The 57671-nt window shown below is 36.1% G+C and carries 46 protein-coding genes and 2 tRNA genes (2 of these 48 cut by a window edge); 23 read left to right on the top strand and 25 right to left on the bottom strand.

Features of this window, described 5'->3' with window-relative positions; genetic code table 11:
• From BAZ10_RS12705 to BAZ10_RS12730, 6 genes are all read right to left on the bottom strand, one after another.
• Window positions 1-1856, bottom strand: partial view of a glycoside hydrolase family 38 C-terminal domain-containing protein gene (locus BAZ10_RS12705; RefSeq protein ID WP_078772363.1) — the 5' portion only. Its footprint begins 1435 nt before the window's first position; the window shows 1856 of its 3291 coding nt (coding positions 1-1856); its start codon is at window positions 1854-1856; its stop codon lies beyond the left edge, outside the window.
• A gap of 103 nt (window positions 1857-1959) precedes the next feature.
• A complete protein-coding gene (locus tag BAZ10_RS12710) occupies window positions 1960-2721 on the bottom strand; it encodes a GntR family transcriptional regulator (RefSeq protein WP_078772364.1) in 762 nt (253 codons plus the stop codon).
• A 150-nt stretch (window positions 2722-2871) separates the two neighbouring features.
• Window positions 2872-2946, bottom strand: a tRNA-Glu gene (locus BAZ10_RS12715).
• 12 nt (window positions 2947-2958) lie between these two features.
• A complete protein-coding gene (gene rpsT, locus BAZ10_RS12720) occupies window positions 2959-3213 on the bottom strand; it encodes a 30S ribosomal protein S20 (RefSeq protein ID WP_021348600.1) in 255 nt (84 codons plus the stop codon).
• 70 nt (window positions 3214-3283) lie between these two features.
• Window positions 3284-3355: transfer RNA gene (locus tag BAZ10_RS12725), tRNA-Glu, on the bottom strand.
• 61 nt (window positions 3356-3416) lie between these two features.
• The gene (locus tag BAZ10_RS12730; RefSeq protein ID WP_078772365.1) at window positions 3417-4715 is read right to left on the bottom strand and encodes an N-acetylmuramoyl-L-alanine amidase family protein; all 1299 of its coding nucleotides are present in this window, start codon (window positions 4713-4715) and stop codon (window positions 3417-3419) included.
• Between the two features lie 45 nt (window positions 4716-4760).
• On the opposite strand from BAZ10_RS12730, the gene BAZ10_RS12735 reads away from it, so the two are divergent.
• The 7 genes from BAZ10_RS12735 (at window position 4761) to BAZ10_RS12765 (ending at window position 17438) form a co-directional block, all read left to right on the top strand.
• Window positions 4761-7367, top strand: a complete 2607-nt coding sequence (locus BAZ10_RS12735; protein ID WP_078772366.1) for a putative LPS assembly protein LptD — start codon at window positions 4761-4763, stop codon at window positions 7365-7367.
• Window positions 7368-7393: 26 nt separating this feature from the next.
• The gene (locus tag BAZ10_RS12740; protein WP_009087415.1) at window positions 7394-7774 is read left to right on the top strand and encodes a RidA family protein; all 381 of its coding nucleotides are present in this window, start codon (window positions 7394-7396) and stop codon (window positions 7772-7774) included.
• 6 nt (window positions 7775-7780) lie between these two features.
• A complete protein-coding gene (locus BAZ10_RS12745) occupies window positions 7781-8221 on the top strand; it encodes a hypothetical protein (RefSeq protein ID WP_024567397.1) in 441 nt (146 codons plus the stop codon).
• 147 nt (window positions 8222-8368) lie between these two features.
• Window positions 8369-11164, top strand: coding sequence for a SusC/RagA family TonB-linked outer membrane protein (locus tag BAZ10_RS12750; RefSeq protein ID WP_165689658.1), 2796 nt, complete (start codon window positions 8369-8371; stop codon window positions 11162-11164).
• An 18-nt stretch (window positions 11165-11182) separates the two neighbouring features.
• On the top strand, window positions 11183-12850 hold the full coding sequence (locus tag BAZ10_RS12755; protein ID WP_078772368.1) for a RagB/SusD family nutrient uptake outer membrane protein: 1668 nt from the start codon (window positions 11183-11185) through the stop codon (window positions 12848-12850).
• 150 nt (window positions 12851-13000) lie between these two features.
• Window positions 13001-15769, top strand: a complete 2769-nt coding sequence (locus BAZ10_RS12760; protein WP_078772369.1) for a SusC/RagA family TonB-linked outer membrane protein — start codon at window positions 13001-13003, stop codon at window positions 15767-15769.
• Window positions 15770-15782: 13 nt separating this feature from the next.
• Window positions 15783-17438, top strand: coding sequence for a RagB/SusD family nutrient uptake outer membrane protein (locus BAZ10_RS12765; protein ID WP_078772371.1), 1656 nt, complete (start codon window positions 15783-15785; stop codon window positions 17436-17438).
• Between the two features lie 72 nt (window positions 17439-17510).
• Here the strand turns inward: BAZ10_RS12765 and BAZ10_RS12770 are convergent, their stop codons facing one another.
• The gene (locus BAZ10_RS12770) at window positions 17511-19034 is read right to left on the bottom strand and encodes a trypsin-like peptidase domain-containing protein (RefSeq protein ID WP_078772372.1); all 1524 of its coding nucleotides are present in this window, start codon (window positions 19032-19034) and stop codon (window positions 17511-17513) included.
• Between the two features lie 289 nt (window positions 19035-19323).
• Here BAZ10_RS12770 and trhO point away from each other — a divergent pair, with 289 nt between their 5' ends.
• Window positions 19324-20694 carry an oxygen-dependent tRNA uridine(34) hydroxylase TrhO gene (trhO, locus tag BAZ10_RS12775; protein WP_078772373.1) on the top strand — a complete coding sequence of 457 codons (1371 nt, stop codon included), beginning with the start codon at window positions 19324-19326 and terminating at the stop codon, window positions 20692-20694.
• 107 nt (window positions 20695-20801) lie between these two features.
• On the top strand, window positions 20802-21395 hold the full coding sequence (locus BAZ10_RS12780) for a 5-formyltetrahydrofolate cyclo-ligase (RefSeq protein ID WP_078772374.1): 594 nt from the start codon (window positions 20802-20804) through the stop codon (window positions 21393-21395).
• Here the strand turns inward: BAZ10_RS12780 and BAZ10_RS12785 are convergent.
• Together BAZ10_RS12785 and BAZ10_RS12790 are read right to left on the bottom strand one after the other, a co-directional pair.
• Window positions 21332-21934 (bottom strand): hypothetical protein, encoded by a 603-nt coding sequence (locus BAZ10_RS12785; protein WP_078772375.1) that lies wholly within the window; start codon window positions 21932-21934, stop codon window positions 21332-21334. The two genes, BAZ10_RS12780 and BAZ10_RS12785, sit on opposite strands and share 64 nt — an antisense overlap.
• Window positions 21918-23021, bottom strand: coding sequence for a hypothetical protein (locus tag BAZ10_RS12790; RefSeq protein ID WP_078772376.1), 1104 nt, complete (start codon window positions 23019-23021; stop codon window positions 21918-21920). Before BAZ10_RS12790 ends, BAZ10_RS12785 begins: the two co-directional genes overlap by 17 nt.
• Window positions 23022-23203: 182 nt before the next feature.
• On the opposite strand from BAZ10_RS12790, the gene BAZ10_RS12795 reads away from it, so the two are divergent.
• On the top strand, window positions 23204-23470 hold the full coding sequence (locus BAZ10_RS12795; RefSeq protein WP_034871620.1) for a hypothetical protein: 267 nt from the start codon (window positions 23204-23206) through the stop codon (window positions 23468-23470).
• A 117-nt stretch (window positions 23471-23587) separates the two neighbouring features.
• On the opposite strand, the gene BAZ10_RS12800 is transcribed toward BAZ10_RS12795, so the two are convergent.
• From BAZ10_RS12800 to BAZ10_RS12825, 6 genes are all read right to left on the bottom strand, one after another.
• Entirely contained in the window at window positions 23588-24352 is a 765-nt protein-coding gene (locus tag BAZ10_RS12800) for a TrmH family RNA methyltransferase (protein ID WP_078772377.1), read from the bottom strand.
• Between the two features lie 73 nt (window positions 24353-24425).
• A complete protein-coding gene (locus BAZ10_RS12805) occupies window positions 24426-24851 on the bottom strand; it encodes a hypothetical protein (protein WP_078772378.1) in 426 nt (141 codons plus the stop codon).
• On the bottom strand, window positions 24852-26348 hold the full coding sequence (rmuC, locus tag BAZ10_RS12810; protein WP_078772379.1) for a DNA recombination protein RmuC: 1497 nt from the start codon (window positions 26346-26348) through the stop codon (window positions 24852-24854).
• Window positions 26349-26468: 120 nt separating this feature from the next.
• On the bottom strand, window positions 26469-26957 hold the full coding sequence (locus BAZ10_RS12815; RefSeq protein WP_078772380.1) for a TspO/MBR family protein: 489 nt from the start codon (window positions 26955-26957) through the stop codon (window positions 26469-26471).
• Window positions 26958-27069: 112 nt separating this feature from the next.
• Window positions 27070-28257, bottom strand: a complete 1188-nt coding sequence (pncB, locus tag BAZ10_RS12820) for a nicotinate phosphoribosyltransferase (RefSeq protein WP_078772381.1) — start codon at window positions 28255-28257, stop codon at window positions 27070-27072.
• Window positions 28258-28373: 116 nt separating this feature from the next.
• On the bottom strand, window positions 28374-28850 hold the full coding sequence (locus BAZ10_RS12825; protein ID WP_078772382.1) for a Dps family protein: 477 nt from the start codon (window positions 28848-28850) through the stop codon (window positions 28374-28376).
• A gap of 243 nt (window positions 28851-29093) precedes the next feature.
• Here BAZ10_RS12825 and BAZ10_RS12830 point away from each other — a divergent pair, with 243 nt between their 5' ends.
• From BAZ10_RS12830 to BAZ10_RS12860, 7 genes are all read left to right on the top strand, one after another.
• Window positions 29094-30056 carry a sulfatase-like hydrolase/transferase gene (locus BAZ10_RS12830; RefSeq protein ID WP_078772383.1) on the top strand — a complete coding sequence of 321 codons (963 nt, stop codon included), beginning with the start codon at window positions 29094-29096 and terminating at the stop codon, window positions 30054-30056.
• A 150-nt stretch (window positions 30057-30206) separates the two neighbouring features.
• Window positions 30207-30614, top strand: coding sequence for a 30S ribosomal protein S12 (gene rpsL, locus BAZ10_RS12835; protein WP_009087380.1), 408 nt, complete (start codon window positions 30207-30209; stop codon window positions 30612-30614).
• Window positions 30615-30636: 22 nt separating this feature from the next.
• Window positions 30637-31113 (top strand): 30S ribosomal protein S7, encoded by a 477-nt coding sequence (gene rpsG / locus BAZ10_RS12840; protein ID WP_009087378.1) that lies wholly within the window; start codon window positions 30637-30639, stop codon window positions 31111-31113.
• A gap of 8 nt (window positions 31114-31121) precedes the next feature.
• On the top strand, window positions 31122-33239 hold the full coding sequence (fusA, locus tag BAZ10_RS12845; RefSeq protein WP_078772384.1) for an elongation factor G: 2118 nt from the start codon (window positions 31122-31124) through the stop codon (window positions 33237-33239).
• Between the two features lie 18 nt (window positions 33240-33257).
• Entirely contained in the window at window positions 33258-33563 is a 306-nt protein-coding gene (gene rpsJ, locus BAZ10_RS12850; protein WP_009087374.1) for a 30S ribosomal protein S10, read from the top strand.
• A 114-nt stretch (window positions 33564-33677) separates the two neighbouring features.
• The gene (locus BAZ10_RS12855; protein WP_078772385.1) at window positions 33678-34496 is read left to right on the top strand and encodes a GLPGLI family protein; all 819 of its coding nucleotides are present in this window, start codon (window positions 33678-33680) and stop codon (window positions 34494-34496) included.
• An 86-nt stretch (window positions 34497-34582) separates the two neighbouring features.
• On the top strand, window positions 34583-35395 hold the full coding sequence (locus tag BAZ10_RS12860) for a sterol desaturase family protein (RefSeq protein WP_078772386.1): 813 nt from the start codon (window positions 34583-34585) through the stop codon (window positions 35393-35395).
• A gap of 82 nt (window positions 35396-35477) precedes the next feature.
• Here the strand turns inward: BAZ10_RS12860 and BAZ10_RS12865 are convergent, their stop codons facing one another.
• On the bottom strand, window positions 35478-36176 hold the full coding sequence (locus tag BAZ10_RS12865) for a hypothetical protein (protein ID WP_078772387.1): 699 nt from the start codon (window positions 36174-36176) through the stop codon (window positions 35478-35480).
• Window positions 36177-36344: 168 nt separating this feature from the next.
• Between BAZ10_RS12865 and BAZ10_RS12870 the strand changes: the two genes are divergently transcribed.
• Together BAZ10_RS12870 and BAZ10_RS12875 are read left to right on the top strand one after the other, a co-directional pair.
• Complete coding sequence (locus tag BAZ10_RS12870) at window positions 36345-39323, top strand: glycoside hydrolase domain-containing protein (protein WP_078772388.1); 2979 nt, start codon at window positions 36345-36347, stop codon at window positions 39321-39323.
• Window positions 39324-39412: 89 nt separating this feature from the next.
• Entirely contained in the window at window positions 39413-40057 is a 645-nt protein-coding gene (locus tag BAZ10_RS12875; RefSeq protein ID WP_245803810.1) for a YiiX/YebB-like N1pC/P60 family cysteine hydrolase, read from the top strand.
• A 148-nt stretch (window positions 40058-40205) separates the two neighbouring features.
• Here BAZ10_RS12875 and BAZ10_RS12880 read toward each other — a convergent pair whose 3' ends face one another.
• The 9 genes from BAZ10_RS12880 to BAZ10_RS12920 all read right to left on the bottom strand — a co-directional run bounded on the left by BAZ10_RS12880 (window position 40206) and on the right by BAZ10_RS12920 (window position 55043).
• A complete protein-coding gene (locus BAZ10_RS12880; RefSeq protein WP_078772389.1) occupies window positions 40206-42713 on the bottom strand; it encodes a hypothetical protein in 2508 nt (835 codons plus the stop codon).
• Between the two features lie 9 nt (window positions 42714-42722).
• Window positions 42723-43694, bottom strand: coding sequence for a hypothetical protein (locus BAZ10_RS12885; protein ID WP_078772390.1), 972 nt, complete (start codon window positions 43692-43694; stop codon window positions 42723-42725).
• 129 nt (window positions 43695-43823) lie between these two features.
• Window positions 43824-46952, bottom strand: coding sequence for a glycoside hydrolase family 2 TIM barrel-domain containing protein (locus tag BAZ10_RS12890; protein ID WP_245803811.1), 3129 nt, complete (start codon window positions 46950-46952; stop codon window positions 43824-43826).
• Between the two features lie 149 nt (window positions 46953-47101).
• Window positions 47102-48073: an FAD:protein FMN transferase gene (locus BAZ10_RS12895; RefSeq protein ID WP_185116402.1), complete on the bottom strand. Its 972-nt coding sequence runs from the start codon at window positions 48071-48073 to the stop codon at window positions 47102-47104.
• Window positions 48074-48078: 5 nt separating this feature from the next.
• Window positions 48079-50274 carry a PepSY domain-containing protein gene (locus tag BAZ10_RS12900; protein WP_078772393.1) on the bottom strand — a complete coding sequence of 732 codons (2196 nt, stop codon included), beginning with the start codon at window positions 50272-50274 and terminating at the stop codon, window positions 48079-48081.
• Window positions 50275-50289: 15 nt separating this feature from the next.
• Complete coding sequence (locus BAZ10_RS12905; RefSeq protein ID WP_009087353.1) at window positions 50290-50772, bottom strand: DUF2271 domain-containing protein; 483 nt, start codon at window positions 50770-50772, stop codon at window positions 50290-50292.
• Window positions 50773-50853: 81 nt separating this feature from the next.
• A complete protein-coding gene (locus BAZ10_RS12910) occupies window positions 50854-52323 on the bottom strand; it encodes an ankyrin repeat domain-containing protein (RefSeq protein ID WP_078772394.1) in 1470 nt (489 codons plus the stop codon).
• Window positions 52324-52707: 384 nt separating this feature from the next.
• Window positions 52708-53637, bottom strand: coding sequence for a DUF3078 domain-containing protein (locus BAZ10_RS12915; RefSeq protein ID WP_078772395.1), 930 nt, complete (start codon window positions 53635-53637; stop codon window positions 52708-52710).
• A 122-nt stretch (window positions 53638-53759) separates the two neighbouring features.
• The gene (locus tag BAZ10_RS12920; protein WP_078772396.1) at window positions 53760-55043 is read right to left on the bottom strand and encodes a DUF3472 domain-containing protein; all 1284 of its coding nucleotides are present in this window, start codon (window positions 55041-55043) and stop codon (window positions 53760-53762) included.
• Between the two features lie 280 nt (window positions 55044-55323).
• On the opposite strand from BAZ10_RS12920, the gene rplC reads away from it, so the two are divergent.
• The 4 genes in view from rplC to rplB are tightly spaced (at most 19 nt apart) and all read left to right on the top strand, a layout consistent with a single transcriptional unit that may run on beyond the window.
• Entirely contained in the window at window positions 55324-55950 is a 627-nt protein-coding gene (rplC, locus tag BAZ10_RS12925; protein ID WP_009087343.1) for a 50S ribosomal protein L3, read from the top strand.
• Window positions 55941-56570 (top strand): 50S ribosomal protein L4, encoded by a 630-nt coding sequence (rplD, locus tag BAZ10_RS12930; protein ID WP_059325855.1) that lies wholly within the window; start codon window positions 55941-55943, stop codon window positions 56568-56570. The genes rplC and rplD overlap by 10 nt, the downstream gene beginning before the upstream one ends.
• Window positions 56571-56579: 9 nt before the next feature.
• Entirely contained in the window at window positions 56580-56870 is a 291-nt protein-coding gene (rplW, locus tag BAZ10_RS12935; protein WP_016197788.1) for a 50S ribosomal protein L23, read from the top strand.
• 19 nt (window positions 56871-56889) lie between these two features.
• On the top strand, window positions 56890-57671 hold the 5' portion of the coding sequence (gene rplB / locus BAZ10_RS12940; RefSeq protein ID WP_009087338.1) for a 50S ribosomal protein L2. 40 nt of this gene lie beyond the right edge of the window; only the first 782 of its 822 coding nucleotides appear in the window; the start codon lies at window positions 56890-56892; the stop codon falls past the right edge of the window.

Here is a 57671-nt window from a genome sequence, read left to right on the forward strand (position 1 = left end):
TGAAAAAGAATTACATTCCGCCATGCATCATAAAAACTCTGACTGTTATACAGGCGGGGATTTAGCATAGAATAAAGAGTAGTTAGCTGCTGTAGTTTCAGGCCGCTGTTTCTGTTTATTCCTTCTTCTTTAGCTGTAGACATCGCACCATCTTCCCAGTGCGGGCTTATATCTCCTTTTACTACAGGAAGGTGGTCTCCATATTTTTTCTCAAATACCTCAAACATATTCTCATTAGTGCTCAGTACAATTTTTGGAGAAGTATATTTTTTATTCCATTCATCTACAAACTTTGATATTGAGGGATCAATAGGTCCGTTGTCCGATACAATATTGTAACGCCATTGTACAATGTCGTATGGATAATTAGTTCGGGTAAGATCATCAAGGTATTCTGCAATTTTTCTTTGACCAGTCTCGAATACCGCTCCGGGATGAATACCATGCCATGATGAATAGCCTCTTCCGGCTGTCCAGAATAATATTTTTTCTTTTCCGGATGGAGACTGCCACCATACAGGTTTGTCTCCCCAGTTTTTAACAAAATTTCCGACACGGTCACCCAGGTAAGGATTTGTTTTTCCTAAATAATTGGGACCACTGGAAAAATATTTTACTCCGGAAGTGGTTAGTGCAGGAACAAGTGACCATGCAAAACCAGGAACATCAGACATCATAGCACTGTTGATCTTAAGACCATATTCTTTCTCCAGCTTCTGCGCATATTCAGTGTAGTGGAATAGTTCTTCCGGCTGGCTAAGTCCTGTCAGTATATTACCATACATAGCAGAAAGTCCGATTCCTCCTTCTTTTACAGCTTTTACAAAAGCCTTTTTATCTTCGGGTGTAGCCTTTTGTATAAAATTCTCTACATCCCAAAGCGCTTCTACATTCCATTTAAAACGAGCTTCTTCAGGAAGATTTCGGGTTTCATCAATCATCTTCAATGCATCATAAATATTTTTAGTATGAATCTTTTCCACTTCTGCCTGTAAATGGGAATATCCTACATCAGTGTGAGAATGGTGAATGAAGTATAAAGTACGTGGAACAATAGTGCCTGCCTGTATAGTTTTGCGCAGAAGCTCTTTTTTTCCTGAGGTTACAGTTAGCTGTACATTGCCTCCGGCTTGTGGAAGTGTTACAGGAATGTCAAATGTTTTAATGCCATCTGGCATTGTAAAAGTAAAACTGTCTTTGTTGTCTATCTTTGCAGTGATCTTCTCTTCCGACCCGAAATGCAGTGTTGTAAGAGTAATCAGTCTTTTGCCATCTTTCAGTATGAAAGGAGTTGCATTGGCATCCATTTTTTCCTGAAAAGTAAATTTATAAGTCATAAACCAGTCTCTGCTGTTTTGTGCCTGCCCTACCAATTTTAATCGGAGAGGCTTACCGGGTGTTACTTTATTTACAGGAACCCTTAGATAGGCAATACCGTATGAGTCTTTCAGTCCGTCCATTTTGGTTTGATTAAAAACAAAAGCAGTACTATCGGCAGCTTTGGAAATCCATGTAGGATGCTGGTTGGCAGGGTAGGTGCTAAGGGTTAGTGCCTTTTGATCGTTTATATACAAATCAAAATTACGGATACCTCCACTACTGCCTGAAGAATGTGATACCAGCCAATTGAAATATACATATGGGCCGGAATTTTTTTGAGGGACTTTAGCTGTCTCCCATTCTATTGTCTTGACCCCATCGGTTGTTCTGGTGAGTAATGCACGGGTTGCGTGATCCGGAAATGCAGAAAAATAATCAATATTCTCACCGCTTATTTCATTTTCATATCCGTTTATAGCATTTATATTGCCAAAATACGGAACCTTTTTTTGGGCATAAATAAAATTGCCTGCCATACAGAAGGACATTAGCAAAAGAAAATACCTGTAATACATGAGCTTCATTTTTTATGGTTATATGTTAGAATGTTTGAACATATTAAAAGCAAAAAAAATAAAATCAACTTTCCGTAGACTTATTTATATCTATGGTATAGGTGAATTTGTCGGAACGGTAGTAGCCTACATTATATTCTACAGGCTTTCCGTTTATATCATAAACAAAACGTTCTCTTTTTAATAAAGGAAAAGTAGCAGGAACCTTTAACTTTTTCCCTATTACAGCACCTGCATGACAGGCACTTATGTTTTCGCGTGAGCGGTCTACTATAACTCCGAAATGATCCTGAAGCATGCTGTATAATGGCATATCGAAATCATCATTTTTATTAATTCCGATTCTTGGATGAAAATAACTTTCGAAGTAAACAATAGGATCTCCCGAGTTTTCTCCTTTTAGTTTGGAGAGTTTGAATATTTTTTTATCTGGTGTAATGCTGAAGAAATTGCAGATTTCTTCATTTGGCTGTATTTCCTCAGTCTTTAATAACTGATTGATAACATTGATTCCCTTCTCCTGCATTTCTCTCGTAAAACTATACCAATGGTCTAGTCCGGTTACCAGACTTTTCTTTTCCGCAACACGGGTTCCTACACCTTTTTTACGTATAATAAGGCCTTCGTGCTCCAGTTTGTTTGTTGCCTGGCGGATGGTGTTCCGGGATACTCCCCAAATGTTAGCTAAATCTACTTCTTTTGGTAGCAAAGCTCCTTTTTTATAAACTTCCATTTTGATTAGTTTACGAAAAAGTTCTTCTACCTGTACATGTAGAGGCAGTTTGCTGTTATGATCAATTGTAAAGTTTTTAGCTAGTATGTTCATACATATGAGAAAGTACGAAGATAGAAAATATTTTTTAAGTTATGAAAATTTTTTATAAAACTCAAATATGAATAAATGCTAAGCTAAATACAAAACCAATATTCTAGGGATATAGCTATAAAAAAAGCTCTCAACATTTGTTGAGAGCTTTGGTAGCCCGTAGGGGAATCGAACCCCTCTTACCAGAATGAAAATCTGAGGTCCTAACCGATAGACGAACGGGCCTTAAATTTTATATTAAGCTAACTTATTAACGTGCTTAGTTAGTTTACTTTTCAAGTTAGCAGCCTTATTCTTGTGAATAATGTTCTTTTTAACTAACTTGTCTAGTAAAGAGATTACTTTTGGCAATTGCTCAGTAGCAGAAGCCTTTTCAGTCTCACTTCTTAACACTTTAACTGCTGTTCTAGCTGTCTTGTGATAATATCTGTTTCTTAATCTCCTAACGTTGTTTTGTCTAATTCTTTTAAGAGCTGATTTATGATTTGCCATAACTTTTTAAAACTTTTGCAAAGATATAAAAATCTTTTTAATTACCAAAATAATTTTTACAAAAAACTTGTAGCCTATAGGGGAATCGAACCCCTGTTGCAAGAATGAAAATCTTGAGTCCTAACCACTAGACGAATAGGCCATTTGATTTTTGTGAGTGCAAATATAGAACGTTTTTTTGATACTGCAAAATAATTTTTCAATTATTCTGTAACTTTTTCAATAATTGTGTTCTTAATGCCTTTTTCTTCTAGTGTTTTTTGGAGCTTAATAGCCGCCTCTAAGGTGTTTACCTTGCCAAAAGTATAGTAGAATATACCATCTCTTTTGTCACGTTTAATGTCTTTAAGGGTCTGAAGTATATAGGAAGAACTATTGAGTTTCTCTTTAGAAACAGCAACCTCTATTGTGTAATAGCCTTTTGCAATAACTGCATTGGGTACAAAACCAATAGCAACAGCGTTTATAAAGCCAGCGTCTTTAGCTGTTTTTATATTTCCGTCTTTTACAGATGCCAGATTTGTAGTGGCGTAATAGTATTTGTAAAATACACCTTCCTTTACCGGGAGTATATAGTTAAGTCCTCTCAGGGCAGGATCATTTTCATTATACCTGTTCTGGGTTGTCATTAAGAGTATTCTGAAGTCATTCTTCAGAGGTGTCTCTACTTTTACAGGTTTAGCTTCTTCTACGCTTACAGAGCCTCTGTTTCGCTCAACGGCTTTTTTGTAATTAATAATAGCCTCATAAATAGATTCTGCTATTTCCTGCTGTCCTTTTTCAGAGATCAAATACTGTGCTTCCTCGTAATTGTTGACAAAACCTGTTTCTACGAGAATGGAAGGCATTGCATTAAGTCGTAAAACGTGCAAGTTGGCTTGCTTTACTCCACGGGAAAGCCTTTTATCTTTTTTTTCAAAATTTTCTTCCACCATACTACCGATAAGCAAGCTGCTCTCCAAATATTTGCTTTGCTGGAGTTTCAGGGCAATAAGTGATTCCGGAGAATTTGGATCGTATGAGGCAAAGTTTTGACGGTCTTCTTTGTCCAGATAGATTACCGAGTTTTCTCGCTTAGCAACCTCCAGGTTCGTGCTGTTCTGATTGGGTCCCTGTATATAAGTTTCAGTACCATATGCGGAACCGTTATTGGTTCCTGTTGCATTACAGTGGATGGAAACAAATAAGTCGGCTTTACTTCTGTTGGCTAGATTCGTTCTTTCTGTTAGTGAAGGAAGGACATCCGACGTTCTGGTAAAAATAACCTTTATGTCTTTGTTCTTCTCGAGAAGCTTACCCAATTTTAGCCCGACGGCTAATACGACATGATCCTCTCTTACTTCACCCAGATCAGAATAAGTTCTGGCGGAGCCATTCTTATTTCCGTGCCCGGGATCTATAACAAGTGTAAATTTTTTTTGAGCCGAAAGGCTGATAAAAAGGACGCCTGCAAGCAGGAATAAATATTTTTTAAGATTAAATAAGGGGTTATTCATCTTCATTTTTTAAATTTTGCTAATTTTGACCCGAATAATTATAGAATAGATTTGGGTTCAAACGGTTTCAAAAATACCTTACATATTTTAATTTTCCTAATTTTTAACAGTTTTTTAGCACAGAATACTAAGCAGGCTGTTAAGGGAAAAAAGGTTGTATCAGACACTATATCGGTGAAAACGGATAGTATAAAGTCAGATTCTCTGCTTAAAACAGAGAAGATAGCTGACGTAGTAAAAACCAAAGCAGATAACAATAAAAGTGATGTCCCTAAAAAGATGACAATCCTGAATAAAAATGCTACAGTAGTGTATCAGGATACTCAGATTGATGCTGATTATATATCTATAGACTGGGACAAAAATCAGATTTTTGCTAGAGGAAAACTTAATGATAAAGGAAAAATTGTTTCTCCGGTAATTACTACACAGGGAGGAAAAAAATATGAAACCGAAAGTCTTAACTATAACTATAAGACCAATAAAGCAATAGCTTACAACACCCGGACTGAAGAGAGTGAGGGGGCTATTGTTGCCAGTAAGACTAAGAAAGCAAATGACTCTATATATTATCTGAGGCAAGGGAAATACACAACAGATGAATATTTCCTGAAGAAGAAGGATTCAATGTCCGATTATTATTTGCTGGCGCCTAAAATAAAGATGATAAAAGGAAAGGAAAGTTCGCGGGTTATTACCGGTCCTATTCAGATGTATATTGAAAATGTACCGACACCTCTAGTGCTTCCGTTTGCAATCCTTCCGTTTTCCGAAAAGAGAAGTGCCGGAATCCTTATTCCCAGCTTTGGTGAAAGAGAAGATGTTGGTTTCTTCCTTAACGGATTAGGTTATTATCAGCCAATAGGTGAGCATTTTGATCTTAAAATTCTTAGTGATATTTATACTAAAGGAAGCTGGAACTTGCGACCGGAAATAGGCTATAAGAAAAATTACCGTTATACCGGTAACTTTATAGCGGAATTCGGATCGCGTGTTGTGGGAATTAAAGGGCTTGACGGTTATTCACAAAGTAGTACATACAGGATAGGATGGAGGCATTCTCAGGATACAAAAGCTAATCCGTATTTTAATTTTTCTGCATCAGTCGATATTGTAAGCACCAAGTTCTATAATAATACCCTTAATAATAATTATATTTTCCAGGGTAATGCACTTAATACACAACAGAGTTCTTCCATCTCCTTTACCAAAAGATTTCTAAATCTCCCGGTTACGATAAACGGAACTGCATCTTACTCTCAAAACTTTGCAACAGGTTTGGTAGATCTTCGTTTGCCGCAATTAACGGTAAATGTTAACCAGTTTTATCTGTTTAAGCCAAAAACTGGAGTCAGGACCGGTCTGTTAGAGAATATTAATGTGAATACAAATCTATCATTTACTAACTACGTAAATGCTAAACAGGATGAATTATTCACTAAGGCTATGTTTGATAAAATGCAGACAGGATTGCAGAATACGATAGGGTTAACTACCAATACACCATTATTCAAGTATTTTACGTTTTCACTTAGTGCTAATGTGAATAACGTTATGACAACTAAAACATTGGACAGAAACTATAATCCTGTTACCGATAAGATTGATAATAATTATAAAAAGAATATATCAGGATTCAGCACGTTTACGACTTCGGCAAGTTTGCAAACTGTATTGTACGGGATGCTGAAATTTAATAAGAACTCTAAAGTTCAGGCGATAAGACACATGGTTACACCAAGTATCAGCTTTAATTATGCGCCGGACTTCAGTGCTCAGTCATGGGGATATTATAATGAATACTATGACAGAACAGGTATGCTTGTACCTTATTCTATTTTTGAAGGAGGTATTTATGGTTCTCCCGGAACAGGATTAACACAGTCTATTGGCTTTAATATTAATAATAGTCTGGAGATGAAAGTTAAGTCTAAAAAAGACTCTACAGGTGTTGAAAAAGTAAAGATTTTTGAAAACCTGAATGTCTCCGGAAACTATAACTTTGCTGCTCCAAAGTATAAATGGTCAATGATTAATATCAACACGCAGTCTTCGTTCTTTAAGAATAAGCTGAATGTAAATATGTCTATGATGTTGGATCCTTATAAAACTGAATTTTTACCAGGTATAGAGCAAGGAATAAGAACTGAAAAGTTTGGGGCGTTTAGCATTGCTAATTTCAATGCGCAACTATCATTACCTTTATCTGAAGCTATTTTAGGTGAAAGAAAAGATCCTGCAAAAGAATATAAAACTAAAGGGGAAATACGTTACGAAAATTATTATTTCGACGATAATTACTATGCAAGATTCAAGCAGCCATGGACTTTAAATGTGAATGCACAATATAGCTATAATAAGGGCTTAACCCGTACCGGAACAAAAACTTTCTCAGTGGGATTGGACGGTAGTATAAAGCTTACGCCTTATTGGAATATCAATGGTAGTACTTATTATGACGTTGTTACGGGGCAGCTGGCATATACCCGTATAGGTTTCTCCAGAGATCAGCGAAGCTTTACAATTAACTTCAACTGGGTTCCTACCGGAGGGCCATATAAGGTTTATGACTTCTTTATCGGGATTAAAGCAAATATCCTGAGAGACGCAGTGAAGTATAAATCAAGGAGTTTCCCTAATACGACAAGTTCGTTCTAATTTTATATATTTGACGAAAATTAATCATGAAAGAAATTATTTCTACAGACAATGCGCCAGCGGCAATCGGACCTTATTCTCAAGCGAATATGATCAATGGTGTTTTGTATATTTCAGGACAGATTCCAATGGACCCTGCAACAGGGAAAATACTTGATGGTATCGAGAAAGAAACACATCAGGTAATGAAGAATTTGCAAGCTATTCTGGATGCTGCAGGATTAACATTCAGAGATGTTGTAAAGTCTACAATCTTTCTGAAGAATATGGATGATTTTGCTGTAATGAATGATATCTATGCATCTTACCTTGATTCTTCTTGCTATCCGGCGAGAGAAACGGTTCAGGTTTCATGTCTTCCTAAGAATGTGAATGTAGAAATTTCTATGATTGCACATAAGGGTTAGTAGAACGTGAATTTTTTAAGAAATACATTTGGTGTTATTTTGGGGCTGTTTGTTGCAGCTCTGATTATTACTCTCGGGGTTCGATTGAATCCTGCTTGGATTACCTATGAGCAATTTGCGCCTTTTAAAAGATGGGAGTATCTTCTTTACAGCGTCAGAAATAAAGATTATTTCTTCGTAGCATTGTTAGTGTCTTCGGGCATAGGAGCGATGATTGGAGGAGTGGTAACAGCACTGGTAGTAAAGTATGCAAAAGTGGCATATGCTATTCTTATTGGATTTATATTACTATTTATTGCTATGCTGGATGTTATTATATTTCCGTTTCATCCTACGTTTTATAAAATTTCCATTTTTCTTATATTTTTTCCATTTTCATGGATTGGGGGTAAGGTTGTTGAAGTTTTGACAAATAAGTGGAGTAAAATAAAAAAAAATAAAAGTTAATTCTGTTTTTATATGAAATAAATAATTTTAATATTTATTGAAAAATGAATTTTTCTGAAAAAATTAACTAAAATTAAGAGTGCATATTATTATATGTGCTTTTTTTTTATACTTTTGATAAAACGAATAATTAATAACCTGTAAATTATGATGACTCAAGTTAAGAACATTGGGAAGATTGGCGTATGCTTTTTCCTAATGTCAGGGATGGTTCATGCTCAAAAAAAGAAGGACACCCTGAGCGAAAAAAAAATTGATGAAGTTATTGTTGTTGGCTATAAAAAGCAACGAAAAGAAACTTTAACAACATCTGTATCTTCTGTTAGCGGAGACCAATTAAAAGATGTAGCTTCTCCGAACTTTCAAAATGCTTTGCAAGGAAAATTGCCGGGAGTTACCGTTGCTATAAGCAGTGGTAAACCAGGATCCAGCCCCACGATCAGAGTTAGAGGGATCACCAGTCTTAGTGGTGCAAACGATCCTTTGTATGTAGTAGATGGTGTTATTGTGCATGGTGGAGCAGATGTTCCGCCGGAGCAGATTGAAAGTATCACAGTACTAAAAGATACTGCAGCGACTTCTTTGTATGGATCGCGTGGTGCTGCTGGTGTAATTGTGATCACAACGAAAAGCGGCAAAGGAAGTTCTATAGGGATTAATATCAATAATACTTATAATTTCTTCAACAGCGGGAAATTTAAGGTAATGAATACCCAACAGCAGAAAGAACGTTTTATGGAATTTGCTAATAATGGGGCGAATTTAAGTGATATTCTTTCAAAGGTTTCAGGCGGGACTATAACAAATCTTGACCAGATCAAAGATGATTATAACTGGTATGACGCCTCTACTCAGGTTGGTGAGGTTCTGGATACTAACCTTTCTTTTAGTAAAAGCAAGGAAGGCTCTAAAACTTATCTGGTAGCAGGCTATTATAGTGAAAAAGGTACCATTAAGGGGTATAAATTTGACAGGCTTTCGGCAAGATTTAACCATGAAGCGCAGATTAATGATTGGTTTAAGGTTTCTCCAAAACTTTTCTTCAAATATGACATGGTGGATGATAGAGAATATTCATTGTTCGATAGTGCTATGAAAATGCCTTGGGACGATCCGTATTTTTCTAACGGGAAACTTAAAAATGTTATTGATAATCCGGATATCGTCTGGTTTAGCCGTGACAGGAACAATTATCTGTATGACCGGGATTTGTATTATTCTAAAAACAATACATTCCAGGGGCAGGGGAATCTGGATTTTGAAGTTAAACTAACTAAAAACTTAAGATTTGTCTCCACCAATGGATTGACGTACTACAATTATGATGACTTTTCTTATACAGACCCGGCAGCCTTTGGCGGAAGGGCTCCGGATATTAAAGGGACAACAAGTTCTTCGAATGCAATAAGATGGACGAAGTATACCAACCAGATGCTGAAGTATGACAATGAATGGGGAAATCATAGATTCAATGCGCTTGTCGCTTATGAATACCAGGATTATATGTATAAGAGTTTCTATGCAGGCACCAAAAAGATTATTCCGGGAATGGAAATTTTGGGCGGTGCTGAAGCGAATGGTATTCCAAGTGGGGCAAAAAATGAATATGGCTTCAGATCGTTTCTAAGTAATTTTGACTATTCTTATGCCGACCGCTATCTGTTACAAGGTTCTGTAAGAACAGATGAGTCCTCTAAATTTACACCGGCATATTCCAGAGGATGGTTTTGGGGAGTGAGTGCAGGGTGGAATCTGCATAATGAAAGTTTTTACGGAAATCTTAGCAATACTATAAATAAACTGAAAATCCGTGCGAGTTATGGTACACAGGGGAATACTCCTTATGAAGGGGTTCTTGGAGACGCTGCGCTGTATGGAACGTATAATATGTTAAGCAGATCCAACTATAGGGATGAAGTAGCATTAATCACTTGGACCCTTGCAAATAATACGCTTAAATGGGAAACCGTGAAACAGGGGAATATTGGGTTGGACGCCTCTTTATTTAAAAACCGTGTGAACATTACTTTTGATTGGTATAATAAAGATACACATGATCTTATTACAACCGTTCCGTTATCTTATCTGACGGGTTTTGATACGAAGTTGTCGAATATTGGGATGCTGAGAAACAGAGGTTTTGAAATTGCAGTAGATGCAGATATTGTCAGGAATCAGGACTGGACATGGAATATTGCGGCAAACTTTTCTATGAACAGAGCAAAATTTATCAGCCTTTATCTGAACAATCAAATTACGGGAAATTACATTAGAACTGAAGGTGAACGCTATTTAACTTACAGATTAAAAGAGTGGGCAGGTGTAGATGCGGCTACGGGAAATCCTTTATGGTATAAAGTGAATGCAGATGGAAGCAAAGAAACTGTGACAGACTGGAATAAGGCAACCTATCAGGTTTTGGATAAGACCAGATTGCCTGACTTTAACGCAGGTGTAACAACTTCCTTATCTTATAAAGGCTTTACTTTATCTGCGAATGTGTATTTCAGTGTGGGTGGATATGTATATAACAGCGAACGTAGTTTGATGGATTCTGATGGTATTTATCCTTTCTATAACCAGATGGTGTTTAATGGTGACTGGATAAGATGGAAAAAAGGTGATCCGGATGGAACCAATAATAGAGCTACACATCCGAGCCTTATCTATAATGATGGAAGAAGATCTAATCAGCCTTCTACCCGTTATCTTGAAGATGGTACATTTATTAAGATTAGAAATATTTCTTTGACGTATAACATTCCTAAAAACTTTTTACCGGGAAATATGTTTAAAAGTGCAAAGGTGACAATGAGCCTGGATAACTTTTTCAGATTTACCAAGTTCTCCGGAATGGATCCCGAAGCAGGGATGACTGAAGATTCTTATTATAAATATCCGGTGCCTAAGAGTTTTTCAATGGGTATGAATCTTTCCTTCTAATCTAATAAATTAAAAATCATGAAAAAATATATTTTAAGTATATCAATTTTAACATCAGCCCTTGCTGTTAATAGCTGTAATATAGAAAGAGAACCCTATGTACCGGTTACAAATGAGGTGGTAAAAACAAAGGAAGGACTTCAGTATTTATTAAATGGTGCTTACCGACAGTTAAGTGGTGCTGATAACGGAGTGGTAGTAAATATGTTCCGAAACGGTATCTTCGGAGGCGACGAAATTAATCTGAGTGGTACGACAACAGACTCTATGATGTCTTTTTATGATCTGGTAAGGAATCCCAACAGTGACAGAATTAATCAGATATGGATACAGTCTTATAAAACTATTTTTATTATTAATAGTATCATCACAAATATCACAGCTGGCGGAGATAAAGATTCAAATCATATGTTGGGCGAAGCTCATTATTTAAGAGCATTAACCAATTTCTTTCTGCTGGAAACTTTCTGTAAAGAATATACATTTGGCCCTGATAATATGGGGATTCCATTGAAAAAAACAACGGAAGAAGCAGATATCCCTCCCCGCTCAACTGTTGGGGAAAGCTATAATTTTGTACTGGAAGATTTGCTGAAAGCAGAACGGTTAATGGAAGGTGATACGGTAAACAAAATAAAAGCTTCCCAAGGAGCGGTACAGGCACTGCTGGCTCGTGTATATTTATATATGGGAAACAATACAAAAGCTCTGGAATATGCTAATAAGGTAATTAATAGCGGGAAGTATACATTGTTGTCAAAACAGGATTTACCTAAATATCCTCAGTTTGTTCCTGAAAGTAATAGTGAGACGATTTTTGCGTTCCGTTTTGATGAAACCAATTACTCTGCATGGTATGGCTTAAGTTCAATGTTTGCTACAATTGATGGTGTTGGCTGGGGCGAAATGTATGTTTCGGATAAATATATTCAGCATATTCAGAAGTTCCCTCAGGATGTAAGAAATCAATTCATTGTACCAAATTACAAACTGGATAAAAACGGAAATAAAACACCAACGGTGTATTGGACGGAGTTTAATAATACCAATAAGTATTATGAATATAAGATTTATCCGGCGAATGTAGATGCAAATGGTAAACATATTTCTTTTGTTAAAGATGGTGTGACTTATCCTATCCTTACAGATACCTTTAATTACGGAGGACCAACCTATACAAAAGACTATGCTATAATTAATGGCAGCAAACAATACCTGACCAAAGAATATGCAATGAACGACAGGAATGGCTATCCTAAATACTTTATGTATAAATGTTCTTTCCAGCAGCAAAAAGATCACTTGTATTCACCTATTATTTCCAGACTGGCAGAAATGTATCTGATCAGAGCAGAGGTAAATGCAAAACAGGGAAATATAGCAGGAACTCTGGAAGATATTAACCTGATTAGAAGGAGAGCAGGAGCACCTGAGTTTGCAAGTTTACCAGCAGATAAAACGGCACTGGATATGGTTCTGGAAGAAAGATGGTTAGAGTTTGCTTACGAAGGGCAGCGTAAATTTGATTTGGTTAGGAATAAAATGCCTATTGACAGACGGTTCCCTGGGGTGCATTTAAGCCAGACGAAGACGAAACAAATTGTACAGCCAGATGATAATGATTTGGTCTTCTATATACCTGAAGCGGAAATGAACAGAAATCCTGGAATGAAACAGAATCCTTAATAAAAAAACAGAGACCTAAGTCTCTGTTTTTTTTGTTGTATGTGATTTTTAATTACTTGTAAAGCAATATTTTAACACATATTAAGAGAGCCTCTTGCCTATATAGGCATTTTTTGTACTTTTGAAACTGTTAAAAAAAAGTAATAATCTATGAAGACTCAAATTAAAAATTTTGGGAAGGTAGGGGTGTGCTTTTTTCTGATGTCCGGCATGATACACGCTCAGACATCGAAAAAAAATGATACTCTTAGAGAAAGAGAAATTGAAGATGTTGTAATTGTAGGCTATAAGGCTCAAAAGAAGTCTAGTCTTACAGCAGCTGTTTCTATTATCTCTGACAAGAAACTGAAAGATGCTAACACTTCTGATGTGTCTAGCTTACTACAAGGAAAAGCGGCGGGTGTACAGGTAATGCAAGGTGGAGGAGCCCCAGGATCTTCTGCAACAGTACAGGTAAGAGGAACTTCCACTATCAACGGGCCTAGCCAGGCATTATGGGTTGTGGATGGTGTTATGATGAATGATGTACCTAATCTTGATCCTAACCAGATTGAAAGTATTAATATTCTAAAAGATGCAACTTCTACAGCATTATATGGTTCCAGAGGAGCAAATGGTGTTGTTCAGGTTTTCACAAAATCCGGTTCTGGAAAAGGAACAATGACTGTTTCTGTAAACAATGCATTTAATACATTTACCAATGGCCGTTTTAAACTAATGAACGGGACACAGTTATACGATAACTTTGTTGCACTAAAGAATGCACCAGCTATTCCGAAAGAACTTAGAAATAATGGATATGATTGGTTGAAGAACGGGACTCAAACAGGTGTTGTTCAAAACTATACTATAGATTTTAGAGGAAGTTCACAAAACTCTAAAACCTACATCTCAGGAAACTACTATGATGAAAGTGGAACAGTTAAGGGCTATGATTTTAACAGATTATCTTTTAGAATTAATCATGACCAAACTGTAAAGCCATGGTTGACATTAAAGCCTAAGTTAAGTGTTGCCTACACTCAGGGAAAAGACAGACAGGGATCTTTATATGAAATGTATCTTAATATGCCTTGGGATAGTCCATATGATGCAAATGGAAATCTGATAAATCCATATAACTATAATGGAACATGGTATGGAAGAGATCAGGCAAACTATCTTCATGATTTGCAATGGAACTATGGGAAGAGTAATCAGTTAGATTTAATTGGAAACTTTGATGCAGAGATTAAGTTTACGGATTATTTAAAGTTTGTATCTACCAATAGTGTTACATATAAAAACTATGATGATATGTCTTATGTAGACATGAGATCTATTAGTGGAGAAAGTAATAAAGGATCATTGACAGAGTCTTATGTTAAAGACATTGGCAAGTTCTTTAATCAGATGATAAGATTTGACAAGGATTTTGGTAAAAGTAATGTTAATGCTTTAGCAGCTTATGAATATAGTGACAGATATTACAAATATTCCAGAGCGCAAGTATTTGGAGTAGTGCCAGGAACTGATATTTTTGATACAGGAGCTTCTACAGGAGCAAAGCCAAGTGGTGCTAAATATGACAGAGCGTATAATGCATTTTTATTCAATGCTGAATATGTATATGATAAAAAATATTTTGTTCAGGGGTCTTTAAGAAATGAATCTTCTTCTGCATTTGGTGCCGGAAATAGAAATGGAATGTTCTATTCTTATAGTTTGGGATGGAATATCCATAAAGAAAAATTCTTTAATGTTAAGCAGATTAATGAATGGAAATTAAGAGCAAGTAGAGGTCTTGTTGGAAATACGCCTAGTCCAAACTATGGATGGCAGGATTTGTATGCCCTAACTCAGAAATATAATGGAGAGATTGGTGCTACCTGGAGTCAACTAGGAAATCCTGCTTTAACATGGGAATCTATCTATCAGAATAATATAGGTACAGACCTAAGAATGTTTAATAATCGTTTGACTCTTAATGTTGATTATTTTAATAATAAGACGAAAAACTTATTGATGCGTGTTACGTTACCATCTTTAACAGGTGTTGATAGACAATATCTGAATGTTGGAGATGTAAGAAACAAAGGATGGGAATTTAACTTTAACTACGCAATTATTAAGAAACAAGATCTTTCTTGGGATTTAGGATTTAATATCAGTACTTATCAGAACCGGGTTCTTTCCACCAGAAATAATGCTACTCAAATCTTAGACAACTATCATGTAGCTATGACTGGGTATGATGTTAACTCTTTCTATATGAGAAAATGGATGGGGGTTAATTCTGATAATGGAAAAGGACAGTGGGAAGTAGTTAATGCGGATGGAAGCAGAAGTTTGACAACGAACTATAATGCAGCAACTGTTCAGGTTGTAGGAGCTTCTACTCCAGATTACTATGGATCAGTAAGTACTAACTTAACAATCAAGAATTTCTATTTGAATGCAAACTTCTATTTCTCTCAAGGAGGACAAATTTATAATTCTACTAGGGAGTTATTTGATTCTGATGGCGCTTATCCTTATTATAACCAAATGGTATTAAAAGATAGTTGGAGCAGATGGCAAAAACCTGGTGATGTTGCAACACATCCTGAAGCTATCTATAACAACAATACTTTAGTGAATAAGCCTTCTTCAAGATACTTAGAGGATGCAAGTTATGTGAAACTTAGGTCATTGAGAATAGGATATAACTTCCCAGCATCTTTAGCAGAGAAAATATGGGTAAAGAATGCTAGTATTTATATTATGGGTGAAAACTTATTAACTATTACAAAATTCTCAGGTGTAGATCCTGAAGTTGGGGCATACGGATCAAGAGATTTAACTCTTGATACTTCTACTGGTGGAAATTATTCCGGAAATGCTAATGTTATTTATCCGGTTCCAAGACGTATTTCTTTAGGGTTTAATTTCTCATTTTAAAAAGTAAAAAATTATGAAAAAGATATTCTTATCATTTGTAACATTAACAGTATTAGTAGGGTGTAATATAGACAGAACACCTTATAACTCTAAAGAATCCGATGTTGTATTAGGAGATGCTACTGGTTTAAGATCTATAACATTGGGTAATTATGCTCTTCTAAAGGGAGATGCCAGTGGTGGCGGATTTTTTAATAACCTATATAGAGTAGGAGAATATGGTGGTGATAATATTGATATAAGCGGAACGACTACCGATCAGTTTTTTTATTATTATAACTACAGAAGTATTAAAAATAATGGCAGATCCAATATTATTTGGAATAATGGTTATAAGGCAATTGTGGGTGCAAACAGAGCTATAATCAAATTTGCCGAAGGAAAAGATACTGAAACAGATCAACTTTTAGGTGAAAACTATTTCCTTAGAGCATATGTGTACTTTTCTTTAGTTAATGTTTTTGGAAAACCATATAATCAGGGAACAAGTAATTTAGGCGTTCCGTTGAAGCTTTCAGATGATGTTAACGATTTGCCAGCAAGGGCTACAGTAGGAGCCGTATATGACCAGGTTGTAAAAGATCTTCAAAAAGCGGAGCAGTTAATGACTGTAGATAAAGGAAATGTATATGCATCTAAGGAAGCTGCGCAAGCTTTACTATCCAGAGTATATCTCTATATGGAGAATAATGATAAGACAATAGAGTATGCTGATAAGGTAATTAATTCAGGTAAATATTCTCTTTTATCGACGACAGAATTACCATTATATTCTACAAAAACACCGGAGAATAATCAAGAAACAATTTTTGCTTTCAAATATAATAAAGATGGTGATTATACAGATGGTTGGTATACAATAGGTTCTATGTATGCCAATATTCAGAATGTTGGCTGGGGTGAAATGTATGCTTCTGCATCATATCTGGATCTGATTAACCAAAATCCGAAAGATGCCAGATTAAAATTTATATCTCCTAAATATGCAGATCCTAAAACCCAAGCAGTATATTGGGTGCAAAAAGGAAACAATGCTTCAGGAGCGATAACTTATAATTATAAGTTCCAGAAAACTTTCCAAAAGAATAATGCTACTTATTTTACTATGGATGGTGTAGATTATCAGGTTCAGACGGAAGTAGCTCCGAATAAAACCAATTATTATTTTGTGAATTCCGGAGGTTCAAAAACATATGTTACTTTAGATTATGACATGGATAAAAGAAATGGTTATCCAAAATTCTATATCCTGAAATGTTCATTACAGGAAGGTGTTCCACAACTTTGGTCTCCCGTTGTTGTAAGGTTAGCTGAGATTTATCTAAACCGAGCTGAAGCTTATGCTAAGAAAGGAAATGTAGGTTCTGCATTAGTAGATGTAAATATCATAAGAACACGTGCTGGAATTCCTGTTTATACCTCTGTAGCTCCTGGAATGACAATATTGGATATTGTATTACAAGAGAGGAGACTTGAATTGGCTTTTGAAGCACAAAGAAAATATGATGTATTTAGAAATAAACTAAATATGAACAGAGAATATCCAGGTACACACTTAAATGGAGATAACCCATTCTATACAGTACCTTATACTAATAATAGAATAATAGAGTATATTCCTGAGCAGCAAATTCAGATTCAACCAAATCTGATTCAAAATCCAGATTAATAAACAAAACCCCGGAAGCAATGCTTCCGGGGTTTTTTATGTGTCAATTATTCTATTAATCCTTATTTTAGATTAAGGCATCTTGAAACCTCTGCTGGTCATTCTTCCATTATCATCAAGATATTTTACATTCACCTGACCTTTATAGTTATTCAGGATTTTCTCAACGTCTTTTTTAGAATTTACAGGTTTACCATTGATCTCAGTTATAATGTTTCTTTCACCAATACCAATTGAAGCTAACAAGCCACTGTCAGTAACATTCACAACGCCTACACCACTGTCTAGTCCAAAGTATACTTTATCGCGCTCAGTTAAAGGTTGGAAATCTGCTCCAAGCTTTTCCGCAACAGGTAAATCGGCTTTACTACGGAATTTAGTATTTCCGTCCTGGTCTTTTAAAGTTACAGATGTAGTATTTTCTTTACCATTTCTTTGGTAGCTTACTTTTACAACATCCCCAGGTCTTTTACTGCCGATGGCAAGAGAAAGATCAGCAAAATTTGTAATGTTTTGTCCATCAATTTTAGTGATAATGTCACCTTTTTTAATACCAGCATCTAATGCACCGCTATTATCGGCAACATTAATAACATACATACCAATTCCCGGCTTTATGTTGGTTTTGTATTGTTGGTTATATTGTCTGATAAGCATTTCGTCAGAAAGATCCAGATTGCTTACACCCAGGAAGCCTCTCTGTACAATACCAAACTTCTTAATATCTTCTACAACTTTTCTGGCAAGATTGGAAGGTACTGCAAATCCATAACCTTCATAGTAACCGGATGAAGATGAAATTGCAGAGTTAATACCAATTAAGTCTCCGTTGATATTGATTAATGCACCACCACTATTTCCTCTGTTAATTACAGCATCAGTCTGGATGAATGATTCTATCGGAGTTTTACTTTGCTGGCTTAGTAAGTCTATGCTTCTCCCTTTTGCAGAAATAATCCCGGCTGTAACAGTAGAGTTAAGACCTAATGGGTTACCAATAGCTAATACCCATTGGCCAACTTCTGCTAAATCCGAATTAGCAAAATTTAGATAAGGAAGACCTTTATCTTCAATTTTCAAAAGTGCGATATCTGTACTTGGATCAGTTCCTATCAGGTTTGCGGTATAGCTTTTCTTATTGCTTAGTACAACCTCCAGTTTGTTGGCATTGGCTACCACGTGATTGTTAGTAATAATATAGCCATCCGGTGAAATAATTACTCCCGAACCAAGACCTGAAGGCATATCCTTTGGTGGTTGCTGTTGCTGAGGTTGCTGTTGTTTTCTTCCTCCGAACGGATCACCAAAGAAGAAGTCGAACAGATCCTGATCCATTCCACGGTTTCTTCCCGCATTGCTTTGATAGTTCTTAATTGTGACAACTGCAGGAACTGCAGTTTTGGATGCTTTTACAAAGTCATCCCCCAATGCCACAGCGTTCAGGCTGGCAAATTGCCCATCTTTTCTTGAAGAATGGAAATAGTTGAAATCTCCATTTGTATCATGGTTACTGTCAAAGTAGTGAAGGGTACCTACAGTAGTAGCTGCAGAAAGGACTCCTACTACAGCCAACGGCATAATTTTTTTGAAATCCATTTTATTATAGTACTTTTTTATTTATTATTGAGTAATCAAATTTAAGGCAAATGTTGCTGTATTTTTCTTAAAAGGGCTTATTTTAACTAAGTTTAACAAGTGTTTTGAAATTTTAATTGTTATGAATGCAATCTTAACGGGATATTGTTAGATTATTAAAATATTTATTCAAATAATTACCACTATTTTAAGAGATTGAAAATTTGTAGTGCTATCGGATCAAATATATTAAATTGAAAAATCACTATATTTGCAAAAAATATTTTTTCTCACTTAAAACGTTTATAGCATGCAACTGTATAACACATTAAGCGCAGAAGAAAGAGCTAAGCTTATTGATGAAGCTGGTAAGGAACGCCTTACATTGTCTTTCTATGCGTACGCCAAAATTGAAGATCCAAAAAAATTTCGTGACGAATTATTTATAGCCTGGAATGCGCTCGATGCTCTCGGTCGTATTTATGTGGCGAATGAAGGAATAAATGCTCAAATGAGTGTTCCTGCTGACAATTTAGAAGATTTTCGCAATACGCTGGAAGCTTACGATTTTATGAAAGGTATTCGTTTAAATGTGGCAGTAGAGCAGGACAATCATTCTTTTTTGAAACTGACCATAAAAGTGAGACATAAAATTGTCGCTGATGGTTTGAATGACGATACTTTTGATGTTACTAATAAAGGTATTCACCTGAAAGCTCAAGAATTTAATAATTTATTGGAAGATCCGAATACCATTGTTGTTGATTTTAGGAATCACTACGAAAGTGAAGTGGGGCATTTTGAAGGTGCTATCACTCCTGATGTAGAAAACTTTAGAGAAAGTTTACCTATTATAAATGAACAGCTACAGGATTTTAAAGAAGATAAAAACCTATTAATGTATTGTACTGGTGGAATTCGTTGTGAAAAAGCCAGTGCTTATTTCAAACATCAAGGTTTTAAAAACGTTTACCAATTAGAAGGCGGAATTATTGAATATACCCGTCAGATAAAGGAAGAAGGTATAAAAAGTAAATTTATTGGTAAAAACTTTGTATTTGACCACCGGTTAGGTGAGCGAATTACAGATGATATTATTTCGCAATGCCATCAGTGCGGTAAACCTTGTGATAATCATACGAACTGTGCCAATGATGCCTGTCATCTATTGTTTATCCAATGTAATGATTGTAAATCGGCAATGGAAAACTGTTGCTCTACGGAATGTCTGGATATAATTCATTTGCCTTTGGAAGAGCAGGTTGCATTAAGAAAAGGTTTACAGGTTGGAAACAAGGTTTTCAGAAAAGGTAAATCTGACGCTTTGAAATTTAAAAGCTCTGGCGATTTGTCTACTCAACCTTTAGGAAAAGTGACAACAAAATCAGAAACCAAAGATATTCGTCAGAAAATAAAAGTTAAAAAAACTTTAATCGGAAAAGCTGAACATTACTATTCAAAATCGAAAATTGCTCAATTCTTAATTGAGAAAAAAGAACTTTCGGTGGGAGATAAAGTTTTGATTTCTGGACCAACAACAGGTGATCAGGAAATTATAATTACTCAGATCTATGTGAATGGAGGTCCTTGTGAAACTGCAAAGGCAGGAGATCAAATCACTTTTGAACTTCCCTTCAGGGTTCGATTGTCGGACAAGCTATACAAAATAGGCCAGGACTAAGTTCTAGAATAGAGTATGGCATAAAAAGAATTTCTTTGCCTTGGTGATGGGAAGAAGGAGATGAAAGCCTGTATTGTAAATGTTATTTTTGTTAAATCAGTATAAAAATGATTAATTCATTAAAATCAGAGCTTAGAAAAAAATATTTAAAAGAACGAAAAGCAATGTCTTCCGAAGACGTTGCTTTTTTGTCTGAAAAGATCTTTAATCAGTATCTTTTACAATTCAATGTTTCTGAAAACCAGAATATCCATATTTTCCTGCCTATCTCTGCTAAAAATGAAATTGATACCCATCTGTGGATTGATTACTTCTGGAAGAAAAACATCAATGTCTTTATTCCTAAGATGGTAGGAGATGAGATTATCTCAATAGCTTACAGACCAGATACAAAGCTTGCATTGAACTCATGGGGAATATGGGAACCTGTCTCAGATATGGCAGAGGGCGTTGATTTCGATCAGGTTATCACACCATTGCTTTATGCGGATAAATATGGTAACAGAGTAGGCTATGGTAAAGGTTTTTATGACAGGTTTTTCAGTTCTGTCAAAAATCCTGTACTGAAAATTGGGGTCAACTATTTTCCCCCTGATGAATTAATTCAGGATGTAGATCCGTTCGATATAAAGCTGGATTATTTAGTTTTACCGGACGGTATACTGTCTTTTTTAGGCGGACCTTTAAACTCTACGAAATAAAATTTAAATTCACTTTTAAATTTCTTTTCTTTTGCAGGAGCTTCTTTTAGTACATATTGTACTTCTTTGTTAAGGTAGCCAATATATTTTCTTTCCTTATCGTAATAATCCATTTTATACTTTGCAAAATCCAGTGTATCCTTAGCGCTTATATATTTGGAAGTTGATACATCACTAATTTTGACAAAACGAGCCTTTAAGCTGTCTAACTGCTTTATGAAAGGCATTATTTTGGTGGAATCAGGCTTTTCGAAATATTCCTGTATCTGGTTATACAGCGTAATATCAATATCTGAATCCTTATTTCCTGCTGCATAATTGGTTCCCAGATCATATACCTCTTGTAGCTTCAGAGCCGTAATATTATTAATAGTTTGAAGGCTGTCCAGCTCTATTGGTGAAAATGTAGTTGTATTATTATTATACTTTACGGTCTCCAGAGAGTTTTTACCCTTATATTTTTCCTTACAGGCTGCTAATCCTACAACGAGAATTATTGTAACGGCAATTATATTGAATATGTTATGAACCCTTTTCATTGTTTCTGATTCTGAATTTGATTAATACTATTTTTCCATTGGAAGAGATTTTAGTCTCTATAACGTCCAGATTCTCCAGTGAGGTAGTTGGAAGCGAAAGAAAGTTAATATAACGTTGCTTGCTCATAGTTTCCACATTGAAATACTGATTGTCAAATACCTGGTATATAACTGCGTCATTACTGATCAGGTTCTCCAGTTGGGCTCTTCTGTTCTTAAAGTCTTTGGATCTGGAATAGGAATATAACATCATATTATATTCATTCGGTTTTAGCTGAATTACTTCAGTTTCTGGTGCATTTTCCAGGTTTCTTATTATTGTGTCAGTACGGTAGAATACAGAACTAATAACCATTTTAAGCGTTTTGTCCTTTGTAGGATATACAAAAGCTTCATTAGGTTTTACTCTATAGGTAAGAGGAGATTCTCCCGCTTTTAATACTTTTATTTCTACCTCATTCTGCACAGGCTGGCTTCTGTCTGCATCTGTAAATTTAAATGTATATGTCTTTGTGAAAAAACTGTCTGCAAAGGTTAAAGCCGCTACGAATATTGCAAGAACAGCCGAAATACCAATCCACAGGTATTTCTTTACCTTGAATATAATTGGTTTTGAAGCTGGCTTGCTGTTGCTTGGACTTACTTCTGGTATTTGTCTCCCTGGTTGAATAGCCGGGGTGCTTTCTTTTTCGCTAATCACAGGAGCTTTGTATTCCTCTTCAACAAGACTTTCTACTTGAGGTTCTTTACTTTCGGAAAGGTTATTTTCGTTTTCTAAAAGAAGTTCTTCGGCGAATGCATGATTTTTCTTGAAATCATACCATGAACTATAACCTGCATATATCGAAAGTATATTCAGCATATCAATGCGTGGTAACTTAGCTGTCGGAGAAGTTTTGAAATAAGTATAAAAAGATTTCTCGCTAATGTTACCTTTTGCATTTTTTCTGAGGTCTTCCTGAAAATAAATGATATCAATGCCTTTCCATTTAGAAATTTCATCATAGGAAGGAGTATGATTTTCCAGATATTTGGCCTGAACTTCAGATTTTAGCTGTTCGAAATGTAATAATTCTAAATCAGTCAAAAATTTATTTTTTATTTAATCTATTGATTATCAGTTATATTATTTTGTAAAATAATTTTACAAAAGTATTACAATTAATTTTCTCAGACAAATTTTATTGCTGCCATACCTTTGTCATGTTCAAATAGAGAACACATTACAATTTAGAAAAATATTTTTAACAAAATTAAATTTAATTTATTATGAAAAAGTCATTCTTAAACATCGCTGCTGCTGCTGCTATCGTTGCTATCTCTTTAGTATCTTGTAAAAAAACTGAAGCTACTGCTACTGAAGGTTCAGCTGATTCTACTAAAGTAGATTCTACTAAAGTTGACTCTACTGTTACTACAACTGTAGATTCTACTAAAGCTGTTGCTCCAACTGCAGATTCTACTAAAGCTGACGCTACTAAAAAAGTAGAAGAAACTAAGACTACTGAAGTTAAGAAAGAAGAAGTTAAAAAATAATTTCTTACAAAGATAATTATTAAGCCGCTCTCGAGCGGCTTTTTTTATGAATTATGATTATAATGTCATAAAAAATCCCCTAAATAAGTTTAGGGGATTTTTTGTTTATAGTTGGTTTTATATCTTTTGTCTCAGGATCTCATAACATGTAATTGCTACAGCATTACTTAGGTTAAGAGAATCTATACTACCCGTCATTGGGATCAGGTAATTGCTGCCTTTGTCTTTCCAGAAATCGCTTAATCCGGAATGTTCTGTACCAAAGCAGGCAACAGTCTTCTTATTGAAATCAGCATTCTGAATCTGTTTGGTATTATCATCCATAAATGTTGTGATGATCTGATAATTATGCTGTTTAAAGAAATCTATGGCTGATTTGTTATCTGTCTGGAAGAAGTTCATTCCGAACAGGCAGCCAACGCTGGAGCGTATTACATTCGGATTGTAAAAATCGGTTTTAGGATCAGTAATGATGATGGCGTCAATTCCAAAAGCTTCACAGCTTCTAAGTACAGCACCAAGATTACCAGGCTTTTCTACACTTTCCAGAAGGATAATTCCGGAATTAGGTTTTGGGGTAAAGTGTTCTAATGATTTTTGTTTTTCCTGATAAACTCCAATAATACCTTCTGAAGTTCCTCTGTATGCAATTGTTTCATAAACCTTTGCAGAAACATTATTAATTACAGCGGAAGGGAGTGTTCCGTGGAATATATCATTACAGATAAAGAATTCTGTAGGAGTATAGCCAAACTGAATAGCTCTTTCGTTTTCCTGAACACCTTCTACAATGAAAATACCACTTTTGCGGCGCTCATTGTTTTTGGACATCAGTCTGGTTAATTTTTTTATTTTATCGTTCTGTATACTTTCTATTTGCATTTTGCAAAACTAGGCAAAATTTATCATTAGAAAGATTTCCCTGCTATTTCATAGAGCATGATAATGATTCATTTTATACAGGTGATTTCTCTGATGCAGCTCTTCTATTGGATATTATTGTCCATAGGCTCCCAATAAACAAGAAGATGCTGCTTGCCAGCCATAGGTAATATCCTAAGCCAAAAGAGGTGATTGCGGCTTTACCACCGCCTTCGTTAACTGTAATAGTGCTGGCGGAAAGATAAGAAAGGCTTAAAAAGAAGGTGATTAGACTTAGGGGTAAAGATATTTTGGGCTGTTTTATTAGAAGTAAAAACCATGAAATAAATAAAAGAGGATTTGCCAGCCAGGCAATTCCTCCTTCAAAAACTTCGGCCCAGCCTAACAACAGACATGCTATAGAAAGCATATAGTCGTTACCTATATTAACGGCAATCTGCGTTAATGATGCGACAAATAGTGCAATACTTATAATCAGTGTCAGGCTCTGTGGTTTCATTTATTCTTCAATACTTTCACTGTTTTCAATAAGACTTTGTGGAAGCTCTTTCTTGCTTTTAATTCCCAATGCTCTTAGCTTTTGAGTTTGTATTACAAGATTGTCGTTTCCTGTGGAAAGCTGTTTGTAAGCATCGCTATATGCATTTTTAGCATGGTCAAGACCTTTTCCCACTTTCTCTAGGTTTTCTACAAAACCTACAAATTTATCATACAATTTGGCGCCTCTGTCAGCGATTTCCATTGTATTTCTGTTCTGGTACTCTCTTTTCCATAGGTCGGCAATCAGCTTAAGAGAAGTAATAAGATTGCTTGGATTCAGTAATAGAATTCTTCTTTCATAGGCATAGTTCCATAGATTCTGATCAGCCTGCATTGCGGCAATATAGGCTGGTTCACTAGGAATGAACATCATTACGAAATCCAGAGATTTTCCATAATCATCATAAGCTTTCTGACTAAGCTGCTGGATGTGGTTTTTAATAGAAGATAAATGCTGATTAAGTTTTATCGTATAGATTTCAGGATCGGTTTCATCTACAAGCTCAGTGAAAGCTGTTAAAGAAACTTTCGAATCTATAATCACATTTCTTTCATCAGGATATTTTACAACAGCGTCCGGGCGCATTTTTTTTCCGGAAAACTCAGAATAGATGGCTTTATTGTTCTCATCACGAAGTTCGTGCTCAAGGTAATATTCTCTTCCTTTTACCAATCCGGATTTTTCCAGAATACTCTCCAGAATCATTTCTCCCCAATTTCCCTGAGTTTTGCTTTCTCCTTTCAAGGCTCTTGTCAGTTTTTTAGCGTCTTCAGAGATTTGCTGATTTAGTTCTGCAAGTTCTCTCACTTTTTCTGCCAGTGAAAAGCGTTCCTTATTTTCCTTTTCATAGGCTTCGTTGACTCTGTTCTTTAATTCAGTAATCTTTTCCTGAAAGGGTTCAAGGATGGTCTTAAGATTATTCTGATTAAGAGTAGTGAATTTTTCGGTCTTTTCTTCCAGAATTTTATTGGCAAGGTTTTCAAATTGAAGCTTTGCTTCTTCCTGAATTTTGGCTACTTCTTCTTTTTGGGTTTCAAGAGATTTCTGTAAACTTTCGTTAATAGCAGATAATTCAGAATTTTTGGCAAATAGTGCCTGTTTATCAGATATGAGGTTTTCAATCTGGGATACTTGTTTTGTATTTATTTGCTTCTGTTCCTGAGATTGAGCGTTAAGAGCTGAATATTCAGCTGATATTTTTGCAAACTCGTTTTTCAGATCACTTAATAAGTCTGACTGCTGCTGGCTGAGTTCCTTTTCTTTATTAATAATCTGTAATAGTTCCTGATTTTTCAGATTAATGTTTTCCAGATCTGATATGCTTTTAATGTATGAATTGTTCAATTCATTGTATGAATTTCTGGAAATGGAAGATGATTTTGAAATAAAATACAAAATTACAGCACCAATAATTCCGCCAACAATAAATCCGATAAGTAAAAAGGTTATTTCCATCTTTCAAAATTACAAAATATTGTGTGGCAATATAAAACTAATTATAAAGGTATACTTTACTGAAAACCGTAAAATATTAGTTTATCAGCTGATAATTAATGAGAAAGAAAAGAAAAATATTTAATGATTTAGTTGCCAGAAGCCCCAGGCTAAAACCATATTGAAAGTATCCCATAATAAAGTGGGAATAAGGAGATAGCTTGCTATTTTAGAAACTCGCTTGAAGAGGAAGAATAAGATTATAGTGAGTACCCATGTGATGACATTTACAATAGCTGCAAGATCTAATAGTTTGAAGTTAAAGAAAATAATGAACCATAAGGATATGAGTACGAAAATAATATAATAATAGATGAGTGCTTTCTGACGGTATTTAAACCGGTTCTCTTTAGCTTTCCAAACGAAATAAAATGCAATACCGGAAAAGAAATATACTAAAAATATAGTGCGGAATAAAAAGCTGGATGGTGGAGTAAAGAGCGGTTTGTCCAAATGATTGTACCATACATTAAATGAATTGGCAGGCGTTAAAGCGTGTATAATGAAAAATACAAATACATGAAAGGATATACATGCAGCTAAAGCCTTCCAGTCAATTTGTCTTTTCATATGCTCTTTTCTTTGGTTGTGCAAATTTACTCAAAAATAAAAAAGAAAATCACTGAGGATTTTCTTTAACTATTTTTTATAATTTTTGAGGCAAATGAAAATGTGGACACTATTAATCTTTTATCTGAAGAAATTCTTTTGCCAGTTCTATCATCTTTGGGTCTCCGGTATATTTACCCTTCTCATCGGAAAGCTTTACTGTTGGGATCCATTCATTATTGATTCCTTTTACACTGATCAGTTTCATTACAATATTGCTCGGAGCAAGACCAACGTCATTAGTCAGATTGGTTCCGATACCAAAAGAAATTCCGATTCTGCCACGGCAGGCTTTGGTGATTTCTTCAACTTTCTCAGGGTTCAGGGCATCAGAGAAAATAATGTATTTAAACAATGGATTGATGCCATGTTTTTTATAATGTTCTATGGTTTTGTTGGCAAATTCAATAGGATCTCCACTGTCGTGTCTTACACCGTCGAATAGTTTTGCAAATTTTTTATCAAATTGCTGAAAAAATACATCTGTAGTGTAAGTATCAGAAAGAGCAACTCCCAGATCACCACGGTAGACGTCTACCCAATGTTCCAGGGAAAGAGAGTTGGCCATCTTGAAACCATATTCTGCTGCATGGAACATAAACCATTCATGAGCATGTGTGCCAATGGGTTTTACGTTGTATAACATAGCCATGTGTACATTGGAAGATCCTGTAAAGGTAGAGTCTTCCATAGATGTAAGTGCCTGCATAACTAATCGGTGTACTCTGTAAGAGTGCCTTCTTCTTGTTCCGAATTCTGCAAAAGGAACCTGAAGCGTTTTAAACTTTTTCTCTTTCTCTATAGTCTTCTGGATGATTGTTTCGTCATCTTCCCTTTGAAGACCTTTCATCGAGTAATAAAGCTCACTGATCAGGCATAATAATGGAACCTCCCACAAGATTGTCCGATACCATAATCCTGAAACCTGTACTTCTAGATTGCTTCCTTCTTGTTTAATGTGTACCTCGGACGGATCATAACGATAGCCTTCCAAAAAATCTATATAAGGTAAGTCCAGGTATGGACATGTTTTTTTTAGAAATTGTTTTTCTTCTTTGGTTAGCTTAAGCTGGGACATTGCATTGACAGCTTTTTTCAGCTCGTCTGCAAAGCCTTCCGGATATTCGTGTTTGCCACGATTTATAAAATCATACTTTACAACCTCACTTGGAAATAGCTTTACAACAGCGCATTGCATGGTGAATTTGTAAAAATCATTATCTAATAGGGAAACCAATCTTACGTTATGATCTTCTAACATCTTCGTTTATTTATGCTAATATAAGGAAGATAGATGAAAGATTGCAGAAATAAAAAGCAGCCTCTTTAAAATTAAGAGGCTGCTTTGTTCTATATATTATAGGATATAGAATGGGTTTATTTTCCAAGGAAAGAGCTGTACATCCATACTTCTTTTTCCTGTTCTGTAATATAATCGCTCATTAAAGAGTTTGTACCTTCGTCACCTGCTTCATCTGTAATATCCAGTAATTCTCTCTGAAGCTCGATAATTTTTTTGAAGGAAGCAAGAATGTCCTCAACACATTTACGGCCATCACTTACTTCGTTACTTTCTTTAATAGATGAATTTTTAATGTAGAATGAATAATTATGCTGTGGTTGTGCTCCTAGTGTAAGGATTCTTTCAGCAATTTCATCAATCTTTAGTATAAGACTGTTGTAAAGTTCCTCGAATTTTGGGTGAAGTGTGAAGAATAAATCGCCTTTTATATTCCAGTGTGCTCCACGTGTGTTCTGGTAAAAGATTGAATAGTTTGACAATAAAATGTTTAATTTTTCAGCAATGTTCTTGCAATCTTCAGCTTTTAGTCCTATTAAATTAGAATTTTTCATTTGTATTATTTTATTAATGTTAATATTTTGATATACAAATTTAATAAATTAAAACTATCAAATTATCTATTATCAATAGATTGAATCTAATTCAAAGATAAACATTGAGAGTTGCTATGGATAATTGTGAAAAAGTGTATTAAATACTTTTAACGATTCTGTAATATTGTGTTCATCGTCTTAATAGGGGAGGAATGTTATTTTTGCAGTCATATAAAAACACCAATCACAAAATATTTTATAATGAAGAAATTCACATTACTATTTCCTCTTATTTCATTGTTGTTATCATTTTCATGTAGTGATAATAACAATGATTCGTTTGAATCTACTCAAAAGGTGGCAGAAAAGTATCAGACTAAAAATGTTGTCCTGCTTGTAGTGGATGGTCCTCGTATCTCCGAGACCTGGGAGGCTGCCAATAAAGAGAATATTCCGAACAGGATAAATCTTTTACAGCAAGGCGTTTTTATCAGTGACTTTAAAAATAATGGTACAACCAATACTAATCCGGGACATAGTGCAATGTGTAGTGGAGTCTATGAATCCATACAAAATAACGGAAAAGAGCTGCCAGGCTTTCCATCGGTAATGCAGCAGTGGTTGAAGTATACCGGAGTGGATAAGACTAAAGCCTGGGTTATTGCGTCTAAAGACAAACTTGAAGTTCTGAATAATTGTAAGCTTGATGGATGGAAAGACAAGTTTCAGCCCAGTGCAGATTGTGGTATCAGTGGTAATGGATCCGACTATCGTGATGATGCTATAACTGTAGCGAATACAAAAGAGGTAATGAAAAAGTATAGTCCTAATATTATTGTCATTAATCTGAAAGATGTAGACTCCTACGGGCACAATAATAATTGGAAAGAATATATTAAAGCTATAAAGACAACTGATGCTTCAATTAAAGAAATATGGGACTATATACAATCTTTGCCTTCGTATAAAGACAAGACTACATTAATTGTAAGTAACGATCACGGAAGGCATATTGATAGTAAAGGCGGATTTCAGAATCATGGAGATGATTGTGCAGGTTGCAGACATATTGAATTTTTTGCAATGGGTCCGGATTTTAAAAAGAATGCTACCATTAGTACGGGTAACTACGAACAAATAGATATTGCAAATACGATTGCAGAGCTTTTGCAGTTTCCACTACAATATTCAAAAGGAAAAGTAATAAAAGATATTTTTAAATAAGTGAAGAAATAATGAGTATTAGAATTGTAATGATGTGGTTTACAAAATTTAATACTGACTTTTCTGCACGAAATAAAAACATAATTGTTTGTAAATCAAAAAATAATTTATATTTTTGCATCCTCAAATAAAAAATAATAAAGCAATTACATGCCTACTATTCAACAATTAGTTAGAAAAGGAAGAGCCACGCTTACTAAGAAGAGTAAATCGGCTGCTTTGGAATCATGTCCACAAAGAAGAGGCGTATGTACGAGAGTATATACAACCACGCCTAAGAAACCTAACTCAGCTTTGAGAAAAGTTGCGAGAGTTAGACTTTCTAATGGTAAAGAGGTTAACGCCTATATCCCGGGAGAAGGACATAATCTTCAAGAGCACTCGATAGTATTGGTAAGAGGCGGAAGGGTGAAAGACCTACCGGGAGTTAGATATCACATTGTACGTGGTGCATTAGATACAGCTGGAGTTAACGGAAGACTTCAGAGAAGATCTAAGTACGGAGCTAAGAGACCTAAACCAGGACAAGCGCCTGCAGCTACAGGTAAGAAAAAGTAATCATTAAATTAGGAACAGTACAATGAGAAAGACAAAAGCTAAAAAAAGACCTTTGCTACCAGATCCAAAGTTTAATGATCAATTGGTAACAAGATTTGTAAATAACCTGATGTTAGACGGTAAGAAGTCTATCGCTTTCAGAATTTTCTATGATGCATTAGAAATCGTTGAAAAGAAGAAAGAAGATCAGGAAAAAACTTCCCTTGAAGTATGGAAAGATGCGTTAACTAACGTTATGCCACACGTAGAGGTAAGATCTAGAAGAGTTGGTGGTGCAAACTTCCAAATCCCAATGCCTATCCGTGCAGATAGAAAAATTTCTATGGCAATGAAGTGGTTAATTAAATATGCTACTGCCAGAAATGATAAGTCTATGGCTCAGAAATTAGCTGCAGAGATTATCGCTGCTGCTAAAGAAGAAGGTGCTGCTGTTAAGAAAAAGACAGATACGCACAAAATGGCTGAGGCTAACAAGGCATTCTCACACTTTAAATTTTAATCTGTAAGATGAGTAGAGATCTTAAATACACAAGAAATATTGGTATCGCTGCACACATCGATGCTGGTAAAACTACTACAACTGAGCGTATCCTTTTCTATACAGGAAAAACTCACAAGATTGGTGAAGTTCACGAAGGTGCTTCTACCATGGACTGGATGGAGCAGGAAGCTGAAAGAGGTATTACCATTACTTCTGCTGCTACAACTTGTAGCTGGAACTTCCCTACAGACCAAGGTAAATCTTTACCAGAAACTAAAGGATACCACTTCAACATCATCGATACTCCGGGACACGTTGACTTCACTGTAGAGGTAAACCGTTCTTTAAGAGTATTAGACGGGTTAGTATTCTTATTCTCTGCAGTAGACGGAGTAGAGCCTCAGTCAGAAACCAACTGGAGACTTGCTGACAACTACAAAGTTGCGAGAATGGGATTCGTAAACAAAATGGACAGACAAGGTGCTGACTTCCTTAACGTGGTGAACCAGGTTAAAGAAATGTTAGGATCTAACGCAGTTCCAATTGTATTACCTATCGGTGCTGAAGAAGACTTCAAAGGTGTTGTAGACCTTATTAAGAACAGAGCAATCGTATGGGATGAGGCTGGACAAGGTGCTACTTTCGAAGTAGTTCCAATTCCTGAGGATATGAAAGCTGAAGTTCTTGAATACAGAGAGAAATTAGTAGAAGCAGTTGCTGACTACGATGAAACTTTGATGGAGAAATTCTTCGAAGATCCAGATTCAATCTCTGAGGACGAAATCAACGAAGCTTTAAGAAAAGCTACAATTGATCTTTCTATCATTCCAATGACTTGTGGATCATCTTTCAAAAATAAAGGTGTTCAGTTCATGCTGGATGCTGTATGTAAATATCTTCCTTCTCCAATGGATAAAGACGATATCAAAGGTACAGACCCAAGAACTGAAGAAGAAATTACAAGAAAACCAGACGTTAAAGAACCATTCGCAGCTTTAGCATTTAAAATTGCTACTGACCCATTCGTAGGTCGTTTAGCATTCTTCAGAGCTTACTCTGGTAGACTAGATGCAGGTTCTTATGTTCTTAACACAAGATCTGGTAACAAAGAAAGAATTTCAAGAATCTATCAGATGCACGCTAACAAGCAGAATCCTGTTGAGTATATCGAGGCAGGAGATATCGGTGCAGCTGTAGGTTTCAAGGATATTAAAACTGGTGATACCCTATCTGATGAAAAGAGCCCTATCGTTCTTGAATCTATGATCTTCCCAGATCCGGTAATCGGTATCGCTGTTGAGCCTAAAACTAAAGCAGACCAGGATAAACTTGGTAACGCATTAGCTAAGCTTGCTGAAGAAGATCCAACTTTCCAGGTTAAAACTGATGAGGCTTCTGGCCAAACAATTATCTCTGGTATGGGTGAGCTTCACTTAGATATCATTGTAGACCGTTTAAGAAGAGAATTCAAAGTTGAAGTTAACCAAGGTCAGCCTCAGGTTGAGTACAAAGAATCTCTTACTGCTACTGCTAACCACAGAGAAGTTTACAAAAAACAAACTGGTGGTCGTGGTAAATTTGCAGATATCGTATTTGAAATCGGTCCTGCAGAAGATGGTAAGTTAGGTCTTGAATTTATCAACGAAATTAAAGGTGGTAACATTCCAAGAGAATTTGTTCCTTCTGTAGAAAAAGGTTTCAAAGAGGCTATGAAAAATGGTCCTTTAGCTGGATTCGAAATTGAAGGTATCAAAGTAACTCTTAAGGATGGATCTTTCCACCCGGTTGACTCCGATCAGTTATCTTTTGAATTAGCTGCTAAGCTAGGTTTCAAAGAAGCTGGTAGAGCTGCTAAGCCTGTAATCATGGAACCTATTATGAAACTTGAAGTTGTAACTCCTGAGGAGTACATGGGGGACATCGTAGGTGACCTTAACAGAAGAAGAGGTACAGTAAACGGTATGGATGACAGAAATAACGCTAAAGTTATCAAAGCATTTGTTCCATTATCAGAAATGTTCGGTTATGTAACTTCATTAAGAACATTATCTTCTGGTAGAGCTACGTCTTCTATGGAATTTGAGAAATACGAACCAGCTCCAAGCAATGTTGCTGAGGATGTAATCGCAAAAGCTAGAGGTTAATTTTAAATTAGATTAAAAATGTCACAACGAATCAGAATAAAGCTAAAATCTTACGATTACAACTTAGTTGACAAATCTGCTGAGAAAATCGTAAAAACAGTAAAGGCTACAGGGGCTATCGTAAACGGGCCAATCCCTTTACCAACAAATAAGAGAATCTTCACTGTGTTGAGATCTCCACACGTAAACAAGAAATCAAGAGAACAGTTCCAACTTTCTGCTCACAAGAGATTGATGGATATCTACTCTTCTTCTTCTAAAACTGTGGATGCTCTAATGAAGTTAGAACTTCCTAGCGGTGTAGACGTAGAAATTAAAGTGTGATAACGTGCATACTTTGCCGTGATAATAGAAACACCACATTCGAAAGAATGTGGTGTTTTTTTATGTATTCTTGTACGAATAGAATATTTTTCTAACTTTAGAGAAATAATATATATGAAATATATTCTTCTTATTCTAAGCTTCTGCGTTTCATTTATGCAGGCGCAGGTGCACAAGTTTATTTACCAGTACAAATACAAAACGGATTCTTTGAGTAACCATTATGACGAAGTAAAAATGATTCTGGAAGTATTACCGAATACTGTGAAGTTTTATGATGAGGAATATGTGAGAATGGATTCCATTAATATGAAAGGTGAAAAGGTAGAAGGTTATACAGATGCTCCAATGTTAGAACGCAGCAGAAATAGTTTTAACAATATAAGCAGAGTGCAACTAGACTTCAATACTTTCACACTCGCGAGTACAGATAAAATAGACTGGATACTTGCAAATGATACGAAAATGAAGGATGGATATCAATTGCAGAAAGCAACTACAAAATTTGGAGGTCGTAACTGGATTGCCTGGTTTTGTAAGGAAGTAAATATAGATGAGGGGCCATATAAATTTCGTGGTTTGCCCGGGCTTATTTTTGAAGTGGAAGATACTGGACATAATTTTATTTTCAATCTCATAAAAAGCACCAATGAGAAGGCTGCATACAATACAGCTAATTTCTTCGAAACTGCCTATGGTAAGAAACTAGTACCAATTACATTAGAAAAATATCAGCAAAAACTTTTAGAAACATATAACGATCCTCTACAGTGGGCCAGAGAAAGCTTTGTAGAGGGAAAGTCCCAATCTGCCGTGATGGGAATAAAGATTACAAAAAAAGAACAGTTTAAAGAGCTTTCTGTAAAAATGCAGGAGAAGATCAGAAGAGAGTATAATCCTATAGAACTGGACAAGGCAATTAAATATAATTAGGGTGAGATAAATAACTCCACTTTTTAATATTTTTTTCAGGGTATTTTAATTTGGTTTTAAGCAAGGGAAAATACCTTTGCAAGCCTATGGAAGAATTATTATTAAGAGACGGAGAAAAGATTCAGATCGCTATTTTCTTCATGTTGTTTTTTGTTGGATGGAATCTTGAAAATTTTATCTCTTCGGGACTTGATTATAAGAAATGGAAACATGCCTTTACCAACATGCCATTTATTTTTACCAGTCTGCCTGCGGAACTTATCCTTAGTGTTTTATTTGTAAAGACAATTGCATGGACACAACTGCATCATTTTGGTATTGTTTACCTCTTGCCTTTAGAAGGACATCCTGTATTATTGTTTGTGGTTAGTTTTCTGCTTTTAGATCTTGGTGAATATATCTACCATGTTGTTGCGCATAAAGTAAGGCCATTGTGGAGTTTTCATGCGGTACACCATAGTGATAAAGTCATGGACATATCGACAACATTAAGAGAGCATCCCGGGGATAATCTTTTAAGAATGCTTCTGACATTACTTTGGGTATTTCTTTCCGGAAGTTTGTTCTGGGTACTTATCCTTCGCCAGATTATTCAGTTGTTTTTTAGTCTTTTCAGTCATCTCAATTTCCGCCTTCCGGAAAAAACAGACCGTATTGTAAGTTTGCTTTTCAATACACCCAATTTTCATCATGTTCATCATCATCACAAGCTTCCATTAACAGATTGCAACTATGGAGATGTCCTGACTGTATGGGATCGTATCTTAGGAACATACCGGAAAGCTAAAGCACACGAAATTGTATTTGGCGTGGATTATTATCCAAAGAAAGTAGAAACAAGCGAATTCAAAACGCTTTTTGTATTACCTTTTAGAAAACTAAAGAAAAAGTATTTTTAAATCAATTTTACATTGATTTACAGATTCTGTTTTTATTATATTATTCTCTGATAAAGGATTGTAACTTGAAAGTTATAATCCTTTAATTTTTGTTGTTGTATTCCTTCTTATAGTTTTCTACTTCAGCTTTTTCATCAAACTGTATAACGAGATCTTTTTGCTTTGTCTTAGCCACTTCGCCATCACTTCCATCTTCAGAATCTTTTTCCATATCCTCAATTGTACCGGAAAAATTGAGCTCAATTTTATTACCAATACGGTAGACTAAGCCCTTTACTGAATCTTTTATTGCCGGAATTATAAATGGAACAGTATTCAATCTGGATGTTGTATCAATACAAACTGTTTCATTGTTGTTTTTGCCATCCTTATTGGTTATAGAATATACATCACATTGTTTAGATTTTATAGTTTCCTTCTTATTTGTTCTTTTTACCAGAAGAGTATTTTTAAAATCTGTTAAATCAAGATCCGGATCATCATTATTCTTATACTTATTCCTGTCAATGGTATCTTCAACAGCAATTTTAAAAACTTTCCCATCATCTGAATATACTGCATAAAAACGATTACCTACATTCAGAGAAGCAGTATTTCCCATGGGAGTTGCTACGACAAAGAGATTAGCTGAATAATCGGGTGTGGAAAAAATATTTAGAAAATTGGAATAAAAATCGTCTTTTATCCTATATGAAACGGCATTCTCCAGTTTATATGTTTGCATCTGCGAGAAAGTTAACAAAGAAATAAATGAAAATAATAAGGCGAATGTCTTTTTCATATTTGTTTTTTATGTGGCGAAAGTAGCGAAAAGCCTGAATATCTAATATGCTTTGAAGCAGATAAACTGCCAAAATCACTGTTTTCAGGGATTAAATATCAAAACTTATGACTGTTAATTAGTTGAAGAGTAGTACTTTTGATAGAATAAAACAAATAACCATAAACTATGAAAACAGCATACTCTAAAAAATTAGGCCTGTCCGTACTTTCATTTCTGGGTATTGCAATACATGCTCAGCATATTTATCCCCTACAGAAAGAGCTTTGGAACCCCGATAAATTGGGTAACAAAAGAGCAGTTGTAAAATTTGAAGGAAAATCTAAAGTTGCAAAAGCTGTAATTCCGTGGAGAAATCCTGAAGTAAAGGACGGACAAAGGATTTTAGTAGTAGACAGTACTTCACAGAAACAATACGAAGTAAGTGCATATCTCAATATCAATAGAGAACAGGGAGAAGTTCTTTTCGATCCTGTTTCCGGAAAAGGGACATACTATATTTACTATCTTCCTTATGAGTTGAAGGCCAGTGAAAATTACCCACAGGCTGTTTATCTTAAAAAAACAGTTTCCGGTACTTCGGATGTAAAAGGAAGTGAGGTAGCAAAGTTTATGCGGATAGATGCTGTAGACAGATTTAATGAGAACAATCCTATGGAGGTTCTGGCTTCAAAAGCCGAGATAGATCAGTATCTGAAAAAGCATGCAAACGACACCTATCTGGTGTTTCCGGAATTCAGAGAGAATCCGGTAAAGATGAACGAGATTCCACAGATATGGGTAGATGCTAAGAGGGATAACAGCAAATTCGTCGGAAAGACTGATAAAGGAGAATTCTATGCTTTTCAGTTGGGTGTATTGGCAAAGGCTACTGAACTTAAAAATGTAAAAGTTATTGCAACAGATCTCGTTTCTCCTGCAGGTAAAATAAGTTCCTCGCTTTTTACTTCCATCAATACAGATGGTACCAGCTATGAAGGAAAACCTTTGAAATTTGCCGTAAATGTAGCACCAGGTAATATTCAGTCCATTTGGTGTGGATTCGATATTCCTGCTGATGTCCCTGCCGGGACTTACAAAGCCGTTGTAACTATTCAGCCGGAGAATGCACCAGCACAAAATATTCCGGTAGAAATTAGTATCTCCGGTACCGTTGCGCAGCACAAAGGTTATGATGAACCCTGGAAGATGACGCGTCTTCCGTGGCTTAACTCTACCATGGCACAAGAGAATACGGTAATCAAACCTTATACACCATTAGTATATAATACAGCCAATCGTGAAATTTCTCTGCTAGGAAGAAAGGTAATTCTTTCTCCGGATGGACTTCCATCAAAAATACAGACATTCTTTACTCAGGAGATGACAGAAATCTCTGCAAAAACCAATGAGGTATTGGCTTCGCCAGTTAAATTTAATATAGTAAATGCTAACGGAACTCCTGAGAAATTTGGTCAGGCAGAATTTAAGCTGGACAAAAAAGAAGAAGGATTGTACAGCTGGCATTCGCAAAGCCAGGGACAGAACCTGAAAATGGAAATAGAAGGATCTTTGGAGTTTGATGGCTTTATGGAATATAAAGTAAAAGTAACGGCACTGAACGATGTAGAGCTAAAGGATATCGCTATGCAGATTCCGTTTTCATCCTATGCATCCAGGTACCTAATGGGATTAGGCGAGAAAGGAGGCAGTCGTCCTGAAAATTTCTCATGGAAATGGGATGTAGCTAAAAAGAATCAGGATGGTGCCTGGTTGGGGAATGTAAATGCCGGACTACAGTTCAGCCTTCGGGATGAAAAATACTCGCGCCCGCTGAATACTAACTTCTATTTGCAAAAGCCTCTGATACTTCCGAGTTCATGGGGAAATAATAATAAGGGCGGAATTAATATTACAGAAGACAAATCCGGAGTAATTGTTAATAACTACAGTGGAAGCCGAAACCTGAAAAAAGGTGAGGAGTTGTATTATAACTTCCATTTACTCATCACGCCTTTCCATACTATAAATACAGAATGGCAATGGGGAAACAGATTTTACCATAAATATGTTCCGATAGAAAAAGCCAAAGAGAGTGGTGCCAACGTAATCAATATTCACCATGGTACTGATATCAATCCATATATCAATTACCCTTTCATTGCTACAAAAGAAATGAAAGATTATATCAGCAAGGCTCACCAGAGCGGGCTGAAGGTGAAAATCTACAATACCATCCGTGAGGTTTCCAACAGAATGTACGAGCTGTATCCTGTAAGAAGTCTGGGACACGAAGTTTTTTCTGCCGGAAAGGGTGGAGGCTATTCATGGCTGCAGGAACATCTTCACAACGATTATATTGCCGCATGGTATGTTCCGGAGTTTAAAGATGCAGCTATTATAAATAGTGGTATGAACCGTTGGCATAATTACTACGTAGAAGGTATGAACTGGCTGGTTGATAATATTGGTATTGACGGAATCTACCTGGATGACGTAGCTTTTGACAGGGTTACAATGAAGCGTGTGAAAAAAGTGATGACTAAAAACGGACATCCGGGTATTATAGATCTGCATTCTGCCAATCAGTTTAATGATAAAGACGGCTTCAACAACAGTGCTAATCTTTATATGGAGCATTTCCCATACCTGAACAGATTATGGTTTGGGGAGTATTTCGATTATGAGAAAAATAAGCCAGATTTCTTCCTTACAGAAGTTAGTGGTATTCCTTTCGGTTTAATGGGAGAGATGTTACAGAATGACGGAAACCAATGGAGAGGAATGATCTTCGGGATGACCAACAGGTTAGGATGGTCGGATAAAAGTAATCCAACCCATCTGTGGAAGGCCTGGGACAATTTCGGAATTAAAGGATCTAAAATGATTGGCTACTGGGTAGATAATAATCCGGTAAAAACCGATAATAAAGAAGTTCTGGCAACAGTTTACAAGAAAAAAAACAAAGCTATGGTGGCACTGGCAAGCTGGGCTTCTGGTGATACTTCTATAAAACTAAATATAGATTGGAAGAAACTAGGAATTAATCCTAAGAAAGCGGTAATAAAAGCACAGGCTATTGAAGGCTTCCAGGAAGCTAAGACGTTTAGTATAAATGATGCTATTCCGGTTGCTCAAAACAAAGGATGGTTATTAGTTATTGAATAAATAATGTGACCAAGTAAATTAGGAACCTTACAGAAACAAAATCTGTAAGGTTTTTATTTTTTACGGAATAGCTATATTTGCCATTGCAAATGAGAAGCTTAAAGATAATATTATTAGGGATCATACTTATTGCTTTAGGGTCCTGTGCAACAAAATATGGTATGCAGTTAGAGAACGGAGATCTTTTACTGGTTTCGGCCAATGGCAGTACACTGTCAGGTGCTATAGACCGTGTGACTCAGACAGATAAATCAACACATTATTCCCATATCGGGTTGTTAGAAAAAGAAGGTAAAAACTATTGGGTTTTGCATGCCGGTACCCGGAACGGTTCCGAAAGAGTTCCTTTGGACCACTTCCTTCGGGACGAACAGAATGATAACAACCATGTAGATGTATACCGCCTGAGAACAGCTTATCGTAAAAGTATTCCCAATGCTATTAGCGTTGCTAAAAACTGGCTGGGAAGACCATATAATTATAGTTATATCCTTTCCGATGATCAGTTATACTGTTCCGACTTTGTTCACAGAAGTTTTGCCAGAGATTCTATTTTTCAGTTAGAGCCAATGACCTTTGTCAATCCTAAAACCGGTAAAACCGATGTTGCATGGGAAGCTTTTTATAAAAAACAAAATCTGGAAGTACCTGAAGGTAAGCCAGGATGTAATCCCAATGGGATGGCTGCTTCGCCTAAAATAAAATTCCTTGGGAAAATAAGAGAGCAAAAATAACGTCTCCGTTAGTGAGATTCTATAATAACATAAATCTTATAGGTTTCTGAAACCTATAAGATTTTTTGTAAAGTTTTCGTCATGAGGAGTATCAATAAACATGGCGCTAAGATTCTTAGCACCATGTTTATTGATAGTGGTATTTTGATTACTTACTCATGTAATAATCAAAATACAGACAATTAGTTTCTAAAGCTTTTACTGTAGAAGTATTATTGTAATTCTTTTTCAGTTCAGCAAAATAGGTTCGGAACTTCTGATTCTTTGTTGTCAGCAACATATTATCAAACTTCTTCATTTTAGCATCATAATCCTTATCACTGTAAGAGGTGTTTGAATTTTGTGCTGCTTCCCACTGATAGTATTTCCCTTGCTCAGCCTGTGCCATTTGGAAGAGAATCTTGGCTTTGTCCTCTTTATTTGGAGACTGCTGTAAAGCTTTCTGGAAATAGCCGATAGCAATATCGAAATTATCGGGCTCTACATAGTGAGCGTCCAGGAAGTTCTTATAATAGAAGTGGAAAGGTTGACCTTTGGAGTTGTCAAAATGAAACTTCTGGCTGTTGGCATTATCAACATCCATTACAAAAATATGGCGGTAATATCCTAAGATGGAAGTATTATACATAAGATTACCGATCAGGCGATTGGCCATTTTAGCTTTGTCACTATTCCCTACACCAATTTTTTTCAGTTGAATAAGAACCTCGGTAAGCTGCATTTTATTCATGTTTTTGGTAAGGAAAGGGAAAGCTGAAGTGTCTTCTGCAATCATGGTTTCATTTGGAGCACTTTCATAGCTTACCCATTTATTTCTTCCGAATACCAGTGACGGAATATTGCTAAACCCGTCATACTCTCCGGATTTGTAAACAACCAGTCTCTGATGGTAATTTCCCTTATCATCATATATGGCTTCAGTTCTTGGAATACCTTTGAAGTTTTTTGACTTTTGGTAGAAAGAGAGGGCTTTTTGGAAATCACCTGTCCGCATAGCACGGTCTCCATAGATAATATTAAAGAAAGAATCTACATCACCAACATTGTCGAGGCTTTTGGCAATATATTTTTCAAGTGCCGTTTTATTTGGCTTTTTATAGAATGCCTGAACTTTTGCTACCAGATCCGAATTAGGATTATACTGTAGATCCGAAAGTCTGTTATTCAGCAGAAAAGATTTAGCATCCTGATGTTCCATGAAGTAACGGTTGGCTAGTATATCTATGATGAAATCTCTGGTCTGCATATGCCTCCAGGCATATCTTTCATCAGTACTTTGATTATCTTTAAAAACCTCACTGTATTTTGTAAGCAGACTGTTTTCAAATTCCGGAGTTATCTTCTTTTGAGAAAGGATATCATTCAGCATTTTCATTTTTGTAATCTGCTGCTGATATTCGGGGTTTGAAGTAGATATTTTATTCAGAATAGCAACGCTCGATGTGTAATCGCTTTGTAAAAATTTCAAATAAGCAATTGAGATATCCCAGAACGCCTTGTCGTGGCTTTTTGCTTTGGCATTTTGCAAAGTTTTGTCTAATGCTGCTATAAAGTTCTCGCCTCCTTTGTCCTGATAAGAGTAGGTAGAGTTGTAAAACGGAAGTTTATTGGTTTTATACTGGCAGTTAAGATCATAACAATAAATATTCGTTGGCAGGTAATTCCGTTCCAGTTGGTTGATGCCCCTTACTGCAAGAACTTTCAGGATTTCCGAATCAGCATTGTTGGCAATCATTTTATCCATAATAGGTACAGGATTGTTGTACTCATTATAAGCCAACAGAAAATATGTCATGTTCTTTTCTTCAGGTGTCTTAGCTCTTGCCAAAAGACTTTTGAAATCACGGGCTTCTGTAAGCTTCAATGAAGAATAAACAGATTCTTTATTGGTTTTTCTATGAATAAATACCTGAAAGAAATCCCAGTTAGCTTCATCCTTTTTCTTTAATCCTCTTAGTGCACCCGCTTTTTGATCTAGTGCATCCCAATAGATTGCATTTTTCAACTTCAAAGGTGCAGCGTAGGTATTGAAAGCCTTAACCGCTTCATCAAATTTTAAATTATAGTGATTAAATCTTACAAGCTGATAGGCATATCTTAGTTTTATATCTGCTCCTTTAGCTGTATTATAACCGTCCAGTAAGGATTTTACTGTAGCAGTATAGTTCAGATCAGATGCATTACGTTGACCTTCTGAGTGCATGGAATAAAAAGAGTCTTTACTCGGAACATATTTTACAAACATATAAGGTTCCAATTCCTTAGCTTTTGTCAGGTAATCCAGTCCGTCCTTGTATTTTGTATAGAAGTCTTTTCCCAGTTTTTTTGAAAGCTGGTGTGTAAGATCTCCTTTCTTCCAGCTTTGCAGATGCCTCAATCCAACAATCTTTACCAACGCATTGGTTTCTTCATAAGATAGCTGATTGTTGAAGTACTTCTCCCAGTCTTTTATATTTTCGTCTTCTGCTTTCAGTTTGCTTTCCGGTTCATAATATGCATAGTCATAAGATAACAAAAACGGAAAGTATTCGGGACGCTGAATAATTTCTTGCCCAAACAGATTGAAGTAAATACTATCTGTGTCTGAATCGGCACATGCAGAAGCCTGATTGTACATCAGAAAACACAGTGAAACGGAAGTTAATATCTTTTTCATAATTGGTTTTTAGTATTGATAGTGTAAAAATCGTGAATCTAAATGATAATAAATAATGTTGTAGTTATTTAATTTTTTATTCAGAAAGTCTTTTACCTGATCCAGATCCTTTTGGGAGATCTCTTCTACCTTTATTTGAAATCCTTTACTAAGGTAGAAACCTTCATAAAAGTGATCTTCTTCAACCTGATAGAGATGTTCTGCTACTTTCCTAAACTTGGAATCGGTCTTCAGATTTTCTTCTGATACTGCATTTATGAGTTTATGTTTCCCCAAATGGTTGGTTACAATTCCCCATGAATAAATAGGTAATGCAATATCAAGTTTCAGGGGATATTCGCCTATACCGGAAAGATAATTCTTCAGCGTTGTCACATCTAAGATAGAATTCTCAGGAGTATCTGCCAAAGGTGAAGAGGTTGAGTAACACATCAGGTAGCCTTTGCTTACGGGTGGAATACCAGTATTCTTTTTGTCCTTTACCTGATGAAGGCGTATGGTACATGAAATATCTTTACCGGATACCTGTTTTAGTTTTTTCAGAAAAGCAAAATAATCGACTTTTGTTCCGGCGGTCCAGTCACTGTCGATCTGAATTTCGTTAATGGTATTAAAAGCATTCTCTTTGCTGACTCTTTGGATGAATTCGTTAGTCTTTGCTGCAAGAAAGTCCAGTTCTTCAGGTGTTATATTTTCCCACACTCTGTTCATAATAAAAACAACAGGAACTATTTTCTGCTGAATATTCTGCTTAGAGCTTAGGATTCCTATCGGCTCAAAGCGTCCGTTTACTTTATCTATATCGAAATAACGGGTATACAATATCGGAGTACTGGATTTTTCCAAAGCCTGCTTTTCTGTTTGATTAAGCTCAAAATTTGTTCTCCAGTAGTAGAAAGTATAAGGATGTGTTTTTTCTTCCTTTTTGCAAGACCATGTAAATAAGGATATTAACAACAGGAGAAGTAAACTTTTTTTCATATTCAAATGTATTGAATTATTGTAAATTTTTAGGGCAAATAATTCAATTTATAATAAACAACAGAAACGTGAAAAAAGGCGATCCCTAGAGAGATCGCCTTTATTGCTATGCATTAATTTTATAGTTTATTATTTTACAGGAGTTATACTAAACTGATAGGTGTAATCCTGATAATTTAATCGGTAAGCTTCCATCGGTAAAGCTCCCCAGCTATCTATACATCCTAAGCCCATTTGTTGTAAATCTATACTCAGCACTGTATATGGTTTTAGTTTTAATGATCCGGAGTGCGATTGTTTTTTTGCACTGCCATCATCCAGATCGGAATCCAGGAAAGCTCTTGCCGTAAAGTTAAGTGTCGATTGACTACTGAATCTAAGACCCGTACCGTTTGAAGAAGTCAGAGTGAACCAGCGTACATCAGTTTTGTTACCACTTTCCTGCGGACGAACATAGGGATGTATCTGATCTTTCACTGTACTTTTATATAATCCGACAAATGTACTTTCTTTTCTGTCCTGATAGTTTTCACCCGGACCACGACCATACCAGTTAATTTGATCATAAGATTTCGGGAGTACTAACTGCATGCCGAATTTAGGAAGCATAGGTATTTTGGCTGTTAGTTCCTGATGTTTCATTGTCTGAGTTACGTCGATCTGTCCGGAGCCGGAGATGTTATATACAATATTCAGAACAGCATTTACATAAGGCAGATTGTAGGTTGCCTTCACTTTTGTGGTATTTCCTTCATTCTCGGTGAACAAAGAGGTCAGTTCATATTCGTAGCTGGCACGTTTCCAATTTTGCAACTTTTGCTGAAGTCCTGCTCCAAAGTCATTATCTGTAGGTGGTCGCCAGAAATTCGGTTTCAGAGTAAAGCCTTTCTCCATGAAGTCCGTACCATTAATTATATAATGGTGTATCAATCCATCTTTACGATCAAATTGAATTGAAATACCATTTCCGGATAAGGTAATATTATCAGGATTGTTCTTTAGTTGCAGAGCTCCATTTTGGGAACCCGAAGTCATTTTATTGTCTGGCTGAGATGATTTGATGAGAATCTGATCTTTGGCAATCTCCCAGTCGGCATCAACAAGTCCCTCTTTCTTCTTGGTTTTATAATATACATTCAGGAAATATTCTTTATTGTCCGAAGGAGTAGTATATGGGATAGCCAGGTTAGTACTTTGTAGAGGAGCTACTTTTAGGTTATTAATACGACCTGTTTGTATAGGTTTACCATCCGCAATTACTTCCCATTGCATATAGACATCGCTAAGATCTCTGAAAAGGAACTCGTTAAATATTTTTACCTTTCCTTTAGCTGCATCAGTATTTGTAGTGTGAATACTCTGATATAGTTTCTTTACTTCCAGCATGTGTGGATGCAGACTGCGGTCAGCAGCAATAAGCCCGTTACTGTTGAAGTTATTGTCACTAGGCATATTGAATCCATAGTCTCCGCCATAGGTATAAATGGAATCACCCTTAGGAGTGATCTCCAGAAAAGCCTGATCTACAAAATCCCAGATATTGCCACCCTGCATTTTAGGGTAATTAGCACGAATGGTATCCCAATAGTCTTTGAAACCACCAAGAGAATTCCCCATAGCATGTGCGTACTCTGTTTGTATAAAAGGTTTTGGAGATTTAGTTTCCTTTACATGGCGTACCATATCTTCAGGGGATACATACATAGGGCAATAGATATCTGTAGCGCCCATATTGGCACGTTCATATTGTACAGGGCGCGAAGCATCTCTGTTTTTAACCCACTGATAAGCTTTTTCAAAGTTTTCACCCATACCGGCTTCGTTACCCAGGGACCAAATGATTACAGAAGGATGGTTCTTATCCCGCTCTACCATACGCTGATTTCTTTCCAGGTGTTGGTTATACCATTCTGGCTTCTTGGCCAGCGTTTCTTCCCCATAGCCCATACCATGAGTTTCCAGATTGGCTTCATCTATGACATACATTCCGTAGCGGTCACACAGCTCGTACCAATAAGGATCGTTGGGATAATGGCTGGTACGTACTGTATTGATGTTGTTTTCCTTCATAATCCGGATGTCCTGCTCCATTCGTTCTTTCGAAACAACATAGCCTGTTTCAGGATCCATTTCATGTCGGTTGACTCCTTTTATTAAAGGAGCCTTTCCGTTGATGAGTAAAACTCCGTTTTTGATTTCTACTTTACGGAATCCTGTTTTCTGAGGGATAACTTCCAGCACTTTTCCGGAAGCATCTTGCAGCGAAACCAATACTGTATACAGGTTCGGAATCTCGGCTGACCATAATTCCGGACGGTTAACAGGTATTTTTATATTTTTAAGTGTATTGGGATTATCCACCGGAATTTTTGTTGTCCCGACAGTTTTGCCTTGCTGGTCTTTTAATTCTATACTGGCGGAATAGCCCTTTAATGGTATATTTTTATGATTAGAAAGATGTAGATCGACACTTAAGATGCCATTTTTATAGCTTTTGTCCAAATCTCCGGTAATTTGTAAATCTCTGATGTGGACAGGTTCGCGCGCATAAAGCCAGGTATCGCGGGTAACACCGGATAGTCTCCACATATCCTGACATTCCATATACGTACCATCGCTCCAACGGTATAACTGAAAAGCAATGACGTTTTTCTGCCCAGGTTTGATGTATTTGGTAATATTGAATTCCGCAGGAAGCTTACTGTCTTCACTGTAGCCAACCCATTGTCCGTTTACCCATAGATACATACAGGAACGTACGGCTCCAAACTGAACATAAATATCTTTACCTTCCCAATTCTTATCTACCACAATCTCCCTGCGGTAAGATCCTACGGGATTATAGTTCTGAGGAACATGTGGTGGGTTAGGCTTCATGAGGTAGTCGAACTCGTATCGCTGATTGACATAAATAGGAGTTCCGTACCCATTAAGTTCCCATACTGCCGGGATATTCAGACTTTGCCACTGGCTGTCATTATAATCTATTTTCCAGAAACCTTTTGGTTTTTTTGAAGGAGCATCTGCCCAGTTAAATTTCCAGGCACCATTAAGAGACTGATAGTTGGATACTTTCCAGGGATTGTTTTCTCTGGCTTCATTTGCTGAGGAATAAGCAAAATAGCTGGCGTGCATAGGTTCCCTATTCACTGCATTGACTGTAGGATCCGACATGTAAGATTCGGATGCTTCCTGACTATACAGCAATGCACCAAATAGCATTGCTACACAGCAATAAAATGTTTTGTGTTTGATCATCTTGGTACTAGTTTATGCTTGTGTATATCTGTTTGTAAGCAGATAACGACCTCTAAGATAATGAATTATAATGATTCTTATTTATAAACTATATGAATACTTAAGAGATTAACAAAAACGAGCCGGAATATTTTCCGGCTCGTTTTGTTTTATTTGATATTCTTAATAATCTTTCCTTTGTCAGTAATTAGCAGATAATGATATTCCGGAAACTGCTTTAAGAGTTTTAAGCCTTCTTTTTCGCCTAGTACCATAATAGAAGTACTGAAGCCGTTGGCCATAGTTGCATTAGGTCCTGTAATCGTTACGCTTGTAAGGCCGGTAGATGGATATCCGGTTTTAGGATTCATAATATGAGAATAGCGTTTCCCATGAATTTCTGCATACTTCTCATAGCTGCCGGAGGTTGTTACAGCATTTTCTTTGAAATAGAGAACAGCTGCCATTTTATGATCATTGAATGGATTGTTGATTCCTATTGCCCATGGTTTTCCATCGGGTTGGGTTCCCCATGTAGAGATATCTCCGGAAGCATCGATAATTCCTGCTTTTACACCCATACTTTTCATCAGATCCCGGGTTTTATCTGCAGCATATCCTTTACCAATAGAACCGAAACCTATTTTCATTCCGGGGTTTTTCAAAAAAATAGTAGAGTTGGTACTATCAAGTATTATATTCTGATAGCCAACATGTCTTACCGATTCTTTAATAGCCTGTTCACTTGGAAGTTCATCCATAGAATCATCAAACTTCCAGATTTTGTCCATGGCCACAATACTGATATCGAAGGCTCCGTCTGTAAGTTTAGAAAAGTATATGCCCTTTTTCGTCAGGTCAAATACTTCCTTATCTACTTTTATCGGTTTTATTCCCGCATTCTGGTTTACCTGAGAAATTTGTGTTTCGGGTCTCCATTCAGAAATAAGATTTTCGATTCTGGTAATTTCAGCTACAGCTTTATCAATATTCCGTTCTGCAGAAATAGAATCTTTATCTACCAGAGTTATCTGAAACCGACTGCCCATAAGCGTAATAAGTCTGCTCCTCTGTACTTGTGCAGAGATACTGATAGTACAAAGCAGTAATGTAATTCTGATAAAGAGATCGGTTTTGTTCATGTGGTTTAATAACAATCGGTCAATATTTGTCCGTTGGTTTTATAATCTTCGTAATTTTTATTTTGCTGTGCACACAAGTCTCTCAGAAGGTCTTCCAGATCATGCTGCATTTTTAATGCACCACAAATCATGATATATCCGCCTTGGACTAGCAAGTCCATAAAGAATGCAGAATCTCTTTTTACAAGATCCATAACATACTGAGACTGCTCTTCTCTGGAATAAGCCAGATTTAGTTTAGCCAGTTTACCTTTCTGTATGTTTTCTGCAGCAAAGTCTTCATAGCTTTTGGTGAGCTTGCTGGATCTACGGAATCCACAGTAAAGGTGGGCTTCCGTTTCTTTAGAGTTTTCCTCAATCATTCCCAGAAAAGGAGCAATTCCGGTTCCGTTAGCAATCATCGCCACTTTATTTGCTTTCTTAGGTAAATGGAATTCAGAGTTTTTAACAATACGGGCTTTGATCTCCTGGCCTTCTTTCAGTTTGTAAAGAAAGCCTGAACCTGATCCGTTTTCATAAAGCTTTACAACAAGTTGTATAGCACCGTCTACTTTCCCTATAGAATAGAAGCGTTCTTTATGATCATTATCAGGATAGATAGCCAACAGGTCACCCGATTTAAAACTTAGCGTACGTCTGGGTTTCAGAAGTATTTTGAAGGTTGTTACTTCTTCCACAATCTCACTTTTACCAACTACCTTCATCGGTTTCAGAGGAGGTGTCTTTTGGTTGTATAATGAAGGAGCAGATGCTAAAGGAATCATTGTTTCATAACTCCATTGCTTGGCCCATTCTGCAAACTCAGTTGTAGAACGATCATTAACTGTATGCAGTGCTAATTGAGGCTCTGCCCAATTTTGTTCACCCAGAAGTTGATTAATTTCAATAGCATAACCGCAGAAATCATCATAAGCCTTGGAGCCAAAACCTACGACTGAATATTTTACTTTCTGATTTTGCGGAAATTTAACCAGGAGGTTTTTAAAATGTTTAGCATTGGTTGGTGCATCCCCCAAACCATAGGTTGAAGTAAAAACCAATATATGCTGAGCCTTTGGGAAGATTTTGTACTGATTTAGTTCAGTAAGGAAGGACTTCTTGCCAGCTGAATTAAATTGCGAGTGGATATGGCTTGCAAAGCCTAAAGTAGAACCATTTTCCGAACCTACCAGAATGACAATCTCTGCATCTTCTGCTTTATATTTATTTCTGATTTTATTTTTTGTTCTTTTAAAAGTAATAACAAAACCGGAATAAATAAACATGAGAATATTAAGAGAAGCCAATCCCAGAATAATAGCCCATGTAACACTGCCACGACCTGTATGCAGACTAAGGCTGAGGTTCTCGTAAATGGTAGTCAGAGGATATTTTTCTTCTTTAACAATATTACCATTGATCTGATTTACCGAAATCTCACGGTCTTTAAGTTTTAAAACAAAGTATTCTTCAGGTTCGTCTTCAATAAACGGAAACTCTATTTTTTTGACACTACTGAACTTGGTTTCCTTAAAGATTGGAAATACAGCTATTTTTTTCTCAGATTCATCATTATTCTTTTTGATAACTACATTTTCATTTTTCCCTTTAGGGATAAACTCGAAACGGATCATAAACAGATAGGTTCCGGTGATGGCGATAACTAAAACAGGAATCAGGAGAAATCTCCCTGATACAACATGAAAATATTGTGAGAAGAAATCTTTCTTGATTTTGTCAAAAAAGTGTTTTACACCTTGTTGTCTTTTTATAATTAAGATTAATCCGGAAATACTGATCAGCATTAAGAGAAAAGAAATTATACCCACTGCAAAACGGCCGGTTTCTTTTAGAAACAAGGAACGGTGAAGTGATGTTACCCAGTTGATAAATTCACTTTTTTCAATAGGCTTGCCCAGAATCTTTCCGGTTTTGGGATTAATATAAGCTTTAACCTCCTTTCCGTCCTGATCGAAGCCTTCGAGGGTAACAAACTGATTGTGGTCTACAGTAATTTCGGTGATTTCCGGAAAAACTTTGCGCAATTCCGGTAGGGATTGCGCAAGATTTAGTTCGCTGAAATCATCCACCCGATAAGGTTGCACTTTTTCCTGAGCGGCATCGTAAGCTAATATTACTCCGGTTGAAGAGGCTACGATTAAAAATGAAAATGTAAGAATTGCCAGGGTTAAGTGTGCATACCTCCAAATAGATAATGTCATCTTTGGATTTCTTTATTATAACTTATTTAGTTTAACATATCTGATGTATCCTTTACCTTCTGCTTTAGTTGTAACTTCTGCAGAGGTTAATGGAATTTCTAAGTCGCTTACATGATATTTCTGATCTTCTACTGCAGACTCGAAACGAATTTTGTATCCTTTATTTAGGAATTTATCTTCTATGGCAAAAGTGGTAATACTTCTGTCACCACCAGCAACAGATGCTCCGGTAATAGCATTAAGTTTTACATTGCTTTTCCCTTGTGACTTATGCCATTCCTTTAATGTATCATACCATTTTTTATCAGGTCCCATCATGTAAAGAGTTTTTTCATATTGCCCTTTAGGATTAATTAATGATACGACGATATAGGCTTTCTCTCCGGTATAGTTTACCATCTGAAGCATACATTTATATTTGGATACCTGTGCTGTAGCGAAGCCTGCACAAAGTAAAGTCAGGATTCCTACAAGCTGTATTTTGAAAAATGATTTCATCTGTTTATTTTATTATTGTTTAACGATGTGTATGTTGAAATTTAGATTCTGAAAGCTAAATTATAACTTATACCCTACAGACTATTTTAAAAAGTCTAATGCTACTTTATTATTCTTTAGTGTTTCATTTTCAGAAGCCAGGTTGTAAGCGGTTTCTTCAAACTCGGTTTTCAGATCTTTTTTAGCCCCCAAAGATACAAGATACTTTAGAATTGTATCATCTTTAGCGATAAGTGCAGCTTTATGTAGAGCGGTCATCTGTTCTTTGTCTACAGCATTGACATCTATATTTAGTGGAGCCAGTTTTTTCAGAAGATCCAGATTACTTTTAGCTACCGCAAGGTGAAGAAGGGTAGTGCCATCTTTTTGTGGAGTTGTAACGTCGAAGCCTTTAGCTTTTAGTAATCCCAGCTTTTCAGTGAACTCATTTTTTGGACCAGGTCTGTAAGATTGTACCAGATAGTAGGCAAGGTTATTCCCTTTGATATCTGCAACTTTTACATCGGCTTTGTTGTCCAATAAATACGCTACAATCTCAGGGGAGCCATATCTTACCGCATGAGTTAATGCAGATTCACCATTCGCATTTACAGCATTAATATTCTTAATCTTCGGAAGAATAGCTTTTACATTATTAAGATCTTTACCGGAAGCTGCTGCCATTAATGCATTGTTTCCTTCGTTATCTGCTTTATTGGTATCTGCTCCTTTACCAATAAGGTAATTGATGATTTCGGTCTGGTTAGGTTTTCTTGCAACAATTTGTAAAGCAGTAGAACCATCTGCACTCACTGCAGTAGATTTTAGTTTTACATCTTCAATGAGATATTTGTATAAATCTATACCATTCACCTGTTTTCTTGTTCCTTGTGCAGCATTGATTAAAGCGATATCATTCGCTTTAATGTTTTTAGCTTTCAAAGACTTCAATAGGTCCAGATTTCCAAAGCTTGCCGCGTAATCGAAAGCAGTATAACCTTTATCATCAGTATCAGTTAATGCCAATCCTTTTGATGTAAAAAGTTTTACTAAAGAACCATCCTTATCATTTCCGATTGCCAGTAAAAGAATGTTAGCACCATCTTTATATTTATGTTTCGGATTAACACCTGCCTTGAAGAACATATCATATATTTCCGGATTGTCTAATCCAAAATATGCTGCAAAAGAAAGTGGTGTAAGTCCTTTTGTATCTAATTTGTTTACATCAGATCCCTTAGAAATAAAATATTCAATAACCTCTTTGTTTCCGGTCATTGCTGCCCAGTGAAGATAAAGCCTTCCGTCATGAGTCAATTTATCTACGGAATTACCTTTCTGTTCTGTAAGGAATTTAATAGTACTTAGTGGAGCTCCGTTATTAATGGCTAAAGCAACCGGATCGAATGTAGATCCGTTAAATTCTGTAGGATTATTTCCTTTAGAAATTTCTGCTTTTACCTTTTCCACATCTGGTTTAGATTTCCAGAAGTCTGCATTCAGTAGAGTATTTTGCTGAGCATTGAAAAATAAAGAAAACAGAAATAAAGATGAGTAAAGTATCTTTTTCATTTTTATTATTTTTATTTATTCTAAATATTGTATTGCGCAAAAGTACTACTTCATTTTGACTGGAGAAAGCTTTTTGCTATGAATTTCTTCATATTATAAGCGTTTTTAAATTTTATAGTTAAATACTCTTCAATAATTCGTCAGGCTCATTAGAGGCTTAGTCCAAGGCAACATCGCTTATCCAAAATTCTTCTTTTAGAGATGCCAGACTAAGTCTGTCGAAGTTTATATTTTGAATTAAAATTTAAAACAGGCTCTTAAATCCCATGTAATGATTTATTTGTTTAGTACTATATATAATATATAGGTATAAAGTTTATAAAACGAAAGCTCCTTGCAAAGTAGGAGCTTTCATTTTTATGTTTTAAGTAAATAATCAAATGATTATTTTTTCTGCCATTCCTGGTTGCGTTTGTTTTCACTACGTTTCACACCATTGTCTATATTATAGGCTAAGCCAACACCAAGAGTTTGCTTCAACTGAGTTTTCTGTATTTGGTTGTGATCATATTGCAGATCCAGAGTAACATTAGCAGAAATATATTTGTTGACCTTCAAATTCAGAATTCCACCATAGCCTAAAATCAGCCTGTCCGGATGATCAAGATAATTAGAGAATACAGAAGCCGTGTTTATTAAGGTAATGTTTTCCATTAGCTTCACTTTATAAGTTGCAGTACCCAGGAATCCGAACTGGAAAAGAGAAGAATCTCCATCGTTCTTTAATCCGTAATTTCCTGCCTTCTGTAGGTCTTTGTCTGTTACAAATGTCCAACGGGCATTTGCAGGGCGCAGAGTCATAGTAAAATTATCATTGGGTCTGTAAGTTACACCTGCGCCAATAAGAAGGATACCTGGTGCCATGAAGTTGGAAATCTTTTTAGCGCTAGGATCATTTCCGTTTTCATATCCGGGAGCAAACTGAGACTGAAAACCTATACCTCCGGAGATGTACCAGTTCTTGGCAAATTCTCGGCCGTAGTTTGTGTTAAGGTTTAGGATGTCTTGTGTTTTTCGGTTTCCGGTCCCTTTGGTATTGTTTTGCCCGTAACCTAATATTATATTGTTCTCCCAAAGATCTTTACCTTTCTCATAAGTGAAGTTGTAATTGACTCCGGCAATCCATCCAACATTATTGGCTCCACCACCAACCCAATTAGAGAATGCAGCCTGATTAAGCAATAAAGTGTTTTGTCCGGTAACAGACCATGCCTTTACAGTATCGTTTTTGGGTGTCTCAGCGGTTTTTTCCTGAGCACTAAGAGCTGTAGCTCCTAAACAAATAGCTGCAGCCAACAATAAATTATTTTTCATAATAGTTAAGATTTGAAGCAATAAATATATTAATCTTTTAATAAACCTGTTGACTGCTGAAGTTTACCAAATACAATGTTTGGATTATTATCTACCAATGCCTAGAACTGATTTCTGAATTTCTATGGAAGTTTTTCAAAATCGATTACGGGTGCCTGTTTAGGTGTCTGTACAGAGAACAGCGTACCAGGAGTAATAATTGTATTGAAGAATCCACCATTGGCAAGGAAGAAGGATTTTCCATCTGTTCCGCCCATAGCATCTATACGCTGTTGTGCCTTATAAGTAGCATCTACTGTAAATTTGGCTGAGGATACTGGCATCCATTTTCCTGAAGCTGTTCTTACCCATTGATTATGGAATTCCGCTTTGCGATGCATGTAACCATTTTCGGGATTAAAGTTTTCTACAAAGCTATAGAAGCCTTTCAGGTAAGTATTGGTTTGTGGTCTTTTCCAGCTTGCAACAAGTTTCCATTGTTTGCTTTCAGGGGCGAAGAACCATGCTGTGTAATCCGTATTTCCTTTATTATCTGGCTGACCCTTGAGTAAGAATTTATAAGTCTTACCTGCGCTCCAGTTGTACTTCATATAGCTCTGTCCTCCGGAACCCTCGTTTCCAAATTCTCCTGTCTTTACTTGCTGCCCGACTTTGTTAAGTGTTATTTTATGATCGTCCGGTATTTCTTTTGGATTGTCTGTTTTAAAAGGGCTCCATACAGAGAAAAGAATTCTTCTTTCGGTTTCAGAGTTCACCTGCATTCCAAAATAACCCTCGCCAAAACCATTAGCCATAAAGTAAGAACCAATTTTGTCTTCACCTTTCGGGATGGTTACTTCGTTATAAAAATAGCTGATGTCTTCGTTAGTGGGTAGGGTATATCCTAAATGGCAGGAAGGACCTCTTCGCGACCAGTAGTAATAAGCAGGATCATTGCTGAATATAGTTTTGCCGGAAACAGCATCTCCTGTTGCGGTGATGTATGAAACTTCACCAAATGTATTGTTGTTCTTCGTTATACCTTGGATATCTACTTTTATATATCCGGGTTTGCTAATATTAAATGTGCCAACATTATAGTCTGAAAAACCAGAAGGGTTAACTGTTACATTTTTTGAAATGCCATTAAGACTTACTTTTAAAGTACTGTTAGCAGACGTTCCGGATTTAGCTTTAATGCCTAATATGAGTTGGCCAGGGCGGTCTACTCTGAAATAAGTGCTTGCAATACTTTCTGTGCTATTCCATTTAGTTAATCCATTTTTTGAGATTGTACTTGTAGCATCTGGAGCTTTTTGTGTAATGAATGCATTTCCGGCTAAGGGAATTTCTAATGTTTGTGCAGAAGTTAATCCTGCATAAAGCAAGCAGCCCGAAATAATTAATTGGGTAAGTTTTGTTATCATGATTGTTATAGTTTTTACAATGTTAAGAATAATTCCTGAAGTTTTCTTTCAATATTATTTTTTGAGCATGTAAAAAACGAGTTGAAACTTTTGGGTATTAAAATTTATAACTCGCAAAAAATCAAACAATTTCTTTTAAAATTTATTTGCAGATTGGAAAAATATTCCTACATTTGCACACTCATTTTAGGGAAGAAGTATGCCTATTTCAAACATAGTACATAACTAAACCCTCTAAAATGTTGAGTTTTAAACAAAATAATAGATATATAATTTAATAATGTCAGGTATTATCGGTAAAAAAATCGGAATGACATCTTTGTTTAACGAAGAAGGAAAAAATATTCCTTGTACAGTTATTCAAGCTGGTCCATGTTCGGTTTTACAGGTCAGAACCATTGAAAAGGACGGGTACAAATCTGTTCAGTTAGGTTTCGATGACAAGAGTGAGAAGAACGTTTCTAAAGCGTTAGCTGGTCATTTTAAAAAGGCTGGTTCAACTCCTAAAGCTAAGTTGGTTGAATTCTACAGAGAATTTGTTGACGAAGTAAAAGTAGGAGAAGAAGTAACTGTAAATTTATTTGCAGAAGGAGAGTTTGTAGACGTAACAGGTACGTCTAAAGGTAAAGGCTTCCAGGGTGTTGTTAAAAGACACAACTTTGGTGGTGTAATGCAGGCTTCACACGGTCAGCATAACAGATTAAGAGCTCCGGGTTCTATCGGTGCTGGATCTGACCCTTCAAGAGTATTCAAGGGTATGCGTATGGCTGGAAGAATGGGAGGTAAGCAGGTGACTGTACAAAACCTTCAGGTGTTAAAAGTAGATGAAGAGCAAAATCTTTTAGTAGTAAAAGGTGCTATTCCGGGGGCTAAAAATTCTTATGTAATTATCAGAAAATGGAACTAGTAGTATTAAATACATCAGGAAAAGAAACCGGAAGAACAGTAGCGTTCGACGAAACAGTATTCGGAATCGAGCCTAATCAGCACGCGGTTTACTTAGAGGTTAAGCAATATCTTGCTGCACAAAGACAAGGTACTCATAAATCAAAAGAAAGAAGCGAAATTACTGCTTCTACAAGAAAACTTAAGAAGCAAAAAGGATCTGGTTCTGCACGTTATGGTGATATTAAATCTCCAACTTTCAAAGGAGGGGGTAGAGTATTCGGTCCAAAACCAAGAGACTACCGTTTCAAGTTAAATAAAGCTATCAAAAGATTAGCTAAGAAATCTGTTCTTTCTCAGAAAATGAGAGATAACAGCATTAAAGTTTTAGAGAATTTGAATTTCGACGCTCCTAAAACTAAAGAATTCATCAACTTGTTGAGTGCTTTGGAATTAAACGGTAAAAAATCGTTATTCATCATTCCTGAAGCTAACAAGAATGTATATTTATCTTCAAGAAACTTGCCTAAAACTAGAGTATTGAACTATAACGAAATTAGTTCTTACGACTTAGTAAATGCAGGTGAGATTGTATTCTTAGAAGGTGCTGTAGAAAAATTTCAGGAAAACTTAAAGAAATAATCAAGAGCTATGTCAGTAATTATTAAACCAATTATATCAGAGAAAGCGACTTCACAAGCTGATCTTAGTGGACTTTATACATTCTTAGTAGATACTAAGGCTAATAAAATCCAAGTTAAACAAGCTATCGAAGAAGCATATGGTGTAAAAGTAGCAGACGTACGCACAATGATTTATGCGCCTAAAGTTTCTTCTAAATACACTAAAAAAGGATTACAGGTAGGTAAAACCAACAAACTGAAGAAAGCTTTAGTTCAGTTAGTAGAAGGTGAAACTATCGATATTTTCGCAACGAATTAATTAATTATAAATAATAGTAATGTCTGTTAGAAAATTAAAACCTATCACCCCAGGACAGAGATTCAGAATTGTAAACAATTTTGAGGAAATTACTACCAACAAACCAGAGAAATCTCTAACAGTTGGTATTAAAAAGTCAGGTGGACGTAACAACACAGGTAAAATGACCATGCGTTACACTGGCGGTGGACACAAGAAAAAGTACAGAGTTATCGACTTCAAGAGAAACAAGTTCGACGTTGAAGCTACGGTAAAATCTGTAGAGTACGATCCAAACAGAACTGCATTTATCGCTCTATTAGAGTACACAGACGGAGAAAAGAGATATATCGTTGCTCCGAATGGTATTAAAGTAGATCAGAAAGTAGTATCTGGTGAGAGCGTTGCTCCAGAAGTTGGAAATGCAATGAAGTTGAAAAACATTCCTTTAGGTACTGTTATCTCTTGCGTAGAAATGCGTCCTGGTCAAGGAGCTATTTTAGCAAGAAGTGCAGGATCTTCTGCTCAATTGACTTCCAGAGATGGTAAATATGCTATCATTAAATTACCGTCAGGAGAATCAAGAATGATCTTAGTGGAATGTATGGCTATGATCGGATCTGTATCTAACTCTGACCACCAACTTACCGTATCTGGTAAAGCTGGTAGAAGCAGATGGTTAGGTAGAAGACCAAGAACTAGAGCTGTAGTAATGAACCCAGTAGATCACCCAATGGGTGGTGGTGAAGGACGTTCTTCAGGTGGTCACCCAAGATCTAGAAACGGTATGCCGGCTAAAGGTTATAAGACCAGAAAGAAAAA

It is taken from the genome of Elizabethkingia occulta, assembly GCF_002023715.1.
GTDB lineage: Bacteria > Bacteroidota > Bacteroidia > Flavobacteriales > Weeksellaceae > Elizabethkingia > Elizabethkingia occulta.

Bases quoted from the DNA above. Each gene is read 5' to 3' on its own strand.
- BAZ10_RS12885 (WP_078772390.1), bottom strand. From the start codon at position 43,694: ATGAAAAAAAGTTTACTTCTCCTGTTGTTAATATCCTTATTTACATGG.
- BAZ10_RS12815 (WP_078772380.1), bottom strand. From the start codon at position 26,957: ATGAAAAGACAAATTGACTGGAAGGCTTTAGCTGCATGTATATCCTTT.
- BAZ10_RS12920 (WP_078772396.1), bottom strand. From the start codon at position 55,043: ATGATAACAAAACTTACCCAATTAATTATTTCGGGCTGCTTGCTTTAT.
- BAZ10_RS12825 (WP_078772382.1), bottom strand. From the start codon at position 28,850: ATGAAAAATTCTAATTTAATAGGACTAAAAGCTGAAGATTGCAAGAAC.
- rpsL (WP_009087380.1), top strand. From the start codon at position 30,207: ATGCCTACTATTCAACAATTAGTTAGAAAAGGAAGAGCCACGCTTACT.
- BAZ10_RS12795 (WP_034871620.1), top strand. From the start codon at position 23,204: ATGAAAAAGTCATTCTTAAACATCGCTGCTGCTGCTGCTATCGTTGCT.
- BAZ10_RS12875 (WP_245803810.1), top strand. From the start codon at position 39,413: ATGAGAAGCTTAAAGATAATATTATTAGGGATCATACTTATTGCTTTA.
- BAZ10_RS12910 (WP_078772394.1), bottom strand. From the start codon at position 52,323: ATGAAAAAGATACTTTACTCATCTTTATTTCTGTTTTCTTTATTTTTC.
- BAZ10_RS12765 (WP_078772371.1), top strand. From the start codon at position 15,783: ATGAAAAAGATATTCTTATCATTTGTAACATTAACAGTATTAGTAGGG.
- rplD (WP_059325855.1), top strand. From the start codon at position 55,941: ATGGAACTAGTAGTATTAAATACATCAGGAAAAGAAACCGGAAGAACA.
- BAZ10_RS12890 (WP_245803811.1), bottom strand. From the start codon at position 46,952: ATGATCAAACACAAAACATTTTATTGCTGTGTAGCAATGCTATTTGGT.
- BAZ10_RS12805 (WP_078772378.1), bottom strand. From the start codon at position 24,851: ATGAAACCACAGAGCCTGACACTGATTATAAGTATTGCACTATTTGTC.
- BAZ10_RS12770 (WP_078772372.1), bottom strand. From the start codon at position 19,034: ATGGATTTCAAAAAAATTATGCCGTTGGCTGTAGTAGGAGTCCTTTCT.
- BAZ10_RS12870 (WP_078772388.1), top strand. From the start codon at position 36,345: ATGAAAACAGCATACTCTAAAAAATTAGGCCTGTCCGTACTTTCATTT.
- BAZ10_RS12750 (WP_165689658.1), top strand. From the start codon at position 8,369: ATGATGACTCAAGTTAAGAACATTGGGAAGATTGGCGTATGCTTTTTC.
- BAZ10_RS12730 (WP_078772365.1), bottom strand. From the start codon at position 4,715: ATGAAGATGAATAACCCCTTATTTAATCTTAAAAAATATTTATTCCTG.
- pncB (WP_078772381.1), bottom strand. From the start codon at position 28,257: ATGTTAGAAGATCATAACGTAAGATTGGTTTCCCTATTAGATAATGAT.
- BAZ10_RS12915 (WP_078772395.1), bottom strand. From the start codon at position 53,637: ATGAAAAATAATTTATTGTTGGCTGCAGCTATTTGTTTAGGAGCTACA.
- rplC (WP_009087343.1), top strand. From the start codon at position 55,324: ATGTCAGGTATTATCGGTAAAAAAATCGGAATGACATCTTTGTTTAAC.
- BAZ10_RS12905 (WP_009087353.1), bottom strand. From the start codon at position 50,772: ATGAAATCATTTTTCAAAATACAGCTTGTAGGAATCCTGACTTTACTT.
- BAZ10_RS12710 (WP_078772364.1), bottom strand. From the start codon at position 2,721: ATGAACATACTAGCTAAAAACTTTACAATTGATCATAACAGCAAACTG.
- BAZ10_RS12780 (WP_078772374.1), top strand. From the start codon at position 20,802: ATGATTAATTCATTAAAATCAGAGCTTAGAAAAAAATATTTAAAAGAA.
- BAZ10_RS12760 (WP_078772369.1), top strand. From the start codon at position 13,001: ATGAAGACTCAAATTAAAAATTTTGGGAAGGTAGGGGTGTGCTTTTTT.
- BAZ10_RS12860 (WP_078772386.1), top strand. From the start codon at position 34,583: ATGGAAGAATTATTATTAAGAGACGGAGAAAAGATTCAGATCGCTATT.
- rplW (WP_016197788.1), top strand. From the start codon at position 56,580: ATGTCAGTAATTATTAAACCAATTATATCAGAGAAAGCGACTTCACAA.
- BAZ10_RS12900 (WP_078772393.1), bottom strand. From the start codon at position 50,274: ATGACATTATCTATTTGGAGGTATGCACACTTAACCCTGGCAATTCTT.
- rpsJ (WP_009087374.1), top strand. From the start codon at position 33,258: ATGTCACAACGAATCAGAATAAAGCTAAAATCTTACGATTACAACTTA.
- BAZ10_RS12830 (WP_078772383.1), top strand. From the start codon at position 29,094: ATGAAGAAATTCACATTACTATTTCCTCTTATTTCATTGTTGTTATCA.
- BAZ10_RS12865 (WP_078772387.1), bottom strand. From the start codon at position 36,176: ATGAAAAAGACATTCGCCTTATTATTTTCATTTATTTCTTTGTTAACT.
- fusA (WP_078772384.1), top strand. From the start codon at position 31,122: ATGAGTAGAGATCTTAAATACACAAGAAATATTGGTATCGCTGCACAC.
- rpsT (WP_021348600.1), bottom strand. From the start codon at position 3,213: ATGGCAAATCATAAATCAGCTCTTAAAAGAATTAGACAAAACAACGTT.
- rmuC (WP_078772379.1), bottom strand. From the start codon at position 26,348: ATGGAAATAACCTTTTTACTTATCGGATTTATTGTTGGCGGAATTATT.
- BAZ10_RS12740 (WP_009087415.1), top strand. From the start codon at position 7,394: ATGAAAGAAATTATTTCTACAGACAATGCGCCAGCGGCAATCGGACCT.
- BAZ10_RS12755 (WP_078772368.1), top strand. From the start codon at position 11,183: ATGAAAAAATATATTTTAAGTATATCAATTTTAACATCAGCCCTTGCT.
- BAZ10_RS12855 (WP_078772385.1), top strand. From the start codon at position 33,678: ATGAAATATATTCTTCTTATTCTAAGCTTCTGCGTTTCATTTATGCAG.
- BAZ10_RS12800 (WP_078772377.1), bottom strand. From the start codon at position 24,352: ATGCAAATAGAAAGTATACAGAACGATAAAATAAAAAAATTAACCAGA.
- rpsG (WP_009087378.1), top strand. From the start codon at position 30,637: ATGAGAAAGACAAAAGCTAAAAAAAGACCTTTGCTACCAGATCCAAAG.
- BAZ10_RS12895 (WP_185116402.1), bottom strand. From the start codon at position 48,073: ATGAACAAAACCGATCTCTTTATCAGAATTACATTACTGCTTTGTACT.
- BAZ10_RS12880 (WP_078772389.1), bottom strand. From the start codon at position 42,713: ATGAAAAAGATATTAACTTCCGTTTCACTGTGTTTTCTGATGTACAAT.
- trhO (WP_078772373.1), top strand. From the start codon at position 19,324: ATGCAACTGTATAACACATTAAGCGCAGAAGAAAGAGCTAAGCTTATT.
- BAZ10_RS12785 (WP_078772375.1), bottom strand. From the start codon at position 21,934: ATGAAAAGGGTTCATAACATATTCAATATAATTGCCGTTACAATAATT.